Genomic DNA, 54,538 nt, shown 5'->3' with positions numbered 1-54,538 from the left:
CATGGACTCGCCGACAAGGCTCGCCGCCGCGAAATGCATCACCGCCGCGATCTTGTGGTCGGTAAAGGCGCGGGCCAGCGTCGCGCCGTCGAGCAGATCGCCGGTCACCAGCTCCCCGGCAACGAAGCTGCGGTGTCCTGTCGTGAGATTGTCATAAACGACGGGCCGATAGCCGGCCCTGGCGAGGGCGCGGCAGGCATGCGAGCCAATATAGCCCGCGCCTCCGGTGACGAGGACAGTCGGCTGGTCGGTCATGTCGTTCTACTCTTCTCAGCGATTGAAGGGCCGGTTACGGCTGAAGAGAAGATAGATCGCGCGAGGGTTGGTGGTCAAATAGCGCCAGAGCAGTCGCCGCGGCTCGAGCCAGGTGCGCCAGGCCCATTCGAGTCCGATCTTCTGCATCCATTGCGGCGCGCGGGACCGGCTGCCCGAGAGGAAGTTGAACAGGCCACCTGAGGTCTTGATGACGCCAACATTGGTCAGTAGCGGCGTAAACTCCTCGACGAAGGCCTGCTCGGAGGGGACGCCGAGCGCGACCCACAGGCAATCCGGCGCGAGCGCGTTGATCTCCTCGACCTTGGCGCGCAGGGCGTCGCCACGGAGATAGCCATGGCTATATCCGACGATCCTGAGCTTCGGATACAGGTTCTGCACTTTCCTGACCGCCTCGGCGTTCTCGTCCTCGCTGGCGCCGAGCATGTAGAAGCTGCGGCCCGCAACTTCCGCCTTGCGCGCGACGACATGGAACAGGTCCGTGGTCGCAACACGTTCGGGCAGTGGAAACCAGGATTGCAGTTTCGAGGCCGCCACCAGCGGCTGGCCGTCGGCGTTGATCAGATCGGCGGCGCGGAACAGGCGTTCGGTCTGCGGCTCTGTCGAGCAGCGCGCCAGCACCTCGCCATTTGCGGAGGTCAGGTATAGCGGACGGCCGATGCGATGACGCGGATCGGTTGCCTCGATCATGAAATCAGCGGTCGCTTCCAAATCGAGCGCGGCCATGCGAAGGCCGCCGACGGTAATCCGTGGCACCTCGGCGGTCGCAGCCCGACCGTCCAGATTGACGCGGCGCTCAAGCATATTGTTTGCCTCGCTGGCGCGTTTGGGTTGCTGGGGTGAGCTCGTCGAGCACGACGCCGGCGAGCTTGCGCTCGGCGCCGCCGAGCGCGGCCAGGATCTCTTCCATGCTGTCGTTGATGTCGAGGCTGGTTGGCAGCACCGCCACCAGCGCGTCGGCGCTATCGAGCAGCTGGCGGCCGGCGGCTGACAGCGGCATCCCGGGGCCGTCGAGAATGACGAGATCGTAGCCGCCGGCCGAGCGTGCCTGCGCGATCGCCTTGCGGATGGCGTCAGCGGCCTTGCCGACATCGCTCTCGGCCGCCGGCAGCACGGAAATGCCGTTGACGGTCTTGATCTCGCGCGCGACCTTGTTGCCGATCGAGAGCCAGCCGGCCTTGGCGGGTGCGCTCTTGCCGGGACGATTGATCTTGTTCGAGAGCGGATGCGCCTGATGATCGGCGTCGATCATCAGCACACGGCTGCCGTCGCGCGCCGCTGCGAGCGCGAAATTCAGTGCGGTCACGCTGCGTCCGGATGTTTCGGCGCCGACCAGCGCGATCACCGGCATGGTCTTGTCGCCGGCGCGGCGGGCCACGGCCGCACGCATGTCCCGCAAGGCGTTGAGCAGCGTCGTCAGCGGAAATCCGGGGCGCAGCGTCGGCCAACCAACGCGAGTCAGATCGACGCTGCCGCCGGTGGCGAGAATGGCGCCGAGCGTGCGGATCACGTCCGCTTCCTGGAGTCGGGCGATCAGCGGCTTCTCGACCAGCGCCAGCGCAGGTGGAGGCGCGGCGGCTTCCGCCTGAGGCTTCGAGACCTCCGGCGCAGGCGTGCGCTCGCGGCGCCTCGGTTCGGGCGCAGTCGCGCCGTTGAACAGATGCTCGGCCGCGACGAACCAGCAAGCGGCGGCAAGCGCACCGAAGATGAAGCCGATCATGGCGAACAGGCTCATGCCCGGCGGGAACGAACGCCGCTGCGGCACGGTGGCCTCGCCGATGACGCGGGCCGCCGAGGTGTTCAGGGTCTCCTGCTCCTCGGTCTCGCGTGAGCGCTTCAGGAAGGATTGATAGACGTCGCGGCTGGCATCCGCCTCGCGCTCGAGCTCGCGCAGGCGCACGCCGGCCTGGCTGAGCTGCAGGCTCTGCCGCTTCTGCACTTCAAGCGCGCGGTTGAGCGAAGCCTCGTAGTCGCGGGCGCGCGTCAAATCGTTCTTGGCGGACTGCGCGAAACGCTCGATCTCCTCGCTGATGGTACGCTTGAGATCCTCGACCTGCTTTTCGGTCTGGCGCAATGCCGGGTGGCGCGGGCCGAGCTCGGCGGTCTGCTCCGCATATTTTTTCCGGGCATCGGCATATTGCGCGCGCAGGTTTGCGATCGTCGGTGATTGCAGCGCCTCGGGAATGGCGCCCGCATCCGCCGCGGTCCGCTTGTTCGCCTCGATCTGGTCGAGCCGGGCCTGCGCGTCCATCGTCGCGGCGCGGGCTGCGGACAGTCGCTGGTTGCTGGAGGAGAGCTGCTGATCAGAGATCAGCGAGTCCTGGGTGCCAACGAAATTGTTCTGGGCCTTGTAGGTGGCAAGCGTGGTCTCGGCGTTGCGCAGCCGCTCGCGCAGCTCCTTCAGTCGGCCGGACAATTCGCTCGTCGCGCGCCGCGCTGCCAGGGCCTGCGAGCTGCGGGACTCGGTGAGGTAAGCGCTGGTCAGGGTGTTGGCGAGCATCGCCGCTTTCGCGGGATCGGTCGACCAGACCTCGATGTCGACGATGAAGCTCTTCTCGGTCTTGCGGATCGTGATGTGCCTGTTCAGCGCCTCGAGCGCAGCTAGCTGCACTTCCTTGCCGTCTGCGGCGGCGGGCGCGCGGAGCTGGAGGCCGATTAGGCCGAACAGCGACGACATCAGGCTCTTGCCGTCGCCACCGCCGCCGAATTCCGGATCCTTGTCGAGATTGGCCTGCTCGATCACCCGCAACAGCACGCTGTTGGAGGTGATCAGGCGCGCCTGGCTCTCCACCACCATGGACATGCCGGAGACGTCCTGCGCGCGCGGCGTGAGCTCGCGATCGACCAGCTGAAGCTCGCGCGGATCGACATAAAGCTGTGCGGTCGCGGTGTAGCGGGGCGTCAGGCTCTTGCCGACAGTGACGGCGAGGCACGCACCGATCAGCGCCGCGGAGGCGATCGCAATCTTGCGCCGCCATAGCAGGTTGACGAGCTCCAGCACGTTGAAGCTGGCCTCGGATGTCCGCTGCGGGGCCTCCGACATGGTCGGATGTCTGGCCCGTTCGATTGGCTGGTTATAATCAAGCATAATCCGCAGCTTTCATTCCAACGGCCGCGGGCTGAGGGGTTACTCTTCGCTTTACGCCTCGCACCGGGGATATAAGTGCGCAATCAACGCAACAGGGAAAATTAACCATACTCATTGAGGGACTATTCACCGAAATGGCAAACAAAGCGTTTAAGCGCAGGCCGCCATCTGCCGCGTCGTTGTGACGCTTCGGCGGCAGCACTCCCTCAGTGATTAACGGTTCGTTACCGTGCGCGCCTTGTGGCGCACGCGCGTGCGGCTTCGCAACGTGATAGCCGACCTGCGAGCGCACGGCGGTTAGCGCTTCTGCAGGATAACGTGATAGTCGCCGCGGCGGACGTCGGTGCCACGCGGAAGCGCCGCGTTCATCAGCGCAGCGCCGGCGTCGACGAGGGCGGCGAACAGCGGTTTGCGCTGACGCATCTCGGGATAGCGCGGGCTCTCGACCTCACGGCGGTAGATCGTCTCGAGGCCATGGGCTGCCGCGAACGCTTCGAGCTTCGACAGCGTCACCAGCGGATGGAAGAAAGTCGGGAACGGCGCCTCGCCAGGCAGCCCGGCGGTCTTGATGCCGCGGATGTTGCGGTAGAACCAGACATGAAACCAGTGCGGCGAGTACTTGGTGACGACGCCGGACAGCGAGCGGGGATTGGGCGCGCCGATCAGGATCATGCCGCCGCGTTTGAGCGCATCGCGGAAGTTCAGGAGCGCAGCCTCGACGTCGGGCAGGTGTTCGATCACGTTGTAGCAGATCACGACGTCGAAGGTTTCTGGGCCGAAGCGATAGGTCTGCACGTCGCCGAGGATCGCCTCGTCGGCATAGGTGTTGTTGCGGACCTGGTCTTCGTCGATGTCGACGACGGTGACGTGGCTGCGGCCGAGCACATCCATGGGCAAGAAGCTCGAAGAGCCGCCGCCGGCCTCGTAGATCGCGAGCCGGCCTTGCGGAAGCTCGCGGCGCAGCACCTCGTGAACGCCGAGCAGGCTGTCCCGGGCCTCGCCGGCGACGAGGTCGAGCAGTGCCTGGGTGTGCGCAGGACTTGTGGGCTCGTTGGCGCTGGTAGCTGTCGCGAAATCGATCGTGGCTGACTTGTTCATGTTCTCTGACCGCGCTTGTTCGACTCAAATTACAGGAAAAATCTCTCGTGCTCGAAGTGCAAATCCGATGCCGCGAGCCTTCACCGGTCGCGGTGCTTACGGTCGGGTTAATGCGCCCATGCGTTAACTACGGCATTGTTCATGTTGCGCCGTTAGCGGGTGATGGACTGCAAATTGCAGTATCATGCGCGCAGGAGTCCGCAGGAAAAACACGCGAAAGCGGTTAAGCGCATGATGGGACGCGTCGTAGCCGGGAGATCAGCGTCGCGGCGCAGTTCGAGCGCTGGAGCAGGCCGTCCATTCTGGGACGTATCTGTCCCGTGCGGCCGTGTCGTCGCGGGACAAACGACGCAGGGCTTTTTCAACATATCTCAGGCAACTAGAACGCAATGACACTGATCCCGACCGATTTGTCCGCCAGCAGGATCTCCGATGCCGTGCGCGACCCCAACCGGGAGATCGCCGCGAGCTCGCGCGTCATTGACCTGTCGGTCGGCATCGTCGTCTGCGTTCCCTGCTTCCGCCGGCCCGAGCATCTGCGGCTGACACTGGACTCGCTCGTCAACCAGCGCACCCCGCGCTCCTTTGCCGTGGTCATGGTCGAGAACGACGCGGCGGGGGGCGCAAGCACGCCGGTTGCCACCGAGTATCTCGCTTCCGGCAGGCTCCAGGGCGTCTGCCTGGTCGAGAAGCGACAGGGCAATTGCCAGGCGATCAACGCCGCCTTCGAGACGGCGCAGGCGCTGTTTCCCGCTGCAACCCGCTTCCTGATGGTCGACGACGACGAGATCGCCTCGCCGGACTGGCTCGAACTGATGGTTCGCACCGCCGAGGCGACCGGCTCCGACGTTGTCGGTGGGCCGGTGTTGCCGGTGTTCGATGACGATAGCCAGCCCTGGCTTGCGCGTCATCCCGCTTTCCGTCCCGCTTACGACTACACCGGTGCGGTGCCGCTGATTTATGGCTGCGGCAATTGCCTGATCACGCGCGCGGCGTTCGAGCGGCTCGGCAGTCCCGCGTTCGATCTGAGCTTCAACTTTCTCGGCGGCGGCGACTGCGATTTCTTCTATCGCTGCCGCAATGCCGGCATGACATTCCACTGGACGGCGGAGGCCGTCATCACCGAGACCGTGCCGCAAAGCCGCACCAGCCTCGGCTGGATCGTGAAGCGGAGCCTGCGCATCGGGGCCATCAACTACCGTGTGCAGATCAAGGCCGCGCAGGGCGCATCGGCGCGGACGCGGGTGTTTGCGCAGATGCTCGGTCGGCTGCCGCTGTCGCTGGTTCGCTCGGCTCGCCTGCTGACGTCATCGAAGGCCGTCGTCGCGATGCATCCCGTACTGGTGGCGGTCGGCTCTGCGCTCGCGGCCGTCGGCTTCGACCCGAAGCCCTATGAGGCGTCGAAGATCGTTTCCTGACGCGCCTGGGTCAGCCTGTTAGATGCCGAAATAGGACAGAGCGATCTTGATCGTGGATCGCGGCATCGCCTTGAGCGAGCGCCGCCCAACCATGCCGAGATAGGCAAGCGCCTCGCGATATCTCCCGAAACGGACCGCCTGCGTCGCCGCATAGGTCACGAGATGGATTTCGGCCGCCTGCCGCAGCCTTGGTGCTGCGCCGGTCGGCAGCTTGGCCAGGATCATTTCGTCGTCGAACATACGCGCGACCGCCGGGAAGAAATCCTGCGGCGTCCGCACCGCGGCGTTCATGGTGTTGGCCGTGTGCAGGCGATAATCGAGCAGAAGTTTCGGCACATAGGCGAATTCGCCGAGTGCTGCGAGGCGGCACCAGCAATGCCAGTCTTCGCAATAGCGGAGCGAGACGTCGAAGCCGCCGGTTGCACGGAATGCGTCGGCGCGTACAAGCATGATGCCGCCATTGACAATGAAATTGCCGCTGGCGAGGCGCTCCAGCACATTGCCTGAGGGCTTGCGCCGTCCTTTCAACAGGTCGCGCCTCCCGATCGTCAATCCAGCACTGTCGATCGTGTTGTAGTCGCCATAGATCAGCACCGCATGCAGTGCGGTCTTTGCCGCCGTCAGCAGCGTCGTCACCGCACCGGGCCGCAGGCGATCATCCGCATCGAGGAAGACCAACCAGTTCCCGCGCGAGTTTCGTGCGCCAAGGTTTCGCGCGGCCGATACGCCGCTGGCATCGTTGGCCATCAGGCGGAGCCGCGGGTCGCCGATGGCACGGACAATCGCCACGGTGTCGTCGGTCGAGCCGTCGTCGACCACGATCATCTCGGTAACGTCGCCTTGCGTCAGCGCGCTTGCGATGGTTTCACCGATATAGGCCGCGGCATTTTTCGCCGGGATGACGACGGAGACCGACTGCGTCGCCGTGCGCGCGTCGGTCGGGGCATCGAGCATGGCGTCGGCGAGGGTCAAGCGAAGGCTCGTCGTTTTAATGATCTGTTAACCAGGCGAAGGCGGCAACCGCTTGTCCTGGCTGGCGCGGATGATACCTACATAACGATCAAATCGTTGATGCGAAGGCCGTCGTGTCGGCGGTTTCGTAGATTAGCGTTAAACCTGTGGCGTTAAGCCTGTAGCGGCTTTCGAGAGGTGCGACAGCCGGTCTCATGCGAGAATGCAGGCCTGATTGCCGCGGATGGATCCAGTGCCCGCAAAGACGTTCGACTACAATCCCGACGATATGATCCTCAACCTGTTCTACGAGGACAAGGATGATCGCTGGTTTGCCGGCGACCGGCATCTGCGGCGCATGGCGCGCAAGATGCTGTTCGGCGAGCCGCGCATGAGCGGACAGCTGCGCGTCTTCCTCAATCTTTGCGCCGGGCTCGACCGACTCGATATCCGCTATCGCATCAACGACTACGGCTACATCGCGAAGCATCCGGAAGAAGTCGCCTGCATCATCGGCCGCACCTTCCTGCTCGACAAGTTCGCGTGGAAAAATCCGATTCTGCTCGGAGTGGCCGCGCACAATCATCCATTCGACGATCCCGATCTGTTCAAGCGTCTTCCGGTCAAGAAGGTCGTGGTGCCCGGTCCGTGGTACGCCGAGATGTACCGGCCGCATTGGCCGGAGACGGAAGCCTGGCCGGTCGGCATTGATACCGGTCTGTGGACGCCGTCGCGCCCGCGCGACAAGACCGTCGACGTTCTCCTCTACGACAAGGTCAGCTGGGATCGCGGCCGCTACGTGCCGGAGCTGGTCGAGCCGGTTCGTGCGCGACTGATCAAGGAAGGCCGCTCCTTCACCGAGTTGCGCTACGGCAGCTACAAGGAAGAAGACTATCAGGCGGCGCTGGCGCGTTCGCGTGCGATGATCTTCCTGTGCCAGAACGAGAGCCAGGGCATTGCCTATCAGCAGGCCCTGTCCAGCGGCGTGCCGGTGTTCGCCTGGGATCCCGGCGGCCCGTGGCCTGATCCCGACTATTATCCACACCGCGTGCAGTTCGAGCCGGTGTCGTCGGTGCCCTATTGGGACGATCGCTGCGGTCTCAAATTCGTCGACCGCACCGGCTTCGAGGGGCGCTGGACTGATTTCTGGACCGGCTGCACCTCCGGCCAATTCGATCCACGCGGCTACATCATGGACAACCTCACGCTGGAAGAGCGCGCGCTGCAATATTACGAGATCGCACGCAGCGTCGCGCGGCAGCAGCGGGCACCTGCCGCCTCCGGCATGCTGGTTGACGGATGGTTAACGGGGATGGGTTAGACCTCGGAGGCCCCCCTTGTCCCGCATTCGGCCTTGAGGCATGGATCGCAGCGCCGCAGACATGACTGACGTCGAGGCCCGGTCGCTCGGTCACGCGCTGCGTGACGAGCTTGCGAAGCTGAATGTCGTCCAGATGGCGCGTTGCCTCGTCGTGGTGGTGGCTCTGCTGCTGGTCATGATCACGCTCGATCCGTTCCCCGATCTGCGTAGCGAGGACGTCGCCACCGTCGTCGGCGGACGCATGGCGCTGAACTACGTCACCTTCGGCCTGCTCGCCGTAGTTGGGGTGATGCTTGTTCTCACCACCGATGCGCCCTCGCTGAAGACGCTGGTGACGCCGCTGCATCTCTGCCTCGTCGGCTGGATGCTGATCAACGTCGTTCTCTCCGAGAGCCGCGAGGTGTCGATCCAGCGCTTCGTGCTCGCCGCAAGCGTCACCTCGCTCGCGGTGATCCTGCCGCTGCTGCCGCCGACGCAACGGAGCTTCAATCAGTGTCTCGGTGGTGCCGCACTGGTGCTATTGGCGCTGTGCTTTCTCGGCGTCTTTTTGGCTCCGCAATATTCGATCCACAGCGCACTCGACATCACCGAGCCGCAGCTCGCCGGCGACTGGCGCGGCAGCTTCGGCCACAAGAACGTCGCCTCGCCGGTGATGACCATTCTGGTCTATGTCGGCATTTACCTCTCTGCCGTCGGCTCCTTCGTGATGGGCCCGGCGATCGCGCTGCTGGCCGGCATCTTCCTGATCTTCACCGGCGGCAAGACATCGTCGGTGTTGTGCCTGGCCATTTATGCCCTGGCGTCGCTCGTCTACGTCACGCGCAGCCTGTGGCTGAAGCGGATCATCTGTTTCGCGCCGCTGATCGTGATGAATTTGCTGACGGTCGGCAGCGTCATGAGCCCGGCGCTCGGCGGCATCACGCGAGCGCTCCCGGTCGATCCCACCTTCACCGGCCGTTCCGACATCTGGGAGTTCGCGCTCGCAGCGGTGGCGGAAAAGCCGATCATTGGCCACGGTTATGCGGCGTTCTGGGATGACGTCACCGAACGGCAGACGGCCAAGGGCTCCGAATGGGCGGTGACCGCGGCACACAGCCATAACAGCTATCTCGACCTTGCCGTCACCATTGGCCTGCCGGGCCTGCTGCTGGTCGTTCTCATCTTCGTTCTCGCGCCGCTTCGCAATTTTCAGGAGACCCAGGCTCACAACCGCAGCAACGCACTGGGCAAGCTGTTCCTGACCATCTGGCTGTTCGGGCTGTATTTCGGCACGACCGAGACCTTTCTGCTCGAACGGCAGAATCCGGTCTGGTTCATGTTCGTGCTTGCCGTGGCCGGACTGCACTTCCTGGCCAGATTCCAATGCGTCTCGCGAATGGAACCCGGCGGGTGACAGCTTGTCGCAGCCGGGCGTTCCATATCGGGACATTGCGCGCTGCTGCCGGTATCGGCTTAACGATAAGCAGCGACGTAACTTGTGGTCTGCGGCAAAAGATAATCTATCTGGGAACGTTCAGTAAATGTATGCCCAGCGAATGGCGTTTCTCAGCCTCGAGCAACTAGATAGTCGGGTGTCCAGCACGTCAGGAATCTCAGTCGATTTCTTGCGTGACTGGGGACAGGCCGCATTGCGCCTGAGTGCCGGCCATCGCACCGCGTTTCAGCATGGTTACTGGCTCAATGCCTGGTACGATGCCTTTCATGGCGTAGCACCACTGATCGCGATCATCACCGATACGACGAGCGGCAAGGACATCGCGATGGTGCCGATGTTCAGCCACGTCAGGCGCGGCATCCGCGTCGTCGAGTTTGCCGATCTCGGTGTCTCCGACAACAACGCTCCGATCCTGGCCTGTGATGCGACGTTCGATGCGACCGGCGCGCAAGCGATCAGCGCGGCGCTGGTCGGGGCCTTGCGCGCCTTGCCTGATGGCTTCGATCTGCTGCGCCTGAAGAAGTTGCCGGCCTATGTCGGCGCCAGGCCGAACCCGCTGGTGTCGCTCGGCCGTTCCGGCTCCTGCTCGCTCAACGGCAATCTCGTTCTGACCGGCGACGACTATGCGGACTATCAGGCCTCGATCAAGCGCATGCAGATGCCGCGATGCTGGCGCGTGTTCAGCCGTCATGCCGGCGCGCGGTTCGAGATCGCCACGGACGTTGCGCGCGCGCACGAGCTTCTCGACGTGATGGACGTCCAACAGCAGGAGCGCATGCAGAAGCTCGGCTCGCGGTTCGTCCTCAACGACGAGGCTTATGCCGGGTTCTACCGCGACGTGGCCCGGCAGGGTGTTGCGGAAGGCTATGCGGTGATCTCAGCGCTGGTCTGCGACGAGGGCATCGTCGCGACCACGCTCGGCGTCAGATACGGCGCGACCTATTATTTGCTGCGGATCGGCCATGCCGGCAAGCAATGGGCGAACTGCTCGCCGGGGCTGCTCGTGACCGAACGCACCATGGCGGCGTTGCATGCGCAAGGCGTGCGGCGCTTCGATCTCAGCATCGGCAATCACGATTACAAGCGCCGCTTCGGCGCCGAGCAGGTCGCCCTGACCGATGTCAGCGTCGCCCTGTCCTGGCGCGGGCTGCCCTATGTCCTGCGCGACCATGCTGCACAAGGCTTGCGCCGCCATCCGAAGCTCGCCGCGATCGCTGCGCGGGTGATTGGCAAGGGCACGCGCTAGAGCGACCGACGCTCGCGGGTTGCAGGGTCACTCGAATATCGCAGTGATTGTGCTATCGTCGTTCCGCCAGGAGGCGACATGGACGATAGATCGGAAAAATTTCGTGCATTCTTCGCGCAGTTGATTTGCGCTGCGGCCAAGACGACAGACCCGCGTATCGCGCAGGCCTTTCGCAACGTGAGGCGCGAACCCTTCGCCGGACCCGGGCCGTGGTCGATCTCGTTCGGCGGCCACGCTTACGTCGTGACGCCTGATGACGATCCAGCCTTTCTCTATCAGAACGCGCTGCTGGCGCTGGATCCCGAGCGTGGCGTCAACATCGGCATGCCCGGCGCGCACGCTTATTGGCTGAGCGGCTGCGGCGTCAGGGAAGGCGAGACCGTGCTGCAGATCGGTGCGGGCACCGGCTATTACACCGCCATTCTCGCCGAACTCGCCGGTCCCAATGGCCGCGTCTATGCCTATGAGATCGACGAGCGCCTGGCGGGGCTTGCACGCGAGAATCTGAAGGACATCGCCACGGTCGAGCTGCGCGAGCGCTCGGGCATTGCATCCGATTTGCCTGATGTCGACGTGATTTATGTCTGCGCGGGCGCGGCACAGCCGGCCACGGAATGGCTGGCGGCGTTGCGGCCCGGCGGCCGGCTGATGTTTCCGCTGGCGCCGGAGGGCGTGCTCGGCGGCATGTTGATGATCACGCGCCCGGAGCAGGGGACGGTCTGGCCGGCGAAATTCTTGGGCCGGGCCCAGTTCATCGGCTGCGCGGGACTTCAGGATGCGGAGGCCGGAAGGCGATTGGCCGAGGCATTCGCCAAGGGTTGGGAGAGCGTGCAGTCGTTGCGACGGGGGGACGCGCCCGACGACACCTGCTGGTTCGCCGGCGACGGCTGGTGGCTTTCAACAGCGCCCGCATCTGCGCCGGCGGTCAGCATCCCGGCACACGCGGACATCACGCAGGCCTAAGGCCTCATGGGGTGGCGTTCTCACAAGGGACCGCCACCCCAATCGCAACCGGTTGCGAAGCTTAGGCGTGAAGCTCAGCCATTAAGCTTCTTGGCGGCCTCCGCGATCTGGCGCCCCTGATAGCGCGCGCCGGCCAGCTCATTGGCGCTGGGCTGGCGGCTGCCGTCGCCGCCAGTGATCGTGGTCGCGCCATAGGGCGAACCGCCGGTCACTTCATCGAGCTTCATCTGGCCGGCGAAGCCGTAGTTCAGGCCAACCACCGTCATGCCGAAATGCAGGAGATTGGTGATGATCGAGAACAGCGTCGTCTCCTGGCCGCCATGCTGGGTCGCGGTTGCGGTGAAGGCGCCGCCGACCTTGCCGTGCAATGCGCCCTTGGCCCAGAGCCCGCCGGCCTGGTCGAGGAAGTTCGCCATCTGCGAGGCCATGCGGCCGAAGCGGGTGCCGGTGCCGACGATGATCGCGTCGTAATTCGCGAGGTCCGCGATCTCAGCGACCGGGGCCGCCTGGTCGACCTTGTAATACGAGGCCTTGGCGACCTCGGCGGGCACCAGCTCGGGCACGCGCTTGATGTCGACGGTGGCGCCGGCCTCGCGGGCGCCTTCAGCGACGGCATTGGCCATCGCTTCGATGTGGCCATAGGCCGAATAATACAGGACGAGAACTTTGGTCATGATGGTCTCCGTTGGGATCTGATGGACGTTGTTGTGTGAGCGGCGCTTACGCCGCATCGACGAGCACGAGCTCGGAATCTTCCAGCGCGGTGATTGTCAGCCTGGCCTCGTCGCGGATCGCGGCGCCATCGCGGGCGTTGACGCGCACGCCGTTGATCTCGACCGCGCCTGCCGCCGGCACCAGATAGAGGTTCCGTGACTTGTTCGGCTCGTACTCAGCGCTCTCGCCGGCCTTCAGCGTGGTGGCGAGCACCCGCGCATCGGCGCGGATCGGCAGCGCGTCGGTATCACCTTCGATCCCGCTCGCGATGGTGACGAGCTTGCCGGAGCGATCCGCCTTCGGAAACGGTTTCGAGCCCCAGGTCGGCTGTCCCCCGCGCAGCGTCGGCTCGATCCAGATCTGGAAGATCCGGGTCTGCGTCGGCTCGAGATTGTACTCGGAGTGGCGGATGCCGCTGCCGGCGCTCATCACCTGCACGTCGCCGGCTTCAGTGCGGCCCTCGTTGCCGAGACTGTCCTGATGGGTGATCGCGCCTTCACGCACATAGGTGATGATTTCCATGTTGGCGTGGGGATGGGCGGGAAAGCCGGTATTCGGCGCGATCTCGTCGTCGTTCCACACTCGCAAGACGCCATGGCCCATGTTGTTCGGGTCATAATGGCTTGCGAAGGAGAAATGATGTTTTGCTTTCAGCCAGCCGTGATCGGCGCCGCCGAGTTTATTAAACGGTCTGAGTTCGATCATTTGCGTAATCCTTGTGTGAGTGGGTTGGCGCCTTGATCAGGCACCAAACCCGCCGTCGACATTGAGCACGGTGCCGGTGACGAAGGAGGCTTCGGGGCTCGCAAGGAAGACCACGCCGGCTGCGACTTCCTCAGGCCGGCCGAAGCGCTGCAGCGCGTGCTGCTTGCGCTGGGTCTCCGCGAACTCGCCGCCATCCTTCGGGTTCATATCGGTGTCGATCGAACCGGGCTGCACCACGTTCACGGTGATGCCGCGCGGACCGAGGTCACGCGCCGCGCCCTTGGTGTAACCGACCACGGCCGCCTTGGTGGCGACGTAGTCGGCAAGGCCGGGGAACGAGGCGCGGTCGGCGAGCATGGATCCGACGGTGACGATGCGGCCGCCTTCACCCATCAACTGCGAGGCAGCACGGATCGCCGCGATCACGCCATGCACGTTGACCTGGTCCTGCCGCTCCAGCGCAGCCGTATCTGCATTCGCGTCGTCGATCGCGCCGCCATTGGCGACACCGGCATTGTTGACGAGGATGTCGAGATGGCCGAACTCCTTGGCGACGTCGTTGACGAGTTTCGTCACGTCCTTGGCGGAGGCCTGGTCGGCCCTAAAGGCGCGGGCCTTGACCCCCTTGGCCTTCAATTCGGTGACGACAGCTTCGGCCTTCTCGGGCGAAGCGACGTAGCTGATGGCGACGGCCGCGCCTTCATCTGCGAGAGCGCGGGCCGAGGCTGCGCCGATGCCGCGCGAGCCGCCGGTGACGAGGGCAACCTTGCCTGAGAGCTTCTTGGTCATTTGGATTTCTCCAGTCCTGAACTTCCGATGACCCTTGGATAAGCCTCCGCTTGTGGTATAGAAATAGAAACTGTCGAAACACATTGTTTCCTTAAATATCCTGATTGGATCGGTTGCATGGCAAATCTGCCCGATTTCGAGGCGCTCGCGATCTTCGCAAAAGTCGTGGAATTACGGTCGTTTGCGGGGGCTGCGAGCGAGCTAGCAATGTCCAAGGCCACGGTGTCGAAGGCCGTGACCCGGCTGGAGGAGCGGCTCGGCGCCCGCCTGTTCAACCGCACCTCGCGCCGGCTCGCGCTGACCGATGCCGGGCACAAGCTTGCCGATCGCGCGACGCGCCTGCTCGCCGACGGTGAGGCGGCCGAGAACGAGGCGCTGGCGCAATCGGTGGCGCCGCGCGGCCTGGTGCGGCTCGCGGTGCCCATGACGTTCGGGATCAAGGCGGTGGCGCCGTTGCTGCCGGAGTTTTTCGAGACCTATCCGGAGGTCTCGGTCGACCTGCATTTGAGCGATGCGACCGTTGATCTCATCGGCGAAGGCTTTGACATGGCGGTGCGGATCGCGCGGCTGCCGGACTCTTCACTGATCGCGCGACGGCTCTTCACCATGCCACGCTTCACGGTGGCCGCGCCGTCCTATCTCAAGAAGCATGGCCGGCCGACGCATCCGATGCATCTCGCCGAGCACAAATGCTTCAGCTACGCCTATCTCTCCACGCCGAACGTCTGGCACTACACCAATTCGGCCGGCGAGCAGGCCAGCGTCCGCCCCGGTGGCCAGCTTCGCGTCAACAATGGCGAAGCCGTGATGCCGGCCCTGATCGCCGGCCTCGGCATCGCCGAGTTGCCCGAATTCATCGTCGGCGATGCCATCTCCTCCGGCGCCGTCGAAGTGATCCTGAAGGACTGGAAGCAGGCCGAAGGCGCCGTGCACCTCGTAACCCCACCCGGCGGCCCGCGCCCCGCGCGCGTTGAAGCGCTCGGCGATTTTCTCGCAGCAAAGCTGCCGGGCACCTGCAAGCGGCGGCCGAAGAAAGGCGGGAAGGCGGGGTAGATCACTGCGTGGGCACGGCGCTTTGCGCCTTTGCCCACCCTACGAGATCTCGCTAGTCTATCGTCTTCGCAAGCTGTCGTAGGGTGGGCAAAGCGAAGCGTGCCCACGCCTTCGCCTGAGGGAGATCGCAATTGTCTCGGTATCGGCGAGCACAAGGCAAGATGTTCTTCTTCACTGTCGTGCTCGCAGATCGGTCGAGCACCCTGCTCGTCGACCAAGCTGATCGCCTGAGACGAATCTATCGAACCGTCTTTCAACGCCGGCCATTCGAAACGGTCGCAATTTGTATCTTGCCTGACCATCTCCACGCGATTTGGACCCTGCCGGAGGGGAACATTGACTTTTCATTGCGTTGGAATCTGATCAAAGCCGGCTTTTCGCGCGGCTTGGAGGCTGGCCCGCCTTCAATGAGCAAATTGAAGAAGCGCGAAAAGGGAATTTGGCAGCGCCGCTACTGGGAGCACGCAATCCGCGATGACGCGGATTTGGAGCGCCACGTCGATTACATTCATTTCAATCCCGTGAAGCACGGTCTTGTCCCGCGCGTGTGCGATTGGTCGCTTAGCAGCTTCCACCGCTACGTCGACAACGGCACACTTCCCCTGGATTGGGGAGGCGACATGCGGGATATTGCGGGGCATTTTTCGGCGAGTGATCGTGGGCACGCTTCGCTTTGCCCACCCTACGAGACCTCGCTGGTCGATGGTCCTGAACAACTCTCGTAGGGTGGGCAAAGGCGCTCTTGCGCCGTGCCCACCACCTCTCGCTACGACACCTTCACCCCGTCGATTGCGACAATGCGCAAGCTGGGCTTCACCGTTTCCTCCAGCTGCGACTTCAATTCCTGAACACGCGGGTCGGTCGAGCGCGCCGCGCACACTGCGTATTGATGGACCGATTGCGCCAGGGCGTGCCGCGCTTCCGGCGTACACGTGACGTCGGGCTTTGAAAGCCGCAGGACGATCGCTGCGAGGTTCACCAGCATCTCGTCCAGCGCGACGTCGATGGTCGCGAATTTTCCCATAACGCACTCCCTCCGCACACTCCCCCGGCAGGGCAACGGAGGATGCAGGGATGCGTTCCGGAGCGGGGCGAACATGGATAATGCTTCGTAAACAACCTGTTCTTGTCGATCGTCGCGCCGTTGATGCATTGCCGTTGTTGCGGGCCGCATTACCCCAACCGGCCTGGCGATGGAGATGTTTGCCAACAGTGCCGATATCAAACTGCTGCACGTGCCGTTCCGCGGCGCCGGCATTCTCCGACTTCGTGGCGACCGACAGCGCGCGGCTGATCACGGCGGTGAAGAAGATCGGACGGGTCGAATAAGTTCCAGGCAAATTCTCGCTTTCACGTCTTGTTGTTCGGCAAGAAACCTTCTCCCGCCTCATTGATTGACGAGAATTGGCGGGATTGAGAAGGACGAGCACATGCGGACAGGGCAGATCGCGCTCAGTGTTGCACTTTCGATCGGCGGCATCGCGGCGCCGGGTGCTGCATTCGCGCAAGAGCATCGCGGCACGCTGGAACAACAAATGGCCTGTACGCCCGACGTGTGGCGCCTGTGCAGCGACCAGATTCCTGACGAGAACCGTATCGTGGCCTGCCTGCAGCAGAATACGCCGCAATTATCGAGCGGATGCCGCGCGGTGTTTCAGTCGAACAATCAGATGCAGTCGCAGCAGCAGGTTCCGCGCAATCGGGCTCTGCCGCCGCGCTACAACGCCGTGCCGCCACCACCACCTCAGCAGGTGCAGCCGCGGCCGTATGACGATGACGACGATTAGCGCTGGCTGTCGGCGCGAAGATGCGGTCGTACCGCCCCGTTCAGCGCTCGCCCTTGCTGTCTGACTCAGGTCGATGTCGAAGCGCCATCCGCAAGAGGGCACCGAAGAGCAATACGGCGACCGGCCAATGGAACCAGATTCTATGCGCGTTAGTGAACAGATTGATCAGAATTAAAAAGGCCGACACCGTGAGGGCCGCTGCAACCGGGCGGGGCAGCTTCGCCAGCCAATCCGAGACGACATTCGTCGACGAGGATGGCTCATGCCTGCCGATCCGCGGAGGACGCGCTGTCTCCCGGAGAGTCGGGCTTTCTTCGCTCGGGAAGCTCCCTGGCCCGGCGGTCCGGCCGCCGAGGGTCAGCCGATAACTGGTCAGGGGCGCAATGTTCTTCAGGGGGCGCTGGCCGAGACAGTCGAAGCCAACGGATAGTTTGTTGTGCACCTGATCGTAGACCGAGCTCGAGATCACAACGCCGCCGGGGTCGGCGAGTTCTTGCAGCCGCGACGCGATATTGACCCCGTCGCCATAGATGTCGGTGCCATCAACCATCACATCGCCGAGGTTGATGCCGATGCGAAACCGCATCGGGTGCGCGCGAGGCGGGTCCGAATCCTGATTGGAAATTTCCTGCTGAATCTCGACCGCGCATTGTACGGCCTCGACGACGCTGGCGAACTCGGCGATGATTGCATCGCCCCAGGTATTCACGATGCGGCCGTCATGACGCTCGACCAATCCCGCAAAGGAAATGCGGTAGCGGCGGAGCGTCTCCAGCGTTCCCGTCTCGTCTGCCTCCATGAGGCGGGAATAGCCGTGCACATCGGCGCACAGCACGGTGGTCAGTCGTCGTTTCACCTTGTCGTCGGTCATCGTCCCTATGCTAGCCTCCCTGACCGGCAAATGCATCAGGCATCGGTCCGCGCCGTCGCCGCCTTACGGCCTGACCTCGCAGACGTCGACCCACTCAGCCGCAGTCAGCTCGGCCATCCGCTCCGGCGTAATGCGCACGGCGCTGTGGGTCGAGCCCGCGGCCGGCACCACGACGTCGAATGCCTTCAACGACACGTCGCAATAGACCGGCAGCGGTGATCTCAGCCCGAAAGGGCAGACGCCGCCGACCTCGTGACCGGTGATCTCGGCGACCTCTTCCAGCCCCAGCATCTTCGGCTTGCCGCCGAACGCAGCCTTGACCTTCTTGTTGTCCATCCGCGAGGTGCCGGCGGTGACGATCAGAATCACGCGCTCGCCGATCCGCAGCGACAGCGTCTTGGCGATCATACCGGGCTCGACGCCATAGGCTTCCGCAGCCAGCGTCACGGTCGCCGAGCTGATCGGGGATTCCATGACGGAAATGTCGGGGGCTTTCTCGGCGAAGAAGGCGCGAACGGATTCCAGGCTCATTCCAGTCAGCTCATTCCAGTCTTACGGGCGGGCGGCGACGCCCGGGTCATCCAGGGATGATCCCGGGCAGTTCCGAGAGCGAACGGACGCGATGGTCCGGTGCGAAGCCGAGTTCGTCCATCTGGGTGCGGATCGCCTTGAACATGGTCAGCGGTGCCACGAGTTCGTTCTCGACGCAAGCCAGCGCCATGGCCTCCGGCGTCACCCGCTCGATCCAGGCAACGTTGAGCCCGAACGCTTTCGCACCGGCCACGTCCCAGGGATTGGAGGAGACGAACAGCACCTCATCCGGTGCAGTACCGAGCGCCTCGCCGATCAGCTCATAGGCCTGCGGGCTCGGCTTGAAGATCTTCTTCGCATCGACGCTGATGGTGGCATCGAGCAGCCGGTCGAGGCCGGAATTGCGCACCAGCGCATTCAGCATGTCCGGGCTGCCATTGGAGAGGATGGCAAGCTTTCTCGGCTTGAGCGCCGCGAGCGCTGCCGTCGCGTCGGAATAGAGATCGAGATGCAGGTACTTCTCGATGACGCGCTCGAAGGCCTCGTTCTCATAGGCAAGCCCGAGCACGCGCAGCGTATAGGCCAGCGAGTCGCGCGTGACGGCAGAAAAATCCTGGTAGCGCCGCATCAGCGAGCGCATCCAGGTGTATTCGAGCTGCTTGATCCGCCAGACCTGCGTGATGATCTCGCCGTAGCCCGGAAACGCGTCCTCGGTGATCTCAGCGACCGACTGGATGTCGTAGAGCGTTCCGTAGGCGTCGAAGACGACGGCTTTGATGGTCATAGGCCGGTCCTCCGGGATCGTTGCAGTCGCAGGGACTATACAAGGCGATGCGATGTCGATCCAAGCGGGAAAGTCGAAGTGAGCACCTTGCCTTGCGACGCTTTTGGCCCCTAGAGCTTCACGACGATCTTACCGAAATGTGAGCCGCTCCGAAGATGAGCATAGGCTTCGGGGACTTCGTCGAAGCGGTAGACCCGATCGACGATCGGGTGGATCGCATGTTCGGTCAGGAAGCGGTTCATCGCTGTGAAATGCTCGACCGATCCGACGGTAACGCCAATGATATCGGCATTCTCCCACTGCAGGCGCGCGAGGTCGGGCTTGGGGCCGAACCCTGTCAAAACGCCGATTTGAACGATCTTGCCGCCTGATGCGACCGATCGCAGCGATCGGTCATAGGTGCCGGGACCGCCGAGTTCGAGAATGTGACCGGCGCCTTCGCCATCCGTGGCTTTCATCAAAGCGACATCCCAGTCAGGCGTGTCGCGGTAGTTGATGAGGATCGAGCCACCCAGCGCCTTGGCACGGGCGAGCTTCTCATCCGAGGAGGAGATCACGATCGCGCGCGCGCCGAGCGCTGCCGCGAATTGAAGTCCGAACAGCGCGACGCCGCCTGTTCCCTGGACCAGCAGCGTGGCGCCTTTGCCCATCCCACCGCGAGCGATGAGGCCATGGAAAGCCGTGACGCCGGCACAAGGCAAGGTCGCGGCTTCGACCGAGGACAAATGCGGCGGCACGGGGACGAGCGCATTTGCCGGCAGCACGACATACTCTGCCAGCATTCCGTCCATCGTGTTGCCACCGAGGGATGACGGAACATACCTGGACTTGAACGGTCCCGAGACCCAATCGCGAAAGAACGATGCGGCGACGCGGTCTCCGGGCTGCCATTGCGCGACGTTGGAGCCGATGGCGTCAACGACGCCTGCGCCATCGGAGAGCGGCACGCGGCCGTCAAGCTTGTTTTGGCCTGCGCGGTCGAGGATCAGGAGGTCGCGGTAGTTCAGACTGACCGCTTCGACCCGGATGCGAACCTCACCGTTAGCGGGTTCGGGCTTGCTGACGTCAGCTCGCACAAGGCGGCCCGCATCGGCATGGCTATTCAAATGGTAGGTTTTCATCGTTGCTCCCTTCACAAGCGGCATGACTTGGATGAACACCGCCTGTAGGGTCTGACAGCGCTGTAAGGGTCAAGAGGTTTTCAGATGAAAATTGGCGAGCTCTCCCGGAGGACGGGCGTCAGCGTCCGAATGCTGCGTTACTACGAGGCCGAAGGACTGCTTGCGCCGTTGCGGACCGAGTCCGGTTACCGCGATTATGGCCCGGAGGAAGAGCAAACCGTGCGGCGGATCAAAATGCTTGGCGCGGCCGGGATGACGCTCGAAACGATCCAGCGCTTGCTACCGTGCGTGCGCAACAACGATCCCGCCTTCACGCCATGCAACGAGCTGCGAAGAATACTGGCCCAGCAGGTCGGCCTGATCGACGAGCGCATCGAGACGCTCAGCCAAAGCCGGACAATTCTGGCGGGCTATCTGGCAAGCGTGAACTGATCGCACGCTACGCCGCCATCAGGGAGCGCAACCATATGTATTGGAGCTGCTTGATCTGCCGGACTTGTGTGATGATCTCGCCGTAGCTCGGAAACGCATCCTCCTCCGCAACCGATCGGATGTCCTACAGCGTCCCAAAGGCGTCGAAGGCGACGGCCTTTGATCGCTATTTGGATTGGGCATCTCTGCCGATTGTTGCATCCAGAAACGTGTGTAGATCCCGGGCCGCTTGATCTGTCGCCGCTTGGTTGAACTCGAAATGATGTTGCGATCCCGATGTGGGCTTTCGAGCTTAGGCGCATCAAACCCGTGATGGGCGTCGGGATAGACAACGAGCTGAATCGGAACTCCCTGGTTTGCCTGTCGTGATATCCCCCAACTGCTGCGGCCCGACACAAGCTTGAGGCACTCATCCGCTGAATTCACTTCGTCGCGTGCACCGGTGAGGATGAGCGTCGGAACGGTCATGTCTCCCTTCAGACTTGCGCAAGGTGGGCAGAACGCGGCTGCGGCGCCGAACTTGTTCGGTGCGCCCTGCGGGATCGTGACCCGCTCGACGGAGGTGAGGGAGGAGAAGCCACCCCACGCGAACCCAACGACGGCGATGCGTGCAGCGTCAACCGACGACTGGCCTGCCAGAAAATTCAGGGCATGAGTCGCGTCCGACGTAAAATCGGCTGATGGCCGGTCGCGACACCCGGTCTTGATGCCGCGCGGCCCGAAACTGTCGACCGAAAGCGTGACATAGCCCCAGCCGGCGATCCGCTTGCCCCAGCGTTCGTCGATGCGTTGCCAACTGCCATTGCAGCTGTGCAGCAGGATGACGGCCGGCCACGTGCCGGCGCCATTCGGTCGCCTCAGGTAACCCTGCAGTGGATGCGCACTCGCCAGCGGCGTTTCGATCTCGACGATCGTGCTGTTCGATTGAGCCAGAGCTTGGGGACAGGCGAGGGCCTGTCCCATCAGGAGAATGCCCGTGACGACAGCGATCTTAGCGAGGGTCAACATCGATCAACATCTCGCCTGGCTGCCGCTGATTGTGGGCCGCTCTTTATATCCCCAGAATCTTGCGCGCGTTGGCCTTCAACACTTTTGGCCGGATTTCGTCGCGGATGTCGAGCTTGGCGAAGTCGGCCAGCCAGCGATCCGGCGTGATCACCGGCCAGTCCGAGCCGAACAGCATCTTGTCCTGCAGGATCGAGTTGATGTAGCGCACCAGGATCGGCGGGAAATACTTTGGCGACCAGCCGGAGAGGTCGATATAGACGTTCGGCTTGTGGGTCGCGACCGACAGCGCCTCTTCCTGCCAGGGGAAGGAGGGGTGGGCCAGGATGATCTTGAGGTCGGGGAAATCAGCCGCGACGTCGTCCATGTACATCGGGTTGGAATATTTCAGCCGCATGCCCATGCCGCCGGGCATGCCCGAGCCGACGCCGGTCTGGCCGGTGTGGAACAGCGCGATCGCGCCGCCATTGTTGATCTCTTCGTAGAGCGGATAGGCCATGCGGTCATTGGCGTAGAAGCCCTGCATGGTCGGGTGGAATTTGAAGCCGCGCACGCCGTAGTCCTCGATCAGCTTGCGCGCCTCACGCACGCCGAGCTTGCCCTTGTGCGGATCGATCGAGACGAAGGGGATGAGGACGTCGAGATGGTCGGAGGCGATCTCCAGCATCTCCTCATTCTTGTAGCGGCGGAAGCCGGTCTCGCGTTCGGCATCGACCGGGAAGATCACCGCGGCGATGTTCTTGGAGCGGTAGTAGGCCGCGGTCTCCGGCACGGTCGGCGGATGCTTGTGCGGCGACTTGAAATAGTCGGCCATCTGCGCCTGGAAATCGTCGTAGCCGTCGTCGGCATGGGTGCCGCAGGGCTCCTCGGCATGGGTGTGGATGTCGATGGCGACGACATCATCGATATCAGGCAGCTTCAGCTTCGGCATTGGTGTCCTCCCGACGGGTTGTCAAATTGATTATATGATATAACGAATTTGGCAAGGCGTTGCGGAGGCAAAACGGTAGCCCGCAAAAGTCCTTGCCGTGCTTGGCTGCGAATGGATAGATCGGGCCGATCCGGCCGTTTCTACTGTGCATGGGGTTGTTTTCACGAATTTGCCGGTTCGGAACCGGGCAGTTAACATTGACATGACCTCCCGCCATGCCTTAAGAACCGCCCCATCCCGGGCGGCCGGTCCGCCAGCGGGAAAGATCTCATTTTGCCACATTCGCGCGTGCCGAAACGGTAGTGCCGAACACGGCCTTTCGAACGTTCAGGATTCTGCCATGAAGGTCCGTAACTCGTTGAAGTCGCTGCGCGGTCGCCATCGCGCCAACCGCCTGGTCCGCCGCAAGGGCCGGGTCTATGTGATCAACAAGGTGCAGCGCCGCTTCAAGGCTCGTCAGGGCTGAGTTTGCCCTGCCGGACGCCTCACCGCGCGCTCCCGCAAGACCACGGTCTCACACGAGTTTGACGCCGCCCCTGCTATGCAAGGGCGGCTTTGCGCGTTTAGACTTTCACCATGGCAATGAGATTCCCTTTCGCACGCACGCTGTGTCTGGCCCTGGTTCTCGGAGCCGCCGGCCTCGCGCCGGCGCTGGCGCAGGGTGATCCGGCCCCGCCGGCGAAGCAGCAGAAGAAGCTGCCGGAGCCGCCGGCCAAGTTGCCCAAGGCCGACCGCACCAAGAATCTCGATTTCCTGTTCGGCGCGCTGAAGGCTGCGCCTGACGATGTCAGCGCCAAGCACGTCGAGGCGCGGATCTGGGCGATCTGGATCCAGACGCCGAGCGACACCGCCGCTCTCCTGATGGCGCGGGCCAAGGCTGCCGTCGATGCGCAGAAGATCGACATCGCGATCAAGCTGCTGGATTCGGTCATCAAGCTCCGCCCCGACTACACCGAAGCCTGGAATCGGCGCGCCACGCTCTATTACATGCAGAACGATTATGCCCGCTCGCTCGCCGACATCCGCGAGGTGCTGATCCGGGAGCCCCGACATTTCGGCGCGCTCGCGGGGCTTGGCATGATCATGCAGGACGTCGGCGACGAGAAGCGCGCGCTCGAGGCCTACCGCAAGGCGCTCGCCGTCAATCCGCACCTCGAGAAAATCCCCGAGCAGGTGAAGGCCTTGACCGAGAAGGTCGAAGGCCGCGACATCTAGTCGATAAGTCGATCATTTTTCGAACGGTCGCGGCGCGATGCGATTAACCACGATCAAAAGCGCTATGTCGCAAGGACTATTGTCGCCGCTGCCGCGGGTTTACCTGCATGGCAGGAGCAAAAGCCATGAAGCGTTTGATCTTTGCTTGTAGCTTGCTGCTGGCGTCGGGGACGATGAGCCTTGCCGACGGACTGTTCTGGGTGGTCGGCAATCGCGCCACCGGAAAATGCAACATCGTGACCAGCAATCCAGTCATCGACGGCGACGTCTGGTTTGGCGACGGTCCTTACAAGTCCAAGTCCGATGCCAGGCTTGCCCGCTCGACCATCCGCGCTTGTCCCGCGCCCACGCCCGACGAGCAAAAGGCCGAGGACGGCGCGGGCTAACCTTCGCTTTAGTGCAGGACGCTGCCGCCGCGTTCCGCAAGACCATGATCGACCGCTGCGGCGTAAGCCTTTGCCAGTTCCGCCTCGAGATGCTCGTTGATCAGGAGCAGCGCCCGCACGGCCCCGCGCAGGTCGCCGTTGCAACTCGCGACGATCTCGTCGATTGCGGTGTCATTCGATCTGAAGCTCATCGAAAAATCCTCCGGTTCAAACCAGGACAATTCTGCCGGTCTTTCCCGCGTTCCCTGAGGTTGCGAGGAGGGATCGGCCCCCATCCGGATCTCAATGGCGGAACCGACCGTGGCGATTATAAGGAAGGTGCGATGACGACTGCATGAAGCTGGTCCGGGGCTTGTAGGTGCCGGATATAACTATTGATTCCATTGAGTTTTTTAGTTCGGCAATTATGCACATATCCACAGGGCGGCATTTCCGGTGGAAGCGCTGAGCCACCTTGAGCGAAACTACCGCCTGCCCAACCCGTAACTGTGATGTGCCCTGGATTGCCCGGACTCTCTCCATGATCATGATGTCAGCCGTGACGGCGCTGGTGCTGCTGGCGCTGGTCACGCAGGCCGGCGTTCTCGCGGTGCAACGCGCCTTTCCGCCCCAGGGCCGGATGATCGAGGTTGATGGCGCTGTGCTCCACGTCGTCGACATCGGCCCGCGCGATGCGGGCCTGCCGATCGTGATGCTGCACGGTGCGAGCTCGAACCTCGAAGTGATGCGGCATCCGCTCGGCGATCTCCTGGCCAAGCAGCATCGTGTCATCCTGATCGACCGTCCGGGCCATGGCTGGAGCACGCGCGCGCGCCGGCAGGATTCGACACCGGACATCCAGGCGCGGATGATTGACGCGGCGCTCGGCAAGCTTGGAGTCGATCGTGCGATCTTCGTCGTGCATTCCTGGAGCGGCGCGCTCGGCGCGCGACTGGCGCTCGATCACGCAAGCCGCGTTGCCGGCCTGGTGATGCTGGCGCCCGTGACCCATCCCTGGCCCGGCGGTGTCGGCCGCTACAACGAGATCATCGCAACGCCGGTGATCGGGCCGCTGCTCGCCTACACCATCACGCTGCCGCTAGGCTATTTCGTCACTGAGTCCGGCGTGCGCAACGTCTTTTTGCCGCAGACGATGCCGGACGGTTTCGTGAAGGACTCCGCGACGCCGCTGTTGCTGCGCCCGCGCGAATTCATCGCCAATGCCTATGATCTGGTGACGTTGAAGGCGTCGGTGGCCGCGCAGGCTCCGCGTTACGGCGAGATCAGAGTGCCCGTTACGATCATCGCCGGCGAGCCTGATAAGACGGTGAAGACCGACATCCACGCGCGCCCGTTTGCCGCGGCGGTGCCGAACGCAAAGTTGATCGTGTTGCCCGATCTCGGCCACATGGTGCAGAACGCGGTACCGGATCTCGTGAAGACGGAGATCGAGACGATGATCGGTCAAATCGCCCTGGCGCAGGCGGCCGCTGATTAGCGACCGCCGGTCACCCGCTTACTGCTTGATCTTCCCGTCCTTGTCGAACTGCGAGACATAGGTCCAGAGATTGTTGATCTCGGTCTGGTTCTTGATGCCGGCGAACGCCATCTTGGTGCCGGGGATCTTGGCCTTCGGATCCTTGATGTATTCCTTGAACTGCGCCTCGTTCCAGGTGATGCCGGAATTCTTGTTCGCGTCCGAATAATTGTAGTCCGGCGCGCTGCCGGAATGGCGGCCATCCAGGCCGTTGAGCTCGGGGCCGACCTTGTTCTTGGCGCCTTCGCCAATCGCATGGCAGGCCAGACATTTGTTGAACGACGATTTGCCGGCCGCGGCATCCTGCGCCATCGCGCTGGTGGCCGTGGCAGTGACGGTGAGGATCATCAGCGCGCCAAAAGTCAGTTTTTTCATAGGGTGCTCTTCGTCTCTTTCCCGGTGGGGTCTTATTCGGTCGGCGATCGTCGAACCTTGCCGGTTTTGGCACGGCCCGCTCCGCATGGACAAGCCACGAAACCATGACAGGTTTCATGATTTCGGACTTGTCCCAGAGCGAACTCGGCCCGAGATCGTGGCTCCGACTTTCGGACCGCCTACCCAAATCGCGTCGGACGTGATTGATTTGCCGTGATAAATCGGCTGTGCGGCGCGAGCCGGAAGGATATGCCAAGAAGGATCTGATATGGCCATCATGATGCCTGCGAGCGATCAGGCGGTGCTCGCGCGCCGCACGGAGATCGTTGCTGCATTGCGCGCAATCGTGCCTGGCGAGGGCGTGATCGACAGCGCAGCCGAGATGCGGGCTTATGAGTCCGACGGTTTGACCGCCTATCGGCAGCCGCCGATGGTCGTGGTGTTGCCCGACACCACCGAGCAGGTCTCGCTCGTCCTGAGATATTGTGCCGCCCACGGCCTCAGGGTGGTGCCGCGCGGCTCCGGCACGTCGCTGTCCGGCGGCGCGTTGCCGCTGGAGGACGGCGTGCTGCTCGGCCTCAGTAAGTTCAAGCGCATCCGCGAGATCGACTTTGACAACCGCGCCGTCGTCACCGAGCCCGGAGTCACCAATCTCGCGATCAGCCAGGCGGTCGCGCATGCCGGCTTTTATTACGCGCCCGATCCGTCCTCACAGATCGCCTGCTCGATTGGCGGCAATGTCGCGGAAAATTCCGGCGGCGTGCATTGCCTCAAATACGGCATGACCACCAACAACGTGCTCGGTTGCGAGATTGTCCTGATGAGCGGCGAGATCCTGCGCATCGGCGGCAAGTCGGCGGAAAATTCCGGCTACGACCTCATGGGCGTGATCACCGGCTCGGAAGGCCTGCTCGGCGTCATCACCGAGGTCACGGTCCGCATTCTGCAAAAGCCTGAGACGGCGCGCGCCCTGATGGTCGGCTTCGCGCAAGTCGAGGCGGCCGGCGAATGCGTGGCGCGCATCATCGGTGCCGGCATCATTCCCGGCGGCATGGAGATGATGGACAAGCCCGCGATCCACGCCGCCGAGGCCTTCGTCCATGCCGGCTATCCGCTCGATGTCGAGGCGCTGCTCATCATCGAGCTCGACGGTCCCAAGATCGAGGTCGACGAGCTGATCACGCGCGTCGAGAGTATCGCAAATGGCTGCGGCTCGACCACCTGCCAGATCTCGACGTCAGAGGCCGAGCGCAATCTGTTCTGGGCAGGCCGAAAGGCCGCGTTCCCTGCTGTCGGCCGCATCTCGCCGGACTATCTCTGCATGGACGGCACGATTCCCCGTGGCGCGCTGCCGAAGGCGCTGGCGCGGATTCGCGAGCTCTCGGAAAAATACCAGCTCGGCTGCGCCAACGTGTTCCACGCCGGCGACGGCAATCTGCATCCACTGATCCTCTACGATGCCAACAAGCCTGGCGAGATCGAGCGCGCCGAAGCCTTCGGCGCCGACATCCTGCGCGCCTGCGTCGAATTCGGCGGCGTGCTCACCGGCGAGCACGGCGTCGGCATCGAGAAGCGTGATCTCATGCCCGACATGTTCACCGAGATCGATCTCAACCAGCAGCAGCGGCTGAAATGCGCGTTCGACTCGCAAGGGTTGCTCAATCCCGGAAAGGTGTTTCCGACCCTCCACCGCTGCGCCGAGCTCGGGCGCATGCATGTGCATGCGGGTAAAGTGGCGTTCCCGGATATTCCGCGGTTCTAGGATCTCGTGCAGGGAAGAGCTTGCGACGCGAGCGCTTCCCTCCATGGGCTGTTACAGCAGCCCGTACTGCGCGCGCTCCCGTTTCGCCAGCAGCGGCAGTGCTTCGCCGGCGATGTAGGTCTTGAAGTGCGCGCTTTCCTGATGCGCCTTGAAGGCCGCCTCGTCGCGGAACAGTTCGTAGAACAGGAACTGGGCAGGATTGTCCTTAGCCCGCGAGATCAGGAACAGCTTGACGCCGTCCTCGCGCTGCGCCTCCGGCAGGAAGCGGTCGAGTATGGCGGCGATCTTGTCGGCCTCGCCCGGCTTTGCCTCCCATTGTGCGACGACGAGCAGGCCGCCGCCGTCGACGGCCTCGCTGATCGATTTCTGTGTGGCATAATGGTTCATTGTCTTCGCTCCTTGGTCCTGTGCCTGAGATGCCGCCGCCGCCCATGGCGAGAGATAGATCGCCAGGATGGCGATCACCGACCTGCGGCTGAACGCTTCATGTGCACGCGGCGCTTGCCGCGCATGTGCCGATCGCTCCATCTGTATCTCCGTTGCTTCGTCTCGATCGCGATCGCTGCGACCATCTCGCGACGGTGCGTCCGTTGGGTTCGCCGGTGATCGAAGTGTCGATGTCGTGAACATTTCGATCATGATCGAAACGTTGCGGCGATATCCTGTGCGACAAGCAGCATGGGTTTTCGTCACATGCCGGAGCCGGTCATGCCGACCATCGCACGCGAACTCGCTGACCTGGCGGCCCTGATCGCCGATCCTGGCCGTGCCCTGATCCTGTCGCGACTGATGGACGGACGCGCGCAGACCGCGGGCGAGCTGGCGCTGGTCGCCGGTGTCACACCGCAGACGGCGAGTTGGCATCTCGGCAGGCTGGTGCAGCACGCGCTTCTGAAGGTTGAGCGGCGAGGGCCGCGCCGGTTGTACCGGCTGGCCACGCCGCTGGTCGCGCAAATCCTGGAGGGGATGATGACGGTTGCCGTGACCGGTCCGCTAGGCTCGCGGCCGTCGTCACGGATCGATGCCGCGATGCGGCGAGCTCGGACCTGCTACGATCATCTCGCGGGCGAACTCGGTGTCGCCCTCGCTGACGCGCTGCGGGAGCGGGATTATCTGGTTCTCGACCAGGAGGTTGGCGAACTCACTGAAGCGGGGACGGCGTTCCTCGGCAGTCACGGCATAGATCTCCGCACCACGGCGCGGCACCGGCGGGTCTTGTGCCGGCCCTGTCTCGACTGGAGCGAACGTCGGCCGCATCTGGCCGGGCGGGCAGGGGCGGCGCTCGCTGAGCTGGCGTTCCAGCGAGACTGGATCCGCCGTCGACCGCAGGGGCGCTCCGTCGAGATCACCGATGCGGGGCTTGACGCATTCCGCTCCCTGTTCGGTGTCTGTATTTGATTTTGGGATCAAATTTCGCTACCCGCTACAGGCGTGGATACGCTCAGGGTCAGAGACGCCAAAGACGTCGAAGAGGTGGTGCGCGCGGCGATTGCCAATGAGCAGCCGCTCGAGATCATCGGTCATGGCTCCAAGCGCGGCATCGGGCACGCGATGGCGACCAATGCCGTGCTGGACGTCTCCGCGCTGAATGCCGTCACCTCCTACGAGCCCAATGAATTGATCGTCACGCTTCAGGCCGGCGCGCCGCTCGCCGACGTGCTGTCGCTGATCGATGCCAAGAATCAGCAATTCGCCTTCGAGCCGATGAATACCGCGCCGCTGCTCGGCACGCCCGTATCAGGCACCATCGGCGGCATGATCGCGGCCGGTCTCGCCGGCCCGCGCCGGATCAAGGCGGGCGGGGCGCGCGACCATCTCCTGGGGGCACATGCCGTCTCCGGCTTCGGCGATAGCTTCAAAACCGGTGGCAGGGTGGTGAAGAACGTCACCGGCTATGATCTCTGCAAGCTGCTGGCGGGCTCCTGGGGCACGCTGTCGGTGATGACTGAGGTCACGCTGAAGGTGATGCCGAAGCCCGAAGCCGAGCGGACGCTGCTCTTGCGCGGGCTCGACGATGCCGCCGCCAACAAGGCGATGACCGCGGCGCTCGGCTCGCCCTTCGACGTCTCCGGCGCGGCGCATCTGCCGAACTCGGCATTCCGCGCCAAGACCGACGGGCTCGGCGACATTGCGGGCCAGGGCGAGGCGCTGACCGTGCTGCGGCTCGAAGGCATCACCGCCTCCGCCAGCCACCGGGCCGGGTCGTTGCGCGAATTGCTGACGCCGTTTGGAACCGCAACCCTTGTCGAGGATTCCGCGTCCTCCGCGCTGTGGGCCGCGATCCGCGACGTTCTGCCGTTCGTGGCAAGCGGCGCGCTTGGGGCCTGGCCGGTGTGGCGCATCGTCTGCCCGCCCGCCTCGGGCGCCGCTCTCGGGACGCAATTGGCGCACGAGACCGGCGGCGACGTCATCTACGATTGGGGCGGCGGGTTGATCTGGGCGGCGCTGCCGCCGAAGACCGACGCGCATGCTCCGGCCGTGCGCCAGCGCGCCGATGCGTTCGGCGGCCATGCCACGCTGATCCGGGCGGCCGAAGACGTCAGGTGCAGCGTCGACGTGTTCCATCCGCAAGCGTCCGGCATCGCTGCGCTCAGCGAACGGGTCCGCGCCAGTTTCGATCCGAAGTCCATTTTGAACCGGGGACGGCTGACGCGGGGCGCTTGCTGAATGAAGACCGAATTCTCACTCGCGCAGCTTGCCGACCCCGACATTGCGGAGGCCGACAAGATCCTGCGCGCCTGCGTCCATTGTGGTTTCTGCACCGCCACCTGCCCGACCTATGTCCTGCTCGGTGACGAACTCGATAGCCCGCGCGGACGCATCTACCTGATCAAGGAGATGCTGGAGAAGGACCAGGCGCCGACGGCGGAGGTGGTCAAACATGTCGATCGCTGCCTGTCGTGCCTGTCCTGCATGACGACCTGTCCCTCCGGCGTGAATTACATGCACCTCGTCGACCAGGCCCGGGTCAGGATCGAGCAGCGTTATCGGCGGCCGCTCGCCGAGCGGCTGTTGCGCCAGGTGCTGGCCTTCGTCCTGCCCGACCCGCAGCGTTTTCGCATCAGCATGCGGCTGGCGCAGCTGGCCCGGCCCTTCGCTGTGTTTCTGCCGACCCCGCGGCCGTCGGCGACGCCCGGCCTGATCCAGCGCCTCAAGGCGATGCTGGCACTGGCCCCGGGGCGGCTGCCGGCGCCCGGTGCCCTTCCGGGCAGCGTGTTCGCAGCGCTCGGCAAGAAGCGCGGCCGGGTCGCGCTGCTCCAGGGCTGCGCCCAGCAGGTGCTGGCGCCGCGCATCAACCAGGCCGCCGTCAGCCTGCTGACCCGCCACGGCATCGAGGTCGTCCTGGTCAGGGACGAGCAATGCTGCGGCGCGCTCACCCATCACCTCGGTCACGACGATGACGCGCTGGCGCGCGCTCGCGCCAACGTCACGGCGTGGCGTACGGAGGCGGCCGGCGAGGGGCTCGACGCCATCCTGGTGACCGCGTCCGGCTGCGGCACGGTGATCAAGGACTACGGCTATCTGCTACGCGAGGACCGCGCGTTCGCAGCCGATGCGGCGAAGGTGTCCGCGCTTGCGAAGGACATCACCGAATACGTCGCGGGTCTCGGACTCGAACCGACGGCGCGACAGGACAACATTGTCGTCGCCTATCACTCTGCGTGTTCGTTGCAGCACGGGCAGAAAATCACGGGCCTTCCGAAAGAATTGCTTTCCAAGAATGGATTCGTGGTGAAAGATGTGCCCGAGAGCCATTTGTGTTGCGGTTCGGCGGGGACCTACAACATTCTCCAGCCCGAGCTTGCGGGCCGGTTGCGCGATCGCAAGGTCGCCAACATCGCGAGCGTCAAGCCGGACATGATTGCCGCAGGCAATATCGGCTGCATGGTGCAGATTGCCAGTGGCACGTCAGTTCCGGTCGTACACACGATTGAGCTTCTCGATTGGGCTACGGGCGGGTCGCGGCCGGCATTGAATGCGTCGCGCTGAGCTTTCGTCCGGAGGTGACGGCGGAAGGGCGCCCGACCGACCATTGTTCGGCGGCAACAGGAGGACCACGATGGCGAAAGCGAGCAAGAAGAAAAGCAAGAAGAAGGCCAAAAAGGCCAAGAAGGTTGTAGCGGCGAAGAAGGCGACGAAGAAGACGAAGAAGAAGGCGACCAAGAAGTCCGCGAAGAAATCGGCCAAGAAATCGGCCAGGAAAGCTGCTCCGAGAAAGGCCGCCAAGAAGACGGCCAAGAAGGCTGCGGCCAAGAAGGCCGTGAAGAAGGCAGCACCGAAGAAGGTCGCCAAGACAGCAGCACCGAAGAAGGCGAAGGCAGCTCCCGCGCCGAAGTCGGCAGCTCCAGTGGCAGCGCTGGCACCAGAGCCTGCCGTCGAGACGAGCTGGGCGATGCCTTCGTCTTCTGCGGAACCGACGCCGGCCGAAGGGCAGGGTTAGGTCTCCAAGGTTAGGTCTTAAGGGCAGGCTCCAAGCCTGGGCCGAAGGCTGGGGTCATCCCCCGACCATGATCGCCAACAAAAAGGCCGCAGCGGTGACGCTGCGGCCTTTTTGCATCGCCGCCACGGCTGCCGGAGGCTGCTCTTTTTTGACTCAGTTGATTCGTAGCACGCGCGCCACAGGGTGGCGGACCACGTAGTATCCCGGACGGCTCTGTGCGCTTTGGCGTGAAAATAATGTGATCGAGAAGCAACACCGACTGACAACCTTTCGTAGAATCGTCAGAACGCCCAAAAAGGCGGCAAATGCTCGCGATTTTTGCTTCTCGGTTAAGTCCCTCCCATTCAGATTGCGGTTGTTACGAAATTTGCAATCAGGTCGGGTTGCACCGGGGGCTTCCGGAATTCGACCGGTGTTTAGAACGGGTGATGGGGATCGAAATGAAAAAAGTGACTTTGTTGGCAACGGCGCTGGCAATGGTGACGGGTTCGGCTTTCGCGGCGGACATGCCCATGAAGGCTCTGAAAGCTCCTCCGGCGCCCGCGTTTGATCCTTGGGATATCGCCTTCGGCGGCGCGATCATGAGCGATTACATCTTCCGCGGCGTGACCCAGTCGAACCACAAGCCGTCGGTCGCCGCTTATTTCGAGCCCCGCTACAATATCAACAAGGACTTCCAGCTGTACGCCGGCGTGTCCGCGGAGAGCATCTCCTTCGCCAACCGCGCTGCGGCTGAAGTCGACGTCTACGGCGGTATCCGCCCGACCTTCGGCGCCTTCGCCTTCGATATCGGCGTCTGGGGTTATCTGTATCCGGGTGGCACCTGCTTCAACGGCGCGGCCACCGACACCGCTGGCAACCCGCTTAGCGCTGAATGCGCCGCTAACTTCCTGCCGAACGGCAACGTCATGAAGCGAGATGTCAGCTTCTTCGAAGTTTACGGCAAGGTGACTTACACCATCAACGACAATTGGTCGGTTGGTGTGAACGAGTACTACTCGCCGAACTTCCTGAATACAGGTGCCTGGGGCAACTATTCCTCGATCACCGCCAAGTACGTCGCGCCGAGCACCATCTTCGGTTCGAGCGGCGTCGGCATGTACGTGTCGGGTGAGTTTGGTCGCCAGTGGCTCGGTACGAGCGACTCGTTCTATGGCACGGGCTTCACGAACCCCGGATTCGCCGGCCCGTTCCCGAACGGCATCAAATATGCCGACTACAACACTTGGAACATCGGCATCGGCTTCACCTACAAGGTGTTCACGCTGGACCTGCGTTACTCCGACAGCGACCTGAACAAGGGTAATTGCAGCGCCTTCACCAGCGACTACACCGCCGGCGGAACGACCAACGTCACCGCGATCAATCCCGGCGGTACCGGCTCCAACTGGTGCGGTGCGGCGGGTATCGCCAAGCTGTCCTTCGACCTGACGGCGATGACCAACCTGAAATAAGTTTCTTCCCGAGACGACTAACGGGGCGGCAGAGCGATCTGCCGCCCTTTTGCTTTGGGCAAGTGCTGAGTTTCTCCGCCGGGACCTGGTGCGAGATGGCAAGCGGGACTTCGACGCAAGGTGCGAGTGGGAGAACGGCGCCAGCGCTTCAAACTCCGTCATTGCGAGCGCAGCGAGGCAATCCAGGCTGTCACCGCGGAAAGACTCTGGATTGCTTCGCTCCGCTCGCAATGACGAGGTCGGAATGAGGGGCGCCGCCCTCACGCCTCAGCGCGCCGCGCTTGGTTCCGCCTCGGCACGCTCGTCGCCCAGCACATGGATCGCGCCGTCCTTCATCATCGCCACCTTGCGGGTGTGGAAGGCGTCGAGCGTCGAGCGATGGCCGATCGAGACGATGGTGGCCTGTGGCAGCTTCTCCGCCAGCAGCCGGTAGAGCCGCGCCTCGGACGGCTCGTCGAGCGAGGCGGTGGCCTCGTCCAGGAAAAGATAGTCCGGCCCATGCAGCAGCGCGCGGGCGAGCCCGAGGCGCTGCTGCTCGCCGAGCGACAGGATCCGGTTCCAGTGGCCGTCCTCGTTAAGCCTGTCGGCGAGGTCGGGCAGGCCGACGGCGATCACCGCGTCACGGATTTGGCTTGCCTGGAATGCGCCGGGTGCTGCGGGATAGATCACGGCGTCACTGAGCGTACCGACCGGGAAATAGGGGCGTTGCGGCAGCATCATCAGCTTCGCCTGCGCGGGGATGGCGATGGTGCCGGTGCCGAACGGCCAGATGCCGGCGATGGCCCGGAACAGCGTCGACTTGCCGGAGCCCGATGGGCCGGTCACGAGCACGCGCTCCGGCGCCTGGATGGCGAAGCCGTCGGCTGCGACCAGCGGCGTGCCGTTGGGGAGATACACGCAGAGCTTATCGAGGCCGATATTGCGGCTGCCGCCTGCCGTCTTGAGTTCGATCGTCGCCTCATGCGTCGGCAGGTTTGCCGCTGTCGCGACCGACATCTCGAAGCCGTCGAGACGTGCGACGATCGCGCGCCATTCCGCGATCGTTCGATAGGCCGTGACGAAGAAGGACAGCGCATCCTGCACCTGGCCAAAGGCCGAACCGGTCTGCATCATGTCGCCGAGCTGGATGCTCTTGGCGAAGTAGGCGGGCGCGACCACCACATAGGGAAAGATCGTCGCAGCCTGACCGTAGCTCGCCGTGAAAGCGGTGAGCCGCTTGGTCCGGCTCATGATCGCATACCAGTTGCCGATGACGTAGCCGAAGCGCTGAAGGAGATGACCTCGCTCCGCGTTCTCTCCTTTCAAAAGCGCGATCTGCTCGGAATTTTCACGCACGCGGATCAGGTTGAAGCGGAAATCGGCCTCGTAGCGCTGCTTCTCGAAATAAAGATTGATCAGCGGCGCGCCGATCCAGTGCGTCAGTGCCGTACCCAGGAGCGCGTAGGCCAGCGCGCACCAGACCAGGAACCCCGGGATGACGATATCGGTGCCGTAGATGTGCAGGGGCGCCTTGTTGGACAAACCCCAGAGGATGACGATGAACGACGCCAGCGTCACGATGGACGACAGCAGGCCGAGACCGAGGACGAGCGTTTGCTCGACGAAGTTGGTGACGTCCTCGGTAAGACGCTGGTCCGGGTTGTCGGCGGCGTCGCCTTTCAGCTGCATGCGGTAATGCGTGGCGCCGTCGAGCCATTCGCCGAGATAGTGTTGCGTCATCCATCGCCGCCAGCGGATCTGCAGCCACTGGTTCAGGTAAAGCTTGTAAACGGCCACCGCGACGTAGGTGAAGGCAAGGCCGAGGAAGATCCAGACCTGTGTGACGAACTCATTCAGGTCGTAGGCCTGGAGTGCGCTGTAGAACCGGTTCTGCCACTGATTGAGCAGCACATTGATCGCGACGAGCGCCAGCTCCATTGCGACGACGACGCCGAGCAGGCCGCGGCCGGCCCATTTGTCCTCCGATCGGAAATACGGGCCGGCGATTCGCCAGACGGTCGCGAGCGTGGCGCTGATGTTCTTCACAGAGGGGGATCTCCTGACGGATATTCACAGTGGCCCCCGAAAGCCAAGCGTCTGAGGCCATGGCAGAAAATGGGTGCGCTTAGACTAAAGTCGCAAGTCTGCAATTTGCGTTGGCTAGCCGCGGTTTGCAACTCTAGCATGGGCACAACGGCGTGGGGTGGGGGCCTCCAGATTTTCGCGAGCTTGTGAGCAGGCGGGAACCGCGGCTTTCGAGGAATTCGCGTCCAACTCGGGGGTTATCGCTTCCAACGTCAAGCAGGTTCGCCGTCCACGCTGGCCGGCCTGCCACATAGGCGCGTGGGGGAGGAAGACCATGTGGAATCAAATCTATGATCCGCTGCACAGTCCTGTGCTGTCGACGATTGCGGCGGCGATACCCGTCGTCACGCTGCTGGTCCTGATCGCAAGCGGGCGCGTTAAGGCCCACATTGCCGCCATCATCGCCGTGATCGTGACCAACCTGATCACGATCTTCGTTTTCACCATGCCCGTGAACATGTCGATCCGCGCCTCGATCCTCGGCATCGTGACCGGCTTCTTCCCGATCGGCTGGATCGTTCTCAACGTCATCTTCCTCTACCAGGTGACGGTGGCGACCGGGCGGTTCGAATTGTTGAAGCGCGCGGTCGGCGGCGTCACCGAGGATCGGCGGTTGCAATTGCTGCTGATCGCATTTTCGTTCGGCGCCTTCTTTGAGGGCGCTTCGGGCTTCGGCACTCCGGTTGCGATCACCGGCGCCGTGCTGATCGGTCTCGGCTTCTCGCCGCTTGCGGCCTCGGGCCTGTCGCTGATCGCCAACACCGCGCCGGTCGCCTTCGGCGCTCTGGGCACGCCGATCCAGGGCCTCGCCTCGGTCACCGGGCTTGATCCCTACATCCTAGGCGCGATGGTTGGACGGCAATTGCCGCTGTTCTCGCTGATCGTGCCGTTCTGGGTGGTGTGGGCCTTCGCGGGCTGGAAGGGCATGAAGGACGTCTGGCCGGCGATCCTCGTCACCGGCGTGACGTTCGCGGTCCCGCAATTCGTGATCTCGAACTTCGTCAATCCATGGATCGTCGACATCGGTGCGTCGCTGATCTCGATGGGCGCGCTGATCCTGTTCCTGAAGGTCTGGCAGCCGAAGCAACTCTGGCTGTCGCCGGCGCTGCGCGGGCATGATGAATCGGCGGCGACAATGACCACCGCGAAGCCGCTCGACAAGACGCCGCTGACGCAGAGCGAGCTGTTCAGCGCGTTGCTGCCGTGGATCATCGTCTGCGTCGTGATGCTGATCTGGGGCAACGGTGCCTTCAAGACCTGGGCGAACGGGATCTTCACCTGGAACTACGCCGTTCCCGAACTGCACCAGATGATCAACAAGATGCCGCCGGTTGCGCCAGGGCCGACCAAGGAGGCGGCGGTGTTCGGCTTCACCTATCTGTCCTTCACCGGCTCCGGCATGCTGATCGCGGCGATCATCTCCGGCTTCCTGATGGGCGTCGGACCCGTCAGGCTGCTGATTGAATATGGCCGCACCATCCGGATCTGCGCGATCTCGCTGATCACGATCTCGGCGATGCTCGCGATCGGAACGCTGACGCGCCTCTCCGGCGTCGACGCGACGCTCGGTCTCGCCTTTGCCGCAACCGGCGTGCTCTATCCCTTCTTCGGCACGCTGCTCGGCTGGTTGGGCGTGGCGCTGACCGGATCGGATACGTCGTCGAACATCCTGTTCGGCAATCTCCAGAAGATCACGTCCCAGCAGCTCGGCCTGTCGCCGATCCTGATGGCGGCGGCGAACTCGTCCGGCGGCGTGATGGGCAAGATGATCGATGCGCAATCGATCGTCGTCGCGTCCACCGCGACCAATTGGTACGGCCACGAAGGCACGATCCTGCGCTTCGTGTTCTGGCACTCGATCGTGCTGGCCTGCCTCGTCGGTGTTTTCGTGACGTTGCAGGCCTATATCTGGCCCTTCACGGCGATGGTCCTGAAGTAGCAGGCGACGTCCGGCTTCGACGTAAATCCCCGCGGGGGCGTCCCGCGGGGATTTTTGTGTGTTGAATCGACGAACCTTCTCAAAGGCTTCGCCGTCTTATAGAAGACCGGCAGATTGGGTCGGTCGAGAGGTCTCATGGTGTCGTTGAAGCAGATGGTGTGTGCGGCGGTCGCGGTGTTGTCGATGTCGGTTACCGCACATGCAGAGGACGGCTTTCCCTTCGGCACCGAGATGACGCTGGAGGCCGTGCCGCAGCCCGGCTCGAAACGAATTCCGAACCTCGAGATCGGTGACAATGGCGAGGTCGTGCTCGAACTCTGGTGCAAGGGCGGCAAAGGCCAGTTCTCAGTGGCCGGCAACACCGTGATCTTCGTTCCCGGCCCAATTCAGGATCGGTCCTGTCCGCCGGCCAGGGCCCAGGCCGATGACGATCTCGTCGCGGCGCTCGCCGCCGTCGAGACCTGGAAGCGCCAGGGCGACGTGCTCACGCTGATCGGCCCGAAGACGATGCGCTTCCGCGCCAACGGGAATTGACCGTTATTTCCACACCGATTTGTCGGCGTCCCAGCGCTGGCCTTTCAACTCCTTGGCCAGCGCCTCGATCGAGCCATTGTCGTCGGGCTGGTCGCCTTCCTCGTCGGCCGTCGCCTCATCCGACACGTTGAGCTTTGCGCCGGTGCTCTCGTCGGCGGTCGTGGTCGACGGGTTGCCGATCCAGACCATCAGTCTGTCGGTCGTCCCCGGCTTGTCGGCGGAGACGAGACCCGAGACCTCGATCGTGTCGGTGAGGTCGAGCGCCGGGAAATCCTGGTTCGGCCGCTTGAAGACGAGCTTGAGCTTGCCGTTGGCGGCGTTGAAGCTCTGCGAGGCGGGCTTGGCCGCGAGCGTCTTGCTCAGCACGCCGGAAATTGCGGTGGCGAGCTTGTCGCGGTTGATCTTGTCGCCGTCGCGCCAGTCGGCGGCGGGGATGCGGAGGGTGCGGTCCATCTCGGCCAACCCCACCGTCCAGCCGGCGGCGGTGACGCCCGGCATCGCCTTGAATTTCGCGAGCAGTGCGGCCGAGCGCTCCGGATCGACCGACATGTTGATGGTTTGCTCGCCGGCGCGCAGCGCATCGCAGCCGACGGTCAGGCTTGCCAGCGTCACCTCGACGTCCTGGCCCTTGAGGCTCTTCAGGAAATCGGTCGCGTTATCCAGCTTGACCTTGACCGCGATCGCCTCCGGTGAGACTTCGGTAAAATCCTTCGGCTGCGGCGTGATGCCGTCGTCGGTGGTCTGGTTGTCCAGAAATTCCTTCTCGCTGAGGTCGGCATTGTCCGGCGAGGTCACTTCGGTGACGGCCTGGCCGATGCCGATCTGGCCGCGGAACTCGAAAGTGTCGCCGGTCGGTTTGCGCGTGAGCTTCACCGTGACCGGCGCCTTCGCACTGATGCTCTGCGTCGTGCCGGTCAGCGTCTGGCCGGCGATCTGGAGATTGACGACGAAACGGTCCTTGCGGTCCGAGTTCTTGGCGACGGGGTAGCATACATCGAGCACGGCCGCGGTGACCGTCTTGCCCTGCCGTGTCTCCTTCAGGATCACGTCGGCATTGCCCTCCATCAGCCCGTCGATCGAGGTGAAATAGCGCGTCTCCATGCCGCCGGGTGCCGTGGCCCTCGGGGACAGCTTCATCTGGGCCGAGGCGACCTCGGGAGAGGCGGAGAGCAAGGTCACCAAGAGGGCGGTCGAACAAACCAGAAGCGCGCGCATCGACGAGATCCTCAGGAAAATTGAATCGGCGCCACCGTAGTGGGTTTTGGCCTCCGGTTGAATCGGAAAGCGGACGGGCAGGGTCGGCAAAAAAGAAGGCCGCCCGGAGGCGGCCTTCGCGACACTGTCCGGTGAGGATGGGCTTAGAAGCCGCCCATGCCGCCGCCGGCCGGCATGGCGGGCGGAGCGTCCTTCTTCGGCGCTTCGGCGACCATCGCCTCGGTGGTGACCAGCAGGCCGGCCACGGACGAGGCGTCCTGGAGCGCGGTGCGCACCACCTTGGCGGGATCGATGATGCCCTTCTCGACCATATCGACATAGTCCTCGTTCTGGGCGTCGAAGCCGAAGGTCTCGGACTTGTTCTCGAGGATCTTGCCGACCACGATCGAGCCTTCCACGCCGGCATTCTCCGCGATCTGGCGGATCGGAGCTTCCAGCGCCTTCAGCACGATGTTGATGCCGGCCTGCACGTCGGCATTGGCGTTGGTGAGACGGCCGACCGCCTTCTTGGCGCGGAGCAGCGCGACGCCGCCGCCGGGGACGATGCCTTCCTGCACCGCGGCGCGGGTGGCGTTGAGCGCGTCCTCGACGCGGTCCTTCTTCTCCTTGACCTCGATCTCGGTCGCGCCGCCGACGCGGATCACCGCGACCCCGCCGGCGAGCTTGGCCAGACGCTCCTGGAGCTTCTCACGGTCGTAGTCCGAGGTGGTCTCCTCGATCTGGGCCTTGATCTGGCCGACGCGGGCTTCGATCTCCGGCTTCTTGCCGGCGCCCTTGACGATCGTGGTGTTCTCCTTGTCGATCACCACCTTGCTCGCGCGTCCCAGCATCTTCACCGTGACGTTCTCGAGCTTCATGCCGAGGTCTTCGGAGATCAGCTGGCCACCGGTCAGGATCGCGAGGTCCTCCAGCATGGCCTTGCGGCGATCGCCGAAGCCTGGCGCCTTGACGGCGGCGACCTTGAGGCCGCCGCGCAGGCGGTTGACGACCAGGGTCGCCAGCGCCTCGCCCTCGACGTCCTCGGCGATGATGACGAGCGGCTTGCCCGACTGCACCACGGCTTCCAGCACCGGCAGCATGGCCTGCAGGCCGGACAGCTTCTTCTCGTGCAGGAGGATGTAGGCGTCCTCGAGCTCGGCGGTCATCTTATCGGGGTTGGTGACGAAGTAGGGGCTGAGATAGCCGCGGTCGAACTTCATGCCCTCGACGATCTCGACCTCGGTCTCCATCGACTTGTTTTCCTCGACGGTAATGACACCCTCGTTGCCGACCTTCTGCATCGCCTGGGCGATCATCTTGCCGATGGCGGCGTCGCCATTGGACGAGATGGTGCCGACCTGGGCGACCTCGGAGGAGGCGGCGACCGGCTTGGCGCGCTTTTCGATGTCCTTGGTCACCGCTGCAACCGCGGTGTCGATGCCGCGCTTGAGGTCCATCGGGTTCATGCCGGCGGCAACCGCCTTGGCGCCTTCGCGCACGATGGCCTGGGCCAGCACGGTCGCGGTGGTGGTGCCGTCGCCGGCGAGGTCGTTGGTCTTGGAGGCGACCTCACGCAGCATCTGGGCGCCCATGTTCTCGAACTTGTCGTCGAGCTCGATCTCCTTGGCGACGGTGACGCCGTCCTTGGTGATGCGGGGTGCGCCGAACGACTTCTCGATGAGGACGTTGCGGCCCTTCGGGCCGAGGGTCACCTTGACGGCGTTGGCGAGAATGTCGACGCCGCGCAGCATGCGATCGCGCGCGTCTCCGGAAAACTTGACGTCCTTGGCAGCCATGGTCTGCAATCCCTGTTATGTCGTGATGTGTCGTGTCTGGTGATGTCCAGCGGAATGATGGATGCCCGGACCTGATGATCCGGGCATGGTATTCAGTGGCCGTTCAGGCGTCCGGCCTTAGGCGATGACGCCCATGATGTCCGACTCCTTCATGATTAGGAGGTCTTCGTTGTCGATCTTGACCTCGGTACCCGACCATTTGCCGAACAGCACGACGTCGCCGACCTTGAGGTCGATCGGGGTCAGCTTGCCGGCCTCGTCGCGGCCGCCGGGGCCGACGGCGACAACCTCGCCCTGGGACGGCTTTTCCTTGGCGCTGTCCGGAATGATAATGCCGCCCTTGGACTTTTCCTCGGCGTCGATACGTTTGACCACGACACGGTCATGCAGCGGACGAAATTTGGACTTAGCCATGACGTTTCCCTTTGGAGGCTCGCTGTTCCGAAAGCAGCGGAGGTGGGGTGGGGACGGCGCTGCGTCCACCCTCTTCCCGAGGATCGAACGGCGCCCTTAGCAATCGGTCTTTTCGAGTGCTAATAGTGCGCAGGGGATATGGCTTGGCTGCGATCCTGTCAAGCAAAGGTGGTTAAGCGATTGGTGAGGCGGATATAGCATGGTGGCACTAGAAACTCGTTCGGAGCGCCGGCGTATATTAAGACGTCATTGCTCCGGCAGCGGTTTTGCGCTTGGCTGCTTGAGGGGTGCGGCCGTGGTCTTGCTCGGGGGAATGTTATGATCAGTTCAGCTCACGCACGCACGGTTGCCAATCTGGCAGCGGCCACTTGCCTGGCGCTGCTGCTCGGTGCCTGCGGTGGCGGCATGAGCCTGCCGTCCTTCTCTTCGTCCCAGCCGGCGCCCGAGGCCGAGCCCGGCACGGCGCCCGAAATGCCGGCGTCGATCCGCGCCGACGAGATCGTCGGCCGCTGGGGCCTCGCCTCGTTCCAGAACCCGGCCGACCGCGCCCGCACCGAGGCGGCTGCGCGGGCCCAGTGCAAGAATCCCTATGTGATCGGCGCCGGAACGTCCGGCGGCGTGGTCATGCATCTCGCCGACCAGGCGACGCCGCAGGAACTGCGGCTGAAGGGCTCGCCGGGCGGCAAGAATTATATCGGCCCCTCCGGCCCGACGCCGGGCGAGCAGGACCGCGAGATCGTCTCCTTCGACGGCCGCGTCATGATCACCCGCTTCGTCGACAAGGACGCCGCCACCCGCTACGGCAACATGGTCTACGTCCGTTGCGCGCCGAGGGCGTGAGGCAGGCCCGGACCTAACCATTCGTCATTGCTTCGCTTCGCGCGCAATGACGACAAACAAAAGAACGCCGGCTCTCGCCGGCGTTTTGTTTTTTCTCTCTGTCTTGCCCGCTCAGTCGAACAGGGCGTCGATGTCGTCCTGCGAGGCGTGGCCGACGTCGCCGGCGAGCTTCGGGCCGTTGAGAAGCTTGTCGTCCTCGCTGCGGCCGTCGACCTGCGGCTGGACGTGGGACTTGATCGCGTCGACGCCACCCCAGATGTCCATCATCGCATTGATATGCTGCTCGATGAACTTCATCGTGGTCATGACCTTGCTGATGCGCTGGCCGGTCAGGTCCTGGAAGTTGCAGGCTTCGAAGATCGAGATGACGCGTTCCTGGATGTCGTCGGCGAGACGCTTCTGCTGGTCGATCGAATCGACCTTGCCGAGCGCCGATGCCGACTGGTCGATCGACTCGGCCGCTTCGAGAATTTGCTGGGTCGCCTGCTCCGTGCCGCCGACGACCGCGCCGAGCTCGCCATTGACCTTGGCCATCTCCGCGCCGTCAAAGCTCTTGCCGTGCAGCGTCGCGATTTCGCGCTTGGTGCGGTCGATGGCGTCGTGGATGAGGTCGAGCTCGATCTTCAGCTTCTCGCACTGCTCGATCTGTGCCCGGTACGTCTCGAGCATCGTGCGTGCGTCGGAAAGCTCCTGGGCCGTGGAAGCGCCGATCGCCGCCATGGCCGCGCTGCCCGTCAGAGGCGCAGGCGCGCCCTTCGCCATCTGGGCGCGGATCGCACGCAGCTCAGCCATGATCTCGCTATGCATCGGCGCAGCCTCCTCAATCATTTCGGGGCTGGGCATCTCGCCGACAATAGCCTCCTCGACACGAAAACGTTTGCGGTGAATAGCCATCAGAAACTCCCCCCACCTCATTCACGCGTCTTTGTAGGCAGAAGCAATTTAACACGAGGTTCACAACCGGAACTGTCGGGTGGTCGCGCGCGACGGCACGAAACCGGCGATTAACCATGCACTTGCGGTGTTCATCGAAAATAAACGCTGATCGCCAAATTGGGCTCGCGTTGGCGAGATGGTGAATCGAAACGCCGCTTCCGTTTACCAAACGAAACAGAGTTTGCTCTTTATTGACCACGTCGGGGACGCGGATCAGCCAACGCGTTCGACGGCGAATGCAACTAGACGAAACAGTACAGAGTACGTCGATGTTCAAGAAAATGTCTGTCGCGCTGCTCGGCAGCGCTTGCGCCTTCATCGTTGGCGCCGATCGCGCCAGCGCCTTCGACAATACCGTGCCGAACGATCCGCCCGCGGTGCTCTACCAGCCGCGGGTCCCGCCGGCGCCGGTGCGCGTCGCCTCCAATGCCAACATGGGGGGCGGCTTCATCGAGTTCCTGTTCGGTGACGGACCCGGCCGCGGTCCGGCCTACGCGCCGCAGCAGTCGATCTATCAGCAGCAGCCGGCTTATGCCGATCCGCGTCGCCTGCCGCCGATGGGCGAGCCGCAAATGCAGGGAGGTCTGCAGCAGGAAGCGATCGACCCGCGGCAGCGTCCGTTCGATCCGAAGTTCGAGAAACAATCCGTTGACTATAGCGGCAGGGAAAGTGCCGGCACGATCGTGGTCGATTCCAACAACAAGTTCCTCTATCTCGTCGAGGGCAACGGCCGGGCGATGCGTTATGGCATCGGCGTCGGACGCGAGGGCTTCACCTGGTCCGGCGTGAAGTCGATCACGGCCAAGCGTGAATGGCCGGATTGGACGCCGCCGGCGGAAATGATCGCACGTCGTCCTGATTTGCCGCGGCACATGGAAGGCGGCCCGGAAAACCCGCTCGGCGCGCGCGCGATGTATCTGGGCTCCACGCTCTACCGCATCCACGGCTCCAACGAGCCCTGGACCATCGGCACCAACGTCTCCTCGGGTTGCATCCGCATGCGCAACGAAGACGTCATCGACCTCTACGGCCGCGTCAATGTCGGGACCAAGGTCGTGGTGATGTAACCACATTGGAACTGAAACGAGAACGGCCGCCCCATCGGCGGCCGTTTTTGTTTGGTGCGACGCTGGCGCAGCCTCACGCGTTATCGCTGCCGCCGTCGTCTCCGCCGCCGAAATCGCTATCGTCGGCCATGTCCACGTTGTCGTCGTCGTACTGATCGTTGTCGTTCTGGTCGTTGTTCGACGCCTGGTCGAAAAAGCCCTGGCGCGAATCGTCGCGATCACGGTTCGATCCGATGTCGTTGAGGCCGGCATCGCGGGCGAGCGAGCCGCCGGACTGGTCGCTGCTCCAGGGGCTGCGGTCGCCCAAGGCGTTGGTGTCGCCGAAGGCCTGATGCGATCCGCCGCCCATCATGCCGCGGATGCTGGAAAGCAGCAGCGAGCCGCCGACCACACCGGCCGCGGCGGCCGCCGCCGTGCCCAGGAACGAGCCGCCGCCACCACCAACCGGCGGGGCGCCGTAGCCCTGACCGTAACCTTGGCCAGGACCTTGGCCTTGTCCGTAAGCCTGCCCATAAGGTGGCTGGCCATAACCCGGCTGAGCCTGCTGCATCGCCTGGCCGCTGTTCCACACCGGCCGCTGGTCACGCGGCGGCACGTTCGGAACCGAGCCGCGCGACGGGCTCGCGCCGAACAGCGTGTCGCGCATGGTATCCAGGAAACCGCCGGACTGGGCCTGTTCCGGCGCATGGGCCGCTTCCAGCTCCTGGATGCGGTCATGGGCGCGCCTCAGCGCTTCGTCTTGCAACAGCGTGGTCTGCACCAGCGCATAGACCGCGCCCGGCGCCTTGCGTAAGCCATCAGAGATTGCGGCGATCGCGTCGGGATCGCGCGGTGCATTTTCCAGTTTCGAAAGCCGGTCGAAAAGCTCGTCGACGAGTTGGCGTTCCTGCGGCGTCATGGTCTGTCTCCCTCGCGCGAAACAAGCGCAAGCGGGATGTAGGGTTCCATTGTGGCCCCAACAGTGGCGGCCGGATTAAATTTCGGTATGCGACAGACCGCCCACGGGCTGGCTTTCGCCGGTTTCATCCCAATGTCACGTGGCTGGCCGCGAGAAGCTGCGCGAAAGCGTCGCTCGCGAGATAGGCATGCTCGCGTTCGCGGACATCCGTCATCGGGTCGAGGCCGGCGAGAATGTCGTCGACGAAGCCGGGGTGGCACATCACGAGGCCGCCCTCGGGGAGGCCTTCCAGGAATTGCCGCATCAGCTCGCCGAAATCGGCCGCGCGGGTGAAATCATAGGCGCCGGCAAAAGCGGGGTTGAACGCAAGACCGGCGCGACCTGCGCGGCGGCGGAATTGTGCGCTGAGGATATCGAGCACCATGGCCTTCGGCGAAGCCAGCCGCTGCGCCAGCGGCAGGTCGCGGCCGCCCTGCCGCACCCAGGCTTTCGGAGCGGCTTCGCTGACGGCATCGACGAAGCCGTCGCGCACCTGCGGAAACAGCTGCACATGCTGGTGGCCGTCGACGAAGTCGGGGGTGCGGCCGAAGGCTTCCGCGAAAGCAGCGAGTTGCGCCCGCACCTCATTGCGGAAGAATTCGCTGTCGAGCCGTCGCATCAATCCGGCGCGCAGCAGTTTTGGAAAGGCCATGAACATGTCGCCGTCGAGCGGACGGAAATGCATGGTGAGGGGGCGGAACGGCGCCGACAGCGTCACGTGCAATCCGATCGCGCAGCGCGGGTTAGCTTTAGCCGAGGCCTGAAGCGCCTCGACCTCGCTCTGCTCGATCGCGGGCCCGACCATCATGACCGAGGTGGCGTTGAGGCGGCCGCGTTCGATCAGGTCGCGGATGGCGCGGTTGACGCCCGGGCTGATGCCGTAATCGTCGGCGCAGAGCCAGATCCGGCGCGGCGCTGCCGCCCCGCTCATTCGGCCGCTGTCCTGCTGGATGCGTCGGCGGCCTTGTCGGCGTCAATATGCTTTTCGCTGTGCTCGGCGACGAAGTAGATCGGACGCGCCTTCAGCTCGGAGAGGATTTTGCCGATATATTCGCCGACGATGCCGATCATGATGAGCTGAACGCCGCCAATCGTCATCAGGCCGATCACGAGCGAGGGATAGCCCGGCACCTGCTTGCCGGTGGTCCAGACCTCCCACAGGATCGACAGGCCGAACAGGAAGGCGCCGCCGGCGAGGATCACGCCGAGCAGGCTCGCAAAGCGCAGCGGCGCCACCGAGAACGAGGTCACGCCCTCGATCGACAGGCCGAGCAGACGCGCGGCGCTGAAAGTTGTCACGCCATGGACGCGCGGCGCGGGCTCGTAGTCGACGCGAATCTGGCGGAAGCCGATCCAGCTTGCCAGCCCCTTGAAAAAGCGGTTGCGCTCCGGCAACTGTCTGAGCGCCGTGACAGCGCGGGGCGACAGCAGGCGGAAGTCACCGGCGTCCTCCGGAATCTTCTGCCGCGCCCCCCAGTTGATCAGCGCGTAGAAGCCGTGCACGGCAACCCGGCGCAGGAAGGGCTCGTTGTCGCGATGCGCCTTGGCGGTGTAGACGACGTCATAGCCGTCCTCGATCCAGTGGCGCACGAGCTGTTCGACGAGCGCCGGCGGATGCTGGCCGTCGCCATCCATGAACATCACGGCGCCGAGGCGGGCATGATCGAGGCCGGCCATCAGCGCCGCCTCCTTGCCGAAATTGCGCGACAGCGAGACCACTTGGACGTCGACCGCGTCGGCCGGCAGCGAACGGGCGATCGACAGCGTCGCATCCGCACTGCCGTCGTCGACATAGACGACCTCGCAGCCGAGGCGGTAGCGTTGCCGCAAGGTCTTGGCGATATCGCAGATGCGCTGGTGCAAGACGGCGAGGCCCGCCGCCTCGTTATAGACGGGGACGACAATCGACAGCCCCTTCGCGGCGGCGCTTGCTGCGGTGGTCGTCAGGCCGGAAACGTCAGAGCCCAGCGTCATCGATCATGGTTCCAGAGGCGTTCAACGTCATCTCAACAGCATATGGTAGCTGCGGCTTGCTGTCGCTACGCTGAACGGACCTGAGGCTCACGGCCGCAGGAACGCTTCGAGCTTGGCGAACAGCGGGTTCTCCCGGTCGAACACATAATCGAGCGTGACCACCGAGACGGTCTCGGCGCCATGTTCGCGCAGGAAGCTCGCGAGCGCGTAGAGCTGCCCCGGTGGGCAGTGCAGCGTGAGCATGCCCGACGAGGTCGGCGCGCCGAACGGAGCCTCGACGCCGAAACGGCTGTGGGCCTCAGTGAGCAGGGTCTCGTCGCATTGCCGGAAGCGGGTCCGGACCTCGCGATATTTGTTGGCCCGGGCCCGTGCGGCGATGTGGTCGAGGATGACGCGCGCGGTTTCGCGGGCCTGCGGCGACCAATCGGCCTGCTTCGAGGCGACGAGATTGGCTTGGCTGCGCAGGATCACGCCGTCGTCGAGCACCCGCAAGCCGTTGGCAGCGAGCGTCGCGCCCGTTGTCGTGATGTCGACGATCAGCTCGGCGCTGCCGGCCGCCGGCGCGCCCTCGGTCGCGCCTGCACTCTCGACGATGCGGTAATCGGTGATGCCGTGGTTCTGGAAGAAGCTGCGGGTGAGGTTGACGAACTTGGTCGCAACCCGCATCCGCATGTGATGCTGCTCGCGGAAGCCGGTGGTGACGTCGTCGAGATCCGCCATGGTACGGACGTCGATCCAGGCCTGCGGCACGGCGACCACGACGTCGGCAAAGCCGAAGCCGAGCCCGTCGATCAGCGACACGCGCTTGTCGGCGTCCGCGATGTTCTCGCGCACCAGGTCTTCGCCGGTGACGCCGAGATGCGCGATGCCGCGGGCCAATTGCGCAGCGATCTCGCTTGCCGAGAGATAGGCGACCTCGACATTGTCGAGGCCTGCAAGCGTGCCGCGATAGTCGCGGGCGCCGCCGGCCTTCGACAGCTTGAGCCCGGCACGGGCGAAGAAAGCCTCGGTGTTTTCCTGGAGGCGGCCCTTGGAGGGAACGGCCAGAACGAATGGCGCGCTCATGGCTTAAGCCCCCACCTTGCGGCCGATCCGGGTCAGCGCGTCGACCCAGACCGAGAACCCGACGGCCGGTATCGGCGCCGGCGATCCGAGCTGGGTCATAAGCCCGTCATAGCGGCCACCGGCGACCAGCGGCTCGGCGCCGTTGCCTTTGTGATGCAGCTCGAATTCGAAGCCGGTGTAGTAATCGAGCCCGCGCCCGAACGCGGTCGAGAAGCGCGTGGTCTTCACGTCGATGCCGCGGGCCGCCATGAAGCCGACCCGGCTCTCGAACTGGTCGATCGCGCCGGCAAGGTCGAGCTTTGCATCGGCGGTGAGCGCGCGCAGCTCGGCAACTGCATCGTCAGGATTGCCTGAAATCGACAGGAAGCGCTTCAACACGGTGATCGCCTCGCGCGGCAGTGCGCCGCCCTTCAGCGTCGACTGCTCGAGGAAGCGGTCGGCGATCTCGGCCGTGGTGCGGCCACCGACATTGGTAGTGCCGGCGATCGACATCAGATCGGTGACAAAGGCCAGCGCCGCCTTGCGGTCGGAGCCCGCGAGCGCGGCCAGCACGCCCTCATATTCGCTGCGCGTGGTTGCGGTCGTGCGGGCCAGCCCTTCCAGATCCTGCTCCAGGCTGATCTTGCGATGGAAGTCCTTGACCAGGCGGCGGCGCCAGACCGGATAAAGGTTGAGCGCGTCGAGCAAGGCGTTGAACAGCGCCAAATCGCCGGTGCTGATCTCGACGTCGCGCACGCCGAAAGCGGCGGTTGCCTCCAGCGCCAGCGCCAGCGTCTCGGCGTCCGCGGCGGCGCGGTCCTGGCGGCCGAACGATTCGATCCCGGCCTGGAGGAATTCACTGGCCTGTCCGCTGCGGTAGCGGAACACGGGACCCAGATAGCTGAACCCCGCCGGCTGGCCGGCGCGGCTGGAGGCGAGATAGTCGCGCGCCACGGGGATCGTCAGGTCGGGGCGCAGGCAGAGCTCTTCGCCGGACAGGTCCGTCGTCAGATAGAGGCTTTTGCGGATGTCCTCGCCGGACAGGTCGAGGAACGGCTCGGCCGGCTGCAGGATGGCGGGCTCCGCCCTGACGTAGCCGGCCTGCGCAAACGACAACAGCAGCGTATCCGCCCAGGCGGCGGAGCCGGCAGCATTTGAGGTGGCAGTCGCGGTCATCTCAGGGTCCATCGTCCCGGCGGAGCCGGGCAGGCAAGGGGAGGCCAAAGGGTGCCAAGGGGAGGCACAGGAATTGGCGCAGCCCTTAGCATGGCCGGAAAACGGTTTCGACCTCCAAAGGATCAATCGCTTAACGACTTTTGGAGCGGTACGAACGATCCTGGTTATAGCCGCCGTTGGGTCGCGTATAGGTAACCAAGTACCCAATTCCGAGTTTCCGCGGTGGCAATTTCGGCCGGGGCGCCGCGAGGCTGTTTCGCGCTCATTCAATTCGACCAGGCGCGTTTCCGCAATCGTCCACAGGCGACGCCTTGGCCGGGGCCGGTCCTGCGGTGTCGGATGCAGCCTCATCGGCGAGCTGCTCCGCCAGATTGAGAATTCTCTGCCTCTTGCGCGCGTCCGTGATGCTGAGAAATGCTTTGATCAGACCCAACTCCTGGCGTCGTTCAGCATCGTCGTCCATGGCCATTCATTCCTGCCCGATGGCCGGCTGAATGGGGCCGGCATCATCGAAACAGAAAGATACGGTGATGGAGCCCCGAAGTTTCAGCGGTCGGCGCGACCACCGACATCACAATGAGAGGTTGAGGAGCGCAGGCAAGTTGTCACATACTCAATTTGGGTATGCCGGATGATACGTTCGCTGCTGCCTTCGTCTACAAGATGAATGTTGGTTTCCGATTCATGCGCAATGCTTCTGATATCATTCGGACGGTCTCGCGACACACGCTGGCCTATATGCTGTTTTCGATCAGCGAGATGTTCCGGAACTACGACGAATTTGATCCGATGGACCTTCTGATCGTTCATGCGATTCTCAATGCGAACGTCATCAATGTGATGAACGATCCGTCGCTGGACGAGAAGTTTTCCAGCATTCACACGGTCGAGCCCGATGTGATCAAGCAAGGCGTGTCCCGCGCGGCACTCTCTCGCTTCCTCAGCCTGCCGCTTGAAACGGTTCGCCGTCGCGTAACGGGATTGAAGAGGCGGAAGATTCTCGCCGAGACCAAGGCCGGGCTCATCGTGACCGAGCTGAACGCATTCAAGTTTGGCAACAACCACGAGCTACAGAAAGTTAACATGCTGCTGCTCACGAAATTGCTTCGCGATCTCAAGCGCGCCGGCATCAACGGACCGGATGATCTGCGTGCCGCCAAGGTCGCCGTGGCGGCGAACAAGGCGACGTAAGCGGCAGGGCATGGATCAAAACCCCCTCAACATTGCTCGCGATGCACCGCCAAAGAGCGTTGCGGAGCGCTTGCTGTCGTTCCAGGGTCTCAAGCCATCCTCGGCGCTTGAGCTCCAGTCGTATGACATCGATCATTTCGGCGACAGTGAGAGATATGCCGGTGCATCCAGCATGCCGTTGTCTGCCGGGTCGACTGCGATCATGCGCGCGCGGCTCAGCCTGCCGACCCTGAGCCTGTCGCTGGTGAAGACCTTCCCACGGATCATTCGCGGTTATCAGTTGGCGCATGCCGCCGCCGTGGTGGTGCCGATGGATCATGTGACCTCGACCCGCATCAACGGGCAGTCAATCGGCGGTTCGATCGTCATTCTGAAGGGCGCGTCTGATTGCGTGGTCTATGAGCCGGTCGGCCGTCTGATCGGTGTCGTCTACTTCACTCCGCCCGCGTGCGAGCCATGGTCTCGACTGGATGGCTATCATTTGCTGAGCCCGGCATCGGACGTACTCGCCTCCCTGCGGTGCCTGATTTCCACAACGCTTGAGACTGCGGCCTATGAACCGGACTTCCTGAACGAGCCGACGTCGCGCGCGGTTGTCGAACAATCCCTGCTCAACGCGATCGACGGCGCCATCCAGACCGGCGTGGACAGCAGGTCCGTGCACACCACGACGGAGAGCTATCTGCGGATCGTCGCCGACATGGAAAGATTGATCCGGCACGATCTGACGATCTGGCTCAAGACGACCGAAATGGCCGAGCGCGTGGGCGTGTCGGTCCGGACCCTCCAGAGTGCGACGCAGGCCATCTGCGGCATGAGCCCGCATCGCTATAGCCGGGTCCTGCGTCTCTGGTCGGTGCGCCGGCAGCTACGCACCGGACCGGGACGGCGCAGCGTGAAGGCCTGCGCCATTGCCCATGGCTTCTGGCATTTGAGCGAGTTCGCGGCGAGTTACAGGGCGGCGTTCGGCGAGTTGCCGTCCGAGACCCTGCATCGATCGGTGCGGGAGCACAGCTAGCCGGGACGCCGCGATTTAGCCTTTACCGCTGTCCCAATCGCCCAGCACCGCCTGGACCAGCGCCAGTGCCGCGACAGCGGCCGTGTCGGCCCGCAGGATCCGTGGGCCCAGCGCCAGTCTGAGGATCCTGGGCTGGCGCAGCAGCAAGGCCCGTTCTTCTTCGGCAAAGCCGCCCTCGGGGCCGATCAGGACGTCGATACCGTGCCCGGATCCGCGCGCCTGTTGCAGGCTCTGGATGGGATTCTCGACCTCGGCCGCCTCGTCGCAGAACACCAGCAGGCGGTCGGCAGGCCGCTGGCTGAGGTAGCGCTCCAGCGGCGCGGGTTCAGCCACGGTGGCGAGACTCAATATCCCGCATTGCTCTGCCGCCTCGATCACATTGGCGCGCATGCGTTCCGAGTTGACGCGGGAGGCCTGGGTGAACCGGGTCTGGACCGGTTGCAGGATGGCAGCGCCCATCTCCACAGCCTTTTGCACCGTGTAATCGAGCCGGGCGTGCTTGAGCGGGGCGAAAACGTAAGCGAGGTCGGGCAGCCGATCCTGGGCGCGGACTTGCTGGAGGATGACGAGATGGTCCGGCCGCTTGCGACCTTCGATCGCTGCCTGCCATTCGCCGTCGCGGCCGTTGAAGGCCAAAACCTCGGCCCCGGCGGCAAGCCGCAGCACATTGCCGAGATAATTGCTCTGGTCGCGGTCGAGCGGAACCCTGGCATCCTGGGCCAGGGGGGTATCGACGAACAGGCGGGGGCCGCGAAAATCGTGCGAGGGCATTGATCAAAAGTCCGATTTGCCGCCGTTCTTAACCGAAAGCAGCCGTTTCAGGGGTAAATATTGCCGAATTGGTGCGTCGGCGCGCCGCGCTCTTGCCCTATTCGACGGGTTGTTAAGCGCTGGCGGGAATCGTAAAATCGCGAGACGCTCGTTGCGCTTCAATTGAGAAGACGCCGACCCCCGTAAGCTCCTGCCGGAGAGACTATCTTGATGATCCGTCGTTTGATGGTTCCGATCACTGCCGCCATGCTCACCATGGGCGCTGCCGGCGCCTACGCCCAGGGGTTCCCGGCTCCGCTGCCGGGCCGGTCCGCACCCGATCCCGCATTTCCGCCCGTGAACGGTTCGGCGCCGGTCGCCTCCGTCGGTACTGCGCCGCAAGCCTCGTTCCCGACCAACGGGGCGGCCCCCATTGGTGGCGCCGGCGCTTTCAGCGCAGCGCCGCCGACCCAAGGCGGTCCTGGCGAGGATTGCATGAAGGCGTTCACGCCCTTACGCGAAGAAGCCGAGAAGCGCGGCAAGCTGATCAAGGCCGCGAGCGACCGCCACGCCCCGCCGGAAGAGGCCTGCAAGCTGATCCGCAATTTCAGCCAGGCTGAGGTCAAGATGATCAAATACATCGAGACCCATGCCGCAAAATGCGGAATCCCGCCGAACGTCGGCGGCCAGATGAAGGACGGCCACAAGAACACCGAGGCCATGGCGACGAAGGTCTGCAACGTTGCGCAGCAGATGCAGAACCAGCCGCGCGGTCCGGCCGGTCCGTCGCTGAGCGAGGTGGTGGGGTCAGGCTCGGCGCCGGAAGCCAATGCCGGCAAGAAGGGCGGCAGCACCTTCGACACACTCAACGGCAACGTCCTCACCCGATGAGCGACACATCCGCCCGTGTTGCCGACTCCACCGGCAACTGGGTCGATACGCTCGCGCCGCAATGGGCGCGGCCGTATTTGCGCTTGTCTCGCTTCGACCGTCCGATCGGCTCCTGGCTACTCTTGATGCCGTGCTGGTGGTCGGCCGCACTCGCTGGCGGCATGGCGCATGATGTCCATCGCCTCCCGCTCATCATCGTGCTGTTCTTCGTCGGCGCCTTCGTCATGCGCGGCGCCGGCTGCACCTGGAACGACATCACCGACCGCGACCTCGACGACAAGGTCGAGCGCACCCGCTCGCGGCCGCTGCCGTCGGGGCAGGTGACCACGAAGCAGGCGCTTGCCTTCATGCTCGCGCAGGCCCTGATCGGACTCGTGGTGCTGTTGCAGTTCAACCGCTTCGCGATCCTGACCGGCATCGCCTCGCTTCTGATCGTTGCGATCTATCCCTTCATGAAGCGCATCACCTGGTGGCCGCAGATCGTGCTCGGGCTCGCTTTCTCCTGGGGCGCATTGATGGGATTTGCCGTCACTTTCGGACGCATCGACGTGACTGCGCTGGTGCTCTATGCTGGCGCGATTTCGTGGGTGATCGGCTATGACACCATCTACGCGCATCAGGATGCCGAGGACGATGCGCTGATCGGCATCAAGTCCACCGCGCGCTTGTTCGGCGCGCATACGCATCAGGCATTGATCCTGTTCTACGGGTTATCGGTGATGCTGATCGGCGTTGCGCTGGCGTCAGGCGATGCGCGCTGGCCGGCGTGGATCGGGCTTGCCGCCTTCGCCGTGCATCTGGCGTCGCAGATCATGCGGCTCCGGATCGACGATCCCGAGCTTTGCAAGCGTCTGTTCTATTCGAACAAATATGCGGGGGTGCTGCTGTTTGCTGGGTTGCTGACCGACGCGGTGATGCGGGCGTCGCAGGTCTCCTAGGGTGGGCAAAGGCGCAAAGCGCCGTGCCCACCATCTGTCCGTGATTGCGAGAGAAGCCGTGGGCACGCTTCGCTCTGCCCACCCTCATATGGGGCATTTTGAGTCAAGGCTCTTGCGTAGGTCTGGGTCAGGGTTTGACGATGCGAGGGCGGCGCGCGGAGCCATGCGTA

Annotated in this window: 57 protein-coding genes and 2 pseudogenes (1 of these 59 cut by a window edge); 27 read left to right on the top strand and 32 right to left on the bottom strand. The window is 63.8% G+C overall.

The window, feature by feature from the left end:
- The 4 genes from galE to ABIA96_RS04150 form a co-directional block, all read right to left on the bottom strand.
- Positions 1-255 carry the 5' end (the start) of a UDP-glucose 4-epimerase GalE gene (gene galE / locus ABIA96_RS04165; RefSeq protein ID WP_354135769.1) on the bottom strand. 738 nt of this gene lie to the left of the window's left edge, so the window shows 255 of its 993 coding nt (coding positions 1-255); it begins with the start codon at positions 253-255; the stop codon falls past the left edge of the window.
- A 15-nt stretch (positions 256-270) separates the two neighbouring features.
- Positions 271-1,077, bottom strand: coding sequence for a WecB/TagA/CpsF family glycosyltransferase (locus ABIA96_RS04160; RefSeq protein WP_354135768.1), 807 nt, complete (start codon positions 1,075-1,077; stop codon positions 271-273).
- Positions 1,070-3,361: a GumC family protein gene (locus tag ABIA96_RS04155; RefSeq protein WP_354135767.1), complete on the bottom strand. Its 2,292-nt coding sequence runs from the start codon at positions 3,359-3,361 to the stop codon at positions 1,070-1,072. Before ABIA96_RS04155 ends, ABIA96_RS04160 begins: the two co-directional genes overlap by 8 nt.
- A gap of 297 nt (positions 3,362-3,658) precedes the next feature.
- On the bottom strand, positions 3,659-4,459 hold the full coding sequence (locus ABIA96_RS04150; RefSeq protein WP_354135766.1) for a class I SAM-dependent methyltransferase: 801 nt from the start codon (positions 4,457-4,459) through the stop codon (positions 3,659-3,661).
- A gap of 389 nt (positions 4,460-4,848) precedes the next feature.
- Between ABIA96_RS04150 and ABIA96_RS04145 the strand changes: the two genes are divergently transcribed.
- Complete coding sequence (locus tag ABIA96_RS04145) at positions 4,849-5,877, top strand: glycosyltransferase family 2 protein (RefSeq protein WP_354135765.1); 1,029 nt, start codon at positions 4,849-4,851, stop codon at positions 5,875-5,877.
- Positions 5,878-5,895: 18 nt separating this feature from the next.
- Here the strand turns inward: ABIA96_RS04145 and ABIA96_RS04140 are convergent, their stop codons facing one another.
- Positions 5,896-6,831 (bottom strand): glycosyltransferase, encoded by a 936-nt coding sequence (locus ABIA96_RS04140; RefSeq protein WP_354136411.1) that lies wholly within the window; start codon positions 6,829-6,831, stop codon positions 5,896-5,898.
- Positions 6,832-7,081: 250 nt separating this feature from the next.
- Here ABIA96_RS04140 and ABIA96_RS04135 point away from each other — a divergent pair, with 250 nt between their 5' ends.
- From ABIA96_RS04135 to ABIA96_RS04120, 4 genes are all read left to right on the top strand, one after another.
- Entirely contained in the window at positions 7,082-8,149 is a 1,068-nt protein-coding gene (locus tag ABIA96_RS04135; protein WP_354135764.1) for a glycosyltransferase, read from the top strand.
- Between the two features lie 40 nt (positions 8,150-8,189).
- Positions 8,190-9,542: an O-antigen ligase family protein gene (locus ABIA96_RS04130; RefSeq protein WP_354135763.1), complete on the top strand. Its 1,353-nt coding sequence runs from the start codon at positions 8,190-8,192 to the stop codon at positions 9,540-9,542.
- Between the two features lie 142 nt (positions 9,543-9,684).
- Positions 9,685-10,830 carry a GNAT family N-acetyltransferase gene (locus ABIA96_RS04125; protein WP_354136410.1) on the top strand — a complete coding sequence of 382 codons (1,146 nt, stop codon included), beginning with the start codon at positions 9,685-9,687 and terminating at the stop codon, positions 10,828-10,830.
- A gap of 78 nt (positions 10,831-10,908) precedes the next feature.
- Positions 10,909-11,793, top strand: a complete 885-nt coding sequence (locus tag ABIA96_RS04120; protein WP_354135762.1) for a protein-L-isoaspartate O-methyltransferase family protein — start codon at positions 10,909-10,911, stop codon at positions 11,791-11,793.
- Positions 11,794-11,867: 74 nt separating this feature from the next.
- Here the strand turns inward: ABIA96_RS04120 and wrbA are convergent, their stop codons facing one another.
- The 3 genes from wrbA to ABIA96_RS04105 are packed head-to-tail and all read right to left on the bottom strand — an operon-like array spanning position 11,868 to position 14,001.
- Positions 11,868-12,467: an NAD(P)H:quinone oxidoreductase gene (wrbA, locus tag ABIA96_RS04115; RefSeq protein ID WP_354135761.1), complete on the bottom strand. Its 600-nt coding sequence runs from the start codon at positions 12,465-12,467 to the stop codon at positions 11,868-11,870.
- Between the two features lie 46 nt (positions 12,468-12,513).
- On the bottom strand, positions 12,514-13,212 hold the full coding sequence (locus ABIA96_RS04110; protein ID WP_354135760.1) for a pirin family protein: 699 nt from the start codon (positions 13,210-13,212) through the stop codon (positions 12,514-12,516).
- 36 nt (positions 13,213-13,248) lie between these two features.
- Positions 13,249-14,001: an SDR family NAD(P)-dependent oxidoreductase gene (locus ABIA96_RS04105; protein WP_354135759.1), complete on the bottom strand. Its 753-nt coding sequence runs from the start codon at positions 13,999-14,001 to the stop codon at positions 13,249-13,251.
- 117 nt (positions 14,002-14,118) lie between these two features.
- Here ABIA96_RS04105 and ABIA96_RS04100 point away from each other — a divergent pair, with 117 nt between their 5' ends.
- Both ABIA96_RS04100 and ABIA96_RS04095 read left to right on the top strand, forming a co-directional pair.
- Positions 14,119-15,054, top strand: a complete 936-nt coding sequence (locus tag ABIA96_RS04100; RefSeq protein ID WP_354135758.1) for a LysR family transcriptional regulator — start codon at positions 14,119-14,121, stop codon at positions 15,052-15,054.
- Between the two features lie 131 nt (positions 15,055-15,185).
- Positions 15,186-15,779, top strand: a complete 594-nt coding sequence (locus tag ABIA96_RS04095) for an REP-associated tyrosine transposase (protein ID WP_502918799.1) — start codon at positions 15,186-15,188, stop codon at positions 15,777-15,779.
- Positions 15,780-15,820: 41 nt separating this feature from the next.
- Here ABIA96_RS04095 and ABIA96_RS04090 read toward each other — a convergent pair whose 3' ends face one another.
- Positions 15,821-16,078, bottom strand: coding sequence for a hypothetical protein (locus ABIA96_RS04090; RefSeq protein ID WP_354135756.1), 258 nt, complete (start codon positions 16,076-16,078; stop codon positions 15,821-15,823).
- A 406-nt stretch (positions 16,079-16,484) separates the two neighbouring features.
- Here ABIA96_RS04090 and ABIA96_RS04085 point away from each other — a divergent pair, with 406 nt between their 5' ends.
- Positions 16,485-16,841 carry a hypothetical protein gene (locus tag ABIA96_RS04085; protein ID WP_354135755.1) on the top strand — a complete coding sequence of 119 codons (357 nt, stop codon included), beginning with the start codon at positions 16,485-16,487 and terminating at the stop codon, positions 16,839-16,841.
- Positions 16,842-16,881: 40 nt separating this feature from the next.
- Here the strand turns inward: ABIA96_RS04085 and ABIA96_RS04080 are convergent, their stop codons facing one another.
- The 4 genes from ABIA96_RS04080 to ABIA96_RS04065 form a co-directional block, all read right to left on the bottom strand.
- Complete coding sequence (locus ABIA96_RS04080; RefSeq protein ID WP_354135754.1) at positions 16,882-17,712, bottom strand: adenylate/guanylate cyclase domain-containing protein; 831 nt, start codon at positions 17,710-17,712, stop codon at positions 16,882-16,884.
- A 63-nt stretch (positions 17,713-17,775) separates the two neighbouring features.
- Positions 17,776-18,243 (bottom strand): YbaK/EbsC family protein, encoded by a 468-nt coding sequence (locus ABIA96_RS04075; RefSeq protein ID WP_354135753.1) that lies wholly within the window; start codon positions 18,241-18,243, stop codon positions 17,776-17,778.
- A gap of 46 nt (positions 18,244-18,289) precedes the next feature.
- Positions 18,290-19,027: a haloacid dehalogenase type II gene (locus ABIA96_RS04070; RefSeq protein WP_354135752.1), complete on the bottom strand. Its 738-nt coding sequence runs from the start codon at positions 19,025-19,027 to the stop codon at positions 18,290-18,292.
- Between the two features lie 110 nt (positions 19,028-19,137).
- Positions 19,138-20,148, bottom strand: a complete 1,011-nt coding sequence (locus ABIA96_RS04065) for a zinc-dependent alcohol dehydrogenase family protein (protein WP_354135751.1) — start codon at positions 20,146-20,148, stop codon at positions 19,138-19,140.
- Between the two features lie 84 nt (positions 20,149-20,232).
- Here ABIA96_RS04065 and ABIA96_RS04060 point away from each other — a divergent pair, with 84 nt between their 5' ends.
- Positions 20,233-20,580 (top strand): MerR family transcriptional regulator, encoded by a 348-nt coding sequence (locus tag ABIA96_RS04060; protein ID WP_354135750.1) that lies wholly within the window; start codon positions 20,233-20,235, stop codon positions 20,578-20,580.
- A 16-nt stretch (positions 20,581-20,596) separates the two neighbouring features.
- Here ABIA96_RS04060 and ABIA96_RS04055 read toward each other — a convergent pair.
- The 3 genes and pseudogenes from ABIA96_RS04055 to ABIA96_RS04045 all read right to left on the bottom strand — a co-directional run.
- Positions 20,597-20,701: pseudogene (locus tag ABIA96_RS04055) on the bottom strand (haloacid dehalogenase type II); the annotation flags it as partial.
- Between the two features lie 224 nt (positions 20,702-20,925).
- Positions 20,926-21,543, bottom strand: a pseudogene (locus tag ABIA96_RS04050) (dienelactone hydrolase family protein); the annotation flags it as partial.
- 88 nt (positions 21,544-21,631) lie between these two features.
- A complete protein-coding gene (locus tag ABIA96_RS04045) occupies positions 21,632-22,516 on the bottom strand; it encodes an amidohydrolase family protein (protein WP_354135749.1) in 885 nt (294 codons plus the stop codon).
- Positions 22,517-22,856: 340 nt separating this feature from the next.
- Between ABIA96_RS04045 and ykgO the strand changes: the two genes are divergently transcribed.
- From ykgO to ABIA96_RS04030, 3 genes are all read left to right on the top strand, one after another.
- Positions 22,857-22,982, top strand: coding sequence for a type B 50S ribosomal protein L36 (gene ykgO / locus ABIA96_RS04040; protein ID WP_006611362.1), 126 nt, complete (start codon positions 22,857-22,859; stop codon positions 22,980-22,982).
- Positions 22,983-23,092: 110 nt separating this feature from the next.
- Entirely contained in the window at positions 23,093-23,731 is a 639-nt protein-coding gene (locus tag ABIA96_RS04035; protein WP_354135748.1) for a tetratricopeptide repeat protein, read from the top strand.
- Between the two features lie 125 nt (positions 23,732-23,856).
- Positions 23,857-24,117, top strand: coding sequence for a hypothetical protein (locus tag ABIA96_RS04030; RefSeq protein WP_354135747.1), 261 nt, complete (start codon positions 23,857-23,859; stop codon positions 24,115-24,117).
- 8 nt (positions 24,118-24,125) lie between these two features.
- On the opposite strand, the gene ABIA96_RS04025 is transcribed toward ABIA96_RS04030, so the two are convergent.
- Positions 24,126-24,308 carry a hypothetical protein gene (locus ABIA96_RS04025; RefSeq protein ID WP_354135746.1) on the bottom strand — a complete coding sequence of 61 codons (183 nt, stop codon included), beginning with the start codon at positions 24,306-24,308 and terminating at the stop codon, positions 24,126-24,128.
- 329 nt (positions 24,309-24,637) lie between these two features.
- Between ABIA96_RS04025 and ABIA96_RS04020 the strand changes: the two genes are divergently transcribed.
- Positions 24,638-25,594 (top strand): alpha/beta fold hydrolase, encoded by a 957-nt coding sequence (locus ABIA96_RS04020; RefSeq protein ID WP_354135745.1) that lies wholly within the window; start codon positions 24,638-24,640, stop codon positions 25,592-25,594.
- An 18-nt stretch (positions 25,595-25,612) separates the two neighbouring features.
- Here ABIA96_RS04020 and cycA read toward each other — a convergent pair whose 3' ends face one another.
- Positions 25,613-26,008 (bottom strand): cytochrome c-550 CycA, encoded by a 396-nt coding sequence (cycA, locus tag ABIA96_RS04015; RefSeq protein WP_354135744.1) that lies wholly within the window; start codon positions 26,006-26,008, stop codon positions 25,613-25,615.
- Positions 26,009-26,276: 268 nt separating this feature from the next.
- Here cycA and ABIA96_RS04010 point away from each other — a divergent pair, with 268 nt between their 5' ends.
- Positions 26,277-27,770 carry an FAD-linked oxidase C-terminal domain-containing protein gene (locus ABIA96_RS04010; protein WP_354135743.1) on the top strand — a complete coding sequence of 498 codons (1,494 nt, stop codon included), beginning with the start codon at positions 26,277-26,279 and terminating at the stop codon, positions 27,768-27,770.
- A 51-nt stretch (positions 27,771-27,821) separates the two neighbouring features.
- Here the strand turns inward: ABIA96_RS04010 and ABIA96_RS04005 are convergent, their stop codons facing one another.
- On the bottom strand, positions 27,822-28,298 hold the full coding sequence (locus ABIA96_RS04005) for a putative quinol monooxygenase (RefSeq protein WP_354135742.1): 477 nt from the start codon (positions 28,296-28,298) through the stop codon (positions 27,822-27,824).
- A gap of 180 nt (positions 28,299-28,478) precedes the next feature.
- Here ABIA96_RS04005 and ABIA96_RS04000 point away from each other — a divergent pair, with 180 nt between their 5' ends.
- The 5 genes from ABIA96_RS04000 to ABIA96_RS03980 all read left to right on the top strand — a co-directional run bounded on the left by ABIA96_RS04000 (position 28,479) and on the right by ABIA96_RS03980 (position 33,665).
- A complete protein-coding gene (locus tag ABIA96_RS04000; RefSeq protein ID WP_354135741.1) occupies positions 28,479-29,168 on the top strand; it encodes an ArsR/SmtB family transcription factor in 690 nt (229 codons plus the stop codon).
- Between the two features lie 33 nt (positions 29,169-29,201).
- Positions 29,202-30,437 carry an FAD-binding protein gene (locus tag ABIA96_RS03995; RefSeq protein ID WP_354135740.1) on the top strand — a complete coding sequence of 412 codons (1,236 nt, stop codon included), beginning with the start codon at positions 29,202-29,204 and terminating at the stop codon, positions 30,435-30,437.
- Entirely contained in the window at positions 30,438-31,760 is a 1,323-nt protein-coding gene (gene glcF, locus ABIA96_RS03990) for a glycolate oxidase subunit GlcF (protein ID WP_354135739.1), read from the top strand.
- Between the two features lie 70 nt (positions 31,761-31,830).
- Positions 31,831-32,211, top strand: coding sequence for a histone (locus ABIA96_RS03985; RefSeq protein WP_354135738.1), 381 nt, complete (start codon positions 31,831-31,833; stop codon positions 32,209-32,211).
- Positions 32,212-32,651: 440 nt separating this feature from the next.
- Positions 32,652-33,665 (top strand): TorF family putative porin, encoded by a 1,014-nt coding sequence (locus tag ABIA96_RS03980; RefSeq protein WP_354136409.1) that lies wholly within the window; start codon positions 32,652-32,654, stop codon positions 33,663-33,665.
- 267 nt (positions 33,666-33,932) lie between these two features.
- Here ABIA96_RS03980 and ABIA96_RS03975 read toward each other — a convergent pair whose 3' ends face one another.
- Positions 33,933-35,690, bottom strand: coding sequence for an ABC transporter ATP-binding protein/permease (locus ABIA96_RS03975; RefSeq protein ID WP_354135737.1), 1,758 nt, complete (start codon positions 35,688-35,690; stop codon positions 33,933-33,935).
- Positions 35,691-36,003: 313 nt separating this feature from the next.
- Between ABIA96_RS03975 and ABIA96_RS03970 the strand changes: the two genes are divergently transcribed.
- Both ABIA96_RS03970 and ABIA96_RS03965 read left to right on the top strand, forming a co-directional pair.
- On the top strand, positions 36,004-37,668 hold the full coding sequence (locus ABIA96_RS03970; protein WP_354135736.1) for an L-lactate permease: 1,665 nt from the start codon (positions 36,004-36,006) through the stop codon (positions 37,666-37,668).
- Between the two features lie 135 nt (positions 37,669-37,803).
- Positions 37,804-38,202: an META domain-containing protein gene (locus ABIA96_RS03965; protein ID WP_354135735.1), complete on the top strand. Its 399-nt coding sequence runs from the start codon at positions 37,804-37,806 to the stop codon at positions 38,200-38,202.
- Between the two features lie 3 nt (positions 38,203-38,205).
- Here ABIA96_RS03965 and ABIA96_RS03960 read toward each other — a convergent pair whose 3' ends face one another.
- The 3 genes from ABIA96_RS03960 to ABIA96_RS03950 all read right to left on the bottom strand — a co-directional run bounded on the left by ABIA96_RS03960 (position 38,206) and on the right by ABIA96_RS03950 (position 41,606).
- Positions 38,206-39,417: a hypothetical protein gene (locus ABIA96_RS03960; protein ID WP_354135734.1), complete on the bottom strand. Its 1,212-nt coding sequence runs from the start codon at positions 39,415-39,417 to the stop codon at positions 38,206-38,208.
- Between the two features lie 143 nt (positions 39,418-39,560).
- Positions 39,561-41,192, bottom strand: coding sequence for a chaperonin GroEL (gene groL, locus ABIA96_RS03955; protein WP_354135733.1), 1,632 nt, complete (start codon positions 41,190-41,192; stop codon positions 39,561-39,563).
- 117 nt (positions 41,193-41,309) lie between these two features.
- Complete coding sequence (locus tag ABIA96_RS03950; protein WP_354135732.1) at positions 41,310-41,606, bottom strand: co-chaperone GroES; 297 nt, start codon at positions 41,604-41,606, stop codon at positions 41,310-41,312.
- Between the two features lie 318 nt (positions 41,607-41,924).
- Between ABIA96_RS03950 and ABIA96_RS03945 the strand changes: the two genes are divergently transcribed.
- Entirely contained in the window at positions 41,925-42,446 is a 522-nt protein-coding gene (locus tag ABIA96_RS03945; protein ID WP_354135731.1) for a hypothetical protein, read from the top strand.
- A gap of 111 nt (positions 42,447-42,557) precedes the next feature.
- On the opposite strand, the gene ABIA96_RS03940 is transcribed toward ABIA96_RS03945, so the two are convergent.
- Positions 42,558-43,340: a protein phosphatase CheZ gene (locus ABIA96_RS03940; protein ID WP_354135730.1), complete on the bottom strand. Its 783-nt coding sequence runs from the start codon at positions 43,338-43,340 to the stop codon at positions 42,558-42,560.
- A 311-nt stretch (positions 43,341-43,651) separates the two neighbouring features.
- Between ABIA96_RS03940 and ABIA96_RS03935 the strand changes: the two genes are divergently transcribed.
- On the top strand, positions 43,652-44,449 hold the full coding sequence (locus ABIA96_RS03935; RefSeq protein ID WP_354135729.1) for a L,D-transpeptidase family protein: 798 nt from the start codon (positions 43,652-43,654) through the stop codon (positions 44,447-44,449).
- A gap of 73 nt (positions 44,450-44,522) precedes the next feature.
- On the opposite strand, the gene ABIA96_RS03930 is transcribed toward ABIA96_RS03935, so the two are convergent.
- From ABIA96_RS03930 to ABIA96_RS03900, 7 genes are all read right to left on the bottom strand, one after another.
- The gene (locus ABIA96_RS03930; RefSeq protein ID WP_354135728.1) at positions 44,523-45,347 is read right to left on the bottom strand and encodes a DUF2076 domain-containing protein; all 825 of its coding nucleotides are present in this window, start codon (positions 45,345-45,347) and stop codon (positions 44,523-44,525) included.
- Between the two features lie 124 nt (positions 45,348-45,471).
- Positions 45,472-46,317, bottom strand: a complete 846-nt coding sequence (locus ABIA96_RS03925) for a ChbG/HpnK family deacetylase (protein ID WP_354135727.1) — start codon at positions 46,315-46,317, stop codon at positions 45,472-45,474.
- Complete coding sequence (locus ABIA96_RS03920) at positions 46,314-47,360, bottom strand: glycosyltransferase family 2 protein (RefSeq protein WP_354135726.1); 1,047 nt, start codon at positions 47,358-47,360, stop codon at positions 46,314-46,316. The genes ABIA96_RS03925 and ABIA96_RS03920 overlap by 4 nt, the downstream gene beginning before the upstream one ends.
- A gap of 87 nt (positions 47,361-47,447) precedes the next feature.
- On the bottom strand, positions 47,448-48,425 hold the full coding sequence (hisG, locus tag ABIA96_RS03915; protein ID WP_354135725.1) for an ATP phosphoribosyltransferase: 978 nt from the start codon (positions 48,423-48,425) through the stop codon (positions 47,448-47,450).
- 3 nt (positions 48,426-48,428) lie between these two features.
- Positions 48,429-49,580 carry an ATP phosphoribosyltransferase regulatory subunit gene (locus tag ABIA96_RS03910; RefSeq protein WP_354135724.1) on the bottom strand — a complete coding sequence of 384 codons (1,152 nt, stop codon included), beginning with the start codon at positions 49,578-49,580 and terminating at the stop codon, positions 48,429-48,431.
- A 262-nt stretch (positions 49,581-49,842) separates the two neighbouring features.
- Positions 49,843-50,043: a hypothetical protein gene (locus tag ABIA96_RS03905; protein WP_354135723.1), complete on the bottom strand. Its 201-nt coding sequence runs from the start codon at positions 50,041-50,043 to the stop codon at positions 49,843-49,845.
- Positions 50,044-50,126: 83 nt separating this feature from the next.
- Positions 50,127-50,390, bottom strand: a complete 264-nt coding sequence (locus ABIA96_RS03900; RefSeq protein WP_354135722.1) for a hypothetical protein — start codon at positions 50,388-50,390, stop codon at positions 50,127-50,129.
- Positions 50,391-50,420: 30 nt separating this feature from the next.
- On the opposite strand from ABIA96_RS03900, the gene ABIA96_RS03895 reads away from it, so the two are divergent.
- Together ABIA96_RS03895 and ABIA96_RS03890 are read left to right on the top strand one after the other, a co-directional pair.
- Positions 50,421-50,771, top strand: coding sequence for a hypothetical protein (locus ABIA96_RS03895; protein ID WP_354135721.1), 351 nt, complete (start codon positions 50,421-50,423; stop codon positions 50,769-50,771).
- Between the two features lie 202 nt (positions 50,772-50,973).
- Entirely contained in the window at positions 50,974-51,789 is an 816-nt protein-coding gene (locus tag ABIA96_RS03890) for a helix-turn-helix domain-containing protein (protein ID WP_354135720.1), read from the top strand.
- Between the two features lie 15 nt (positions 51,790-51,804).
- Here ABIA96_RS03890 and ABIA96_RS03885 read toward each other — a convergent pair whose 3' ends face one another.
- Entirely contained in the window at positions 51,805-52,560 is a 756-nt protein-coding gene (locus ABIA96_RS03885) for a 16S rRNA (uracil(1498)-N(3))-methyltransferase (RefSeq protein ID WP_354135719.1), read from the bottom strand.
- Between the two features lie 210 nt (positions 52,561-52,770).
- Here ABIA96_RS03885 and ABIA96_RS03880 point away from each other — a divergent pair, with 210 nt between their 5' ends.
- Complete coding sequence (locus ABIA96_RS03880) at positions 52,771-53,430, top strand: hypothetical protein (protein ID WP_354135718.1); 660 nt, start codon at positions 52,771-52,773, stop codon at positions 53,428-53,430.
- Positions 53,427-54,368, top strand: a complete 942-nt coding sequence (gene ubiA, locus ABIA96_RS03875) for a 4-hydroxybenzoate octaprenyltransferase (RefSeq protein ID WP_354135717.1) — start codon at positions 53,427-53,429, stop codon at positions 54,366-54,368. Before ABIA96_RS03880 ends, ubiA begins: the two co-directional genes overlap by 4 nt.
- Positions 54,369-54,538: the final 170 nt, after the last annotated feature.

Origin of the sequence: Bradyrhizobium sp. LB11.1 (assembly GCF_040549385.1) — a bacterium.
GTDB lineage: Bacteria > Pseudomonadota > Alphaproteobacteria > Rhizobiales > Xanthobacteraceae > Bradyrhizobium.
Note: the sequence above shows the minus strand (reverse complement) of the source record. Positions and strands in the feature narration are given on the sequence as shown.

Bases quoted from the DNA above. Each gene is read 5' to 3' on its own strand.
- ABIA96_RS04160 (WP_354135768.1), bottom strand. From the start codon at position 1,077: ATGCTTGAGCGCCGCGTCAATCTGGACGGTCGGGCTGCGACCGCCGAG.
- ABIA96_RS04155 (WP_354135767.1), bottom strand. From the start codon at position 3,361: ATGCTTGATTATAACCAGCCAATCGAACGGGCCAGACATCCGACCATG.
- ABIA96_RS04150 (WP_354135766.1), bottom strand. From the start codon at position 4,459: ATGAACAAGTCAGCCACGATCGATTTCGCGACAGCTACCAGCGCCAAC.
- ABIA96_RS04145 (WP_354135765.1), top strand. From the start codon at position 4,849: ATGACACTGATCCCGACCGATTTGTCCGCCAGCAGGATCTCCGATGCC.
- ABIA96_RS04140 (WP_354136411.1), bottom strand. From the start codon at position 6,831: ATGCTCGATGCCCCGACCGACGCGCGCACGGCGACGCAGTCGGTCTCC.
- ABIA96_RS04130 (WP_354135763.1), top strand. From the start codon at position 8,190: ATGGATCGCAGCGCCGCAGACATGACTGACGTCGAGGCCCGGTCGCTC.
- ABIA96_RS04125 (WP_354136410.1), top strand. From the start codon at position 9,685: ATGGCGTTTCTCAGCCTCGAGCAACTAGATAGTCGGGTGTCCAGCACG.
- ABIA96_RS04120 (WP_354135762.1), top strand. From the start codon at position 10,909: ATGGACGATAGATCGGAAAAATTTCGTGCATTCTTCGCGCAGTTGATT.
- wrbA (WP_354135761.1), bottom strand. From the start codon at position 12,467: ATGACCAAAGTTCTCGTCCTGTATTATTCGGCCTATGGCCACATCGAA.
- ABIA96_RS04110 (WP_354135760.1), bottom strand. From the start codon at position 13,212: ATGATCGAACTCAGACCGTTTAATAAACTCGGCGGCGCCGATCACGGC.
- ABIA96_RS04105 (WP_354135759.1), bottom strand. From the start codon at position 14,001: ATGACCAAGAAGCTCTCAGGCAAGGTTGCCCTCGTCACCGGCGGCTCG.
- ABIA96_RS04100 (WP_354135758.1), top strand. From the start codon at position 14,119: ATGGCAAATCTGCCCGATTTCGAGGCGCTCGCGATCTTCGCAAAAGTC.
- ABIA96_RS04090 (WP_354135756.1), bottom strand. From the start codon at position 16,078: ATGGGAAAATTCGCGACCATCGACGTCGCGCTGGACGAGATGCTGGTG.
- ABIA96_RS04085 (WP_354135755.1), top strand. From the start codon at position 16,485: ATGCGGACAGGGCAGATCGCGCTCAGTGTTGCACTTTCGATCGGCGGC.
- ABIA96_RS04080 (WP_354135754.1), bottom strand. From the start codon at position 17,712: ATGACCGACGACAAGGTGAAACGACGACTGACCACCGTGCTGTGCGCC.
- ABIA96_RS04075 (WP_354135753.1), bottom strand. From the start codon at position 18,243: ATGAGCCTGGAATCCGTTCGCGCCTTCTTCGCCGAGAAAGCCCCCGAC.
- ABIA96_RS04070 (WP_354135752.1), bottom strand. From the start codon at position 19,027: ATGACCATCAAAGCCGTCGTCTTCGACGCCTACGGAACGCTCTACGAC.
- ABIA96_RS04065 (WP_354135751.1), bottom strand. From the start codon at position 20,148: ATGAAAACCTACCATTTGAATAGCCATGCCGATGCGGGCCGCCTTGTG.
- ABIA96_RS04060 (WP_354135750.1), top strand. From the start codon at position 20,233: ATGAAAATTGGCGAGCTCTCCCGGAGGACGGGCGTCAGCGTCCGAATG.
- ABIA96_RS04045 (WP_354135749.1), bottom strand. From the start codon at position 22,516: ATGCCGAAGCTGAAGCTGCCTGATATCGATGATGTCGTCGCCATCGAC.
- ykgO (WP_006611362.1), top strand. From the start codon at position 22,857: ATGAAGGTCCGTAACTCGTTGAAGTCGCTGCGCGGTCGCCATCGCGCC.
- ABIA96_RS04035 (WP_354135748.1), top strand. From the start codon at position 23,093: ATGGCAATGAGATTCCCTTTCGCACGCACGCTGTGTCTGGCCCTGGTT.
- ABIA96_RS04030 (WP_354135747.1), top strand. From the start codon at position 23,857: ATGAAGCGTTTGATCTTTGCTTGTAGCTTGCTGCTGGCGTCGGGGACG.
- ABIA96_RS04025 (WP_354135746.1), bottom strand. From the start codon at position 24,308: ATGAGCTTCAGATCGAATGACACCGCAATCGACGAGATCGTCGCGAGT.
- ABIA96_RS04020 (WP_354135745.1), top strand. From the start codon at position 24,638: ATGATCATGATGTCAGCCGTGACGGCGCTGGTGCTGCTGGCGCTGGTC.
- cycA (WP_354135744.1), bottom strand. From the start codon at position 26,008: ATGAAAAAACTGACTTTTGGCGCGCTGATGATCCTCACCGTCACTGCC.
- ABIA96_RS04010 (WP_354135743.1), top strand. From the start codon at position 26,277: ATGGCCATCATGATGCCTGCGAGCGATCAGGCGGTGCTCGCGCGCCGC.
- ABIA96_RS04005 (WP_354135742.1), bottom strand. From the start codon at position 28,298: ATGGAGCGATCGGCACATGCGCGGCAAGCGCCGCGTGCACATGAAGCG.
- ABIA96_RS04000 (WP_354135741.1), top strand. From the start codon at position 28,479: ATGCCGACCATCGCACGCGAACTCGCTGACCTGGCGGCCCTGATCGCC.
- glcF (WP_354135739.1), top strand. From the start codon at position 30,438: ATGAAGACCGAATTCTCACTCGCGCAGCTTGCCGACCCCGACATTGCG.
- ABIA96_RS03985 (WP_354135738.1), top strand. From the start codon at position 31,831: ATGGCGAAAGCGAGCAAGAAGAAAAGCAAGAAGAAGGCCAAAAAGGCC.
- ABIA96_RS03980 (WP_354136409.1), top strand. From the start codon at position 32,652: ATGAAAAAAGTGACTTTGTTGGCAACGGCGCTGGCAATGGTGACGGGT.
- ABIA96_RS03970 (WP_354135736.1), top strand. From the start codon at position 36,004: ATGTGGAATCAAATCTATGATCCGCTGCACAGTCCTGTGCTGTCGACG.
- ABIA96_RS03965 (WP_354135735.1), top strand. From the start codon at position 37,804: ATGGTGTCGTTGAAGCAGATGGTGTGTGCGGCGGTCGCGGTGTTGTCG.
- ABIA96_RS03960 (WP_354135734.1), bottom strand. From the start codon at position 39,417: ATGCGCGCGCTTCTGGTTTGTTCGACCGCCCTCTTGGTGACCTTGCTC.
- groL (WP_354135733.1), bottom strand. From the start codon at position 41,192: ATGGCTGCCAAGGACGTCAAGTTTTCCGGAGACGCGCGCGATCGCATG.
- ABIA96_RS03950 (WP_354135732.1), bottom strand. From the start codon at position 41,606: ATGGCTAAGTCCAAATTTCGTCCGCTGCATGACCGTGTCGTGGTCAAA.
- ABIA96_RS03945 (WP_354135731.1), top strand. From the start codon at position 41,925: ATGATCAGTTCAGCTCACGCACGCACGGTTGCCAATCTGGCAGCGGCC.
- ABIA96_RS03940 (WP_354135730.1), bottom strand. From the start codon at position 43,340: ATGGCTATTCACCGCAAACGTTTTCGTGTCGAGGAGGCTATTGTCGGC.
- ABIA96_RS03935 (WP_354135729.1), top strand. From the start codon at position 43,652: ATGTTCAAGAAAATGTCTGTCGCGCTGCTCGGCAGCGCTTGCGCCTTC.
- ABIA96_RS03930 (WP_354135728.1), bottom strand. From the start codon at position 45,347: ATGACGCCGCAGGAACGCCAACTCGTCGACGAGCTTTTCGACCGGCTT.
- ABIA96_RS03925 (WP_354135727.1), bottom strand. From the start codon at position 46,317: ATGAGCGGGGCGGCAGCGCCGCGCCGGATCTGGCTCTGCGCCGACGAT.
- ABIA96_RS03920 (WP_354135726.1), bottom strand. From the start codon at position 47,360: ATGACGCTGGGCTCTGACGTTTCCGGCCTGACGACCACCGCAGCAAGC.
- hisG (WP_354135725.1), bottom strand. From the start codon at position 48,425: ATGAGCGCGCCATTCGTTCTGGCCGTTCCCTCCAAGGGCCGCCTCCAG.
- ABIA96_RS03910 (WP_354135724.1), bottom strand. From the start codon at position 49,580: ATGACCGCGACTGCCACCTCAAATGCTGCCGGCTCCGCCGCCTGGGCG.
- ABIA96_RS03905 (WP_354135723.1), bottom strand. From the start codon at position 50,043: ATGGACGACGATGCTGAACGACGCCAGGAGTTGGGTCTGATCAAAGCA.
- ABIA96_RS03900 (WP_354135722.1), bottom strand. From the start codon at position 50,390: ATGAACGATCAGAAGGTCCATCGGATCAAATTCGTCGTAGTTCCGGAA.
- ABIA96_RS03895 (WP_354135721.1), top strand. From the start codon at position 50,421: ATGAACGATCCGTCGCTGGACGAGAAGTTTTCCAGCATTCACACGGTC.
- ABIA96_RS03890 (WP_354135720.1), top strand. From the start codon at position 50,974: ATGCGCGCGCGGCTCAGCCTGCCGACCCTGAGCCTGTCGCTGGTGAAG.
- ABIA96_RS03885 (WP_354135719.1), bottom strand. From the start codon at position 52,560: ATGCCCTCGCACGATTTTCGCGGCCCCCGCCTGTTCGTCGATACCCCC.
- ABIA96_RS03880 (WP_354135718.1), top strand. From the start codon at position 52,771: ATGATCCGTCGTTTGATGGTTCCGATCACTGCCGCCATGCTCACCATG.
- ubiA (WP_354135717.1), top strand. From the start codon at position 53,427: ATGAGCGACACATCCGCCCGTGTTGCCGACTCCACCGGCAACTGGGTC.